The sequence below is a fragment of the Rossellomorea sp. NPDC071047 genome, assembly GCF_050270195.1.
Taxonomy (GTDB): domain Bacteria; phylum Bacillota; class Bacilli; order Bacillales; family Bacillaceae_B; genus Rossellomorea.
This window is the reverse complement of record NZ_JBNNJT010000005.1, coordinates 173,015-230,685: the sequence shown is the minus strand read 5'-3', so window position 1 is coordinate 230,685 and position 57,671 is coordinate 173,015. Positions and strand designations below refer to the sequence as shown.

The 57,671-nt window shown below is 43.3% G+C and carries 51 protein-coding genes (2 of these 51 running past the window's edge); 14 read left to right on the top strand and 37 right to left on the bottom strand.

Going from position 1 to position 57,671, the window contains the following annotated elements:
* Positions 1-1,377: the 3' portion of an ammonium transporter gene (locus ACQKFO_RS17735; protein WP_427600178.1), read on the top strand. 12 nt of this gene lie to the left of the window's left edge; the window shows 1,377 of its 1,389 coding nt (coding positions 13-1,389); its start codon lies beyond the left edge, outside the window; the stop codon is at positions 1,375-1,377.
* 97 nt (positions 1,378-1,474) lie between these two features.
* Here the strand turns inward: ACQKFO_RS17735 and ACQKFO_RS17730 are convergent, their stop codons facing one another.
* From ACQKFO_RS17730 to asnB, 4 genes are all read right to left on the bottom strand, one after another.
* Positions 1,475-2,311: a phytoene/squalene synthase family protein gene (locus tag ACQKFO_RS17730; protein WP_427600177.1), complete on the bottom strand. Its 837-nt coding sequence runs from the start codon at positions 2,309-2,311 to the stop codon at positions 1,475-1,477.
* Positions 2,277-3,779: a phytoene desaturase family protein gene (locus tag ACQKFO_RS17725; protein WP_427600176.1), complete on the bottom strand. Its 1,503-nt coding sequence runs from the start codon at positions 3,777-3,779 to the stop codon at positions 2,277-2,279. The genes ACQKFO_RS17730 and ACQKFO_RS17725 overlap by 35 nt, the downstream gene beginning before the upstream one ends.
* Positions 3,776-5,299 carry a phytoene desaturase family protein gene (locus tag ACQKFO_RS17720; RefSeq protein WP_427600175.1) on the bottom strand — a complete coding sequence of 508 codons (1,524 nt, stop codon included), beginning with the start codon at positions 5,297-5,299 and terminating at the stop codon, positions 3,776-3,778. The genes ACQKFO_RS17725 and ACQKFO_RS17720 overlap by 4 nt, the downstream gene beginning before the upstream one ends.
* 451 nt (positions 5,300-5,750) lie before the next feature.
* The gene (gene asnB, locus ACQKFO_RS17715) at positions 5,751-7,607 is read right to left on the bottom strand and encodes an asparagine synthase (glutamine-hydrolyzing) (protein ID WP_427600174.1); all 1,857 of its coding nucleotides are present in this window, start codon (positions 7,605-7,607) and stop codon (positions 5,751-5,753) included.
* A 148-nt stretch (positions 7,608-7,755) separates the two neighbouring features.
* Here asnB and ACQKFO_RS17710 point away from each other — a divergent pair, with 148 nt between their 5' ends.
* Positions 7,756-8,319 (top strand): DUF2777 family protein, encoded by a 564-nt coding sequence (locus tag ACQKFO_RS17710; protein ID WP_427600173.1) that lies wholly within the window; start codon positions 7,756-7,758, stop codon positions 8,317-8,319.
* A gap of 83 nt (positions 8,320-8,402) precedes the next feature.
* Here ACQKFO_RS17710 and ACQKFO_RS17705 read toward each other — a convergent pair whose 3' ends face one another.
* From ACQKFO_RS17705 to ACQKFO_RS17695, 3 genes are all read right to left on the bottom strand, one after another.
* A complete protein-coding gene (locus tag ACQKFO_RS17705) occupies positions 8,403-8,774 on the bottom strand; it encodes a YisL family protein (RefSeq protein ID WP_044337728.1) in 372 nt (123 codons plus the stop codon).
* 72 nt (positions 8,775-8,846) lie between these two features.
* Positions 8,847-9,716 carry a fumarylacetoacetate hydrolase family protein gene (locus ACQKFO_RS17700; RefSeq protein ID WP_427600172.1) on the bottom strand — a complete coding sequence of 290 codons (870 nt, stop codon included), beginning with the start codon at positions 9,714-9,716 and terminating at the stop codon, positions 8,847-8,849.
* 49 nt (positions 9,717-9,765) lie between these two features.
* On the bottom strand, positions 9,766-10,938 hold the full coding sequence (locus ACQKFO_RS17695) for a DUF418 domain-containing protein (RefSeq protein ID WP_427600171.1): 1,173 nt from the start codon (positions 10,936-10,938) through the stop codon (positions 9,766-9,768).
* Between the two features lie 130 nt (positions 10,939-11,068).
* On the opposite strand from ACQKFO_RS17695, the gene ACQKFO_RS17690 reads away from it, so the two are divergent.
* The 6 genes from ACQKFO_RS17690 to ACQKFO_RS17665 all read left to right on the top strand — a co-directional run bounded on the left by ACQKFO_RS17690 (position 11,069) and on the right by ACQKFO_RS17665 (position 13,074).
* Positions 11,069-11,290 carry a spore germination protein gene (locus tag ACQKFO_RS17690; RefSeq protein ID WP_138777268.1) on the top strand — a complete coding sequence of 74 codons (222 nt, stop codon included), beginning with the start codon at positions 11,069-11,071 and terminating at the stop codon, positions 11,288-11,290.
* 13 nt (positions 11,291-11,303) lie between these two features.
* Positions 11,304-11,531, top strand: a complete 228-nt coding sequence (locus tag ACQKFO_RS17685) for a spore germination protein GerPB (protein ID WP_427600170.1) — start codon at positions 11,304-11,306, stop codon at positions 11,529-11,531.
* Positions 11,532-11,563: 32 nt separating this feature from the next.
* A complete protein-coding gene (gene gerPC / locus ACQKFO_RS17680; protein WP_427600169.1) occupies positions 11,564-12,193 on the top strand; it encodes a spore germination protein GerPC in 630 nt (209 codons plus the stop codon).
* Entirely contained in the window at positions 12,168-12,347 is a 180-nt protein-coding gene (locus ACQKFO_RS17675) for a spore gernimation protein GerPD (protein WP_148968420.1), read from the top strand. The genes gerPC and ACQKFO_RS17675 overlap by 26 nt, the downstream gene beginning before the upstream one ends.
* A gap of 3 nt (positions 12,348-12,350) precedes the next feature.
* On the top strand, positions 12,351-12,758 hold the full coding sequence (locus ACQKFO_RS17670; protein WP_427600168.1) for a spore germination protein GerPE: 408 nt from the start codon (positions 12,351-12,353) through the stop codon (positions 12,756-12,758).
* Positions 12,759-12,855: 97 nt separating this feature from the next.
* A complete protein-coding gene (locus tag ACQKFO_RS17665) occupies positions 12,856-13,074 on the top strand; it encodes a spore germination protein (RefSeq protein WP_044337736.1) in 219 nt (72 codons plus the stop codon).
* A 41-nt stretch (positions 13,075-13,115) separates the two neighbouring features.
* Here the strand turns inward: ACQKFO_RS17665 and ACQKFO_RS17660 are convergent, their stop codons facing one another.
* The 3 genes from ACQKFO_RS17660 to addB form a co-directional block, all read right to left on the bottom strand.
* A complete protein-coding gene (locus ACQKFO_RS17660) occupies positions 13,116-13,418 on the bottom strand; it encodes an HNH endonuclease (RefSeq protein WP_427600167.1) in 303 nt (100 codons plus the stop codon).
* Between the two features lie 96 nt (positions 13,419-13,514).
* Positions 13,515-17,276, bottom strand: a complete 3,762-nt coding sequence (gene addA / locus ACQKFO_RS17655; RefSeq protein WP_427600166.1) for a helicase-exonuclease AddAB subunit AddA — start codon at positions 17,274-17,276, stop codon at positions 13,515-13,517.
* Entirely contained in the window at positions 17,269-20,754 is a 3,486-nt protein-coding gene (gene addB, locus ACQKFO_RS17650; RefSeq protein WP_427600165.1) for a helicase-exonuclease AddAB subunit AddB, read from the bottom strand. Before addB ends, addA begins: the two co-directional genes overlap by 8 nt.
* Before the next feature lie 161 nt (positions 20,755-20,915).
* Here addB and ACQKFO_RS17645 point away from each other — a divergent pair, with 161 nt between their 5' ends.
* Complete coding sequence (locus tag ACQKFO_RS17645; RefSeq protein WP_427600164.1) at positions 20,916-22,073, top strand: MFS transporter; 1,158 nt, start codon at positions 20,916-20,918, stop codon at positions 22,071-22,073.
* Positions 22,074-22,105: 32 nt separating this feature from the next.
* On the opposite strand, the gene ACQKFO_RS17640 is transcribed toward ACQKFO_RS17645, so the two are convergent.
* The 12 genes from ACQKFO_RS17640 to ACQKFO_RS17585 all read right to left on the bottom strand — a co-directional run bounded on the left by ACQKFO_RS17640 (position 22,106) and on the right by ACQKFO_RS17585 (position 34,235).
* Entirely contained in the window at positions 22,106-22,654 is a 549-nt protein-coding gene (locus ACQKFO_RS17640) for a GNAT family N-acetyltransferase (RefSeq protein WP_427600163.1), read from the bottom strand.
* 50 nt (positions 22,655-22,704) lie between these two features.
* Positions 22,705-24,192, bottom strand: coding sequence for a class I adenylate-forming enzyme family protein (locus tag ACQKFO_RS17635; protein WP_427600162.1), 1,488 nt, complete (start codon positions 24,190-24,192; stop codon positions 22,705-22,707).
* A 122-nt stretch (positions 24,193-24,314) separates the two neighbouring features.
* The gene (locus ACQKFO_RS17630; protein ID WP_427600302.1) at positions 24,315-25,409 is read right to left on the bottom strand and encodes an endonuclease; all 1,095 of its coding nucleotides are present in this window, start codon (positions 25,407-25,409) and stop codon (positions 24,315-24,317) included.
* A gap of 313 nt (positions 25,410-25,722) precedes the next feature.
* Positions 25,723-26,901 (bottom strand): thiolase family protein, encoded by a 1,179-nt coding sequence (locus ACQKFO_RS17625; protein ID WP_427600161.1) that lies wholly within the window; start codon positions 26,899-26,901, stop codon positions 25,723-25,725.
* A 26-nt stretch (positions 26,902-26,927) separates the two neighbouring features.
* A complete protein-coding gene (gene fabG / locus ACQKFO_RS17620; protein ID WP_427600160.1) occupies positions 26,928-27,671 on the bottom strand; it encodes a 3-oxoacyl-ACP reductase FabG in 744 nt (247 codons plus the stop codon).
* Positions 27,668-28,579 carry an alpha/beta fold hydrolase gene (locus ACQKFO_RS17615; protein WP_427600159.1) on the bottom strand — a complete coding sequence of 304 codons (912 nt, stop codon included), beginning with the start codon at positions 28,577-28,579 and terminating at the stop codon, positions 27,668-27,670. The genes fabG and ACQKFO_RS17615 overlap by 4 nt, the downstream gene beginning before the upstream one ends.
* A 15-nt stretch (positions 28,580-28,594) precedes the next feature.
* Positions 28,595-29,599, bottom strand: a complete 1,005-nt coding sequence (locus tag ACQKFO_RS17610; RefSeq protein WP_427600158.1) for a 3-oxoacyl-ACP synthase — start codon at positions 29,597-29,599, stop codon at positions 28,595-28,597.
* Positions 29,600-29,613: 14 nt separating this feature from the next.
* Entirely contained in the window at positions 29,614-30,609 is a 996-nt protein-coding gene (locus ACQKFO_RS17605) for a branched-chain amino acid ABC transporter permease (RefSeq protein ID WP_427600157.1), read from the bottom strand.
* Between the two features lie 4 nt (positions 30,610-30,613).
* On the bottom strand, positions 30,614-31,474 hold the full coding sequence (locus ACQKFO_RS17600) for a branched-chain amino acid ABC transporter permease (protein WP_427600156.1): 861 nt from the start codon (positions 31,472-31,474) through the stop codon (positions 30,614-30,616).
* Between the two features lie 12 nt (positions 31,475-31,486).
* Positions 31,487-32,194: an ABC transporter ATP-binding protein gene (locus ACQKFO_RS17595; protein WP_427600155.1), complete on the bottom strand. Its 708-nt coding sequence runs from the start codon at positions 32,192-32,194 to the stop codon at positions 31,487-31,489.
* Entirely contained in the window at positions 32,178-32,942 is a 765-nt protein-coding gene (locus ACQKFO_RS17590; RefSeq protein WP_427600154.1) for an ABC transporter ATP-binding protein, read from the bottom strand. Before ACQKFO_RS17590 ends, ACQKFO_RS17595 begins: the two co-directional genes overlap by 17 nt.
* Positions 32,943-33,041: 99 nt before the next feature.
* Positions 33,042-34,235: a substrate-binding domain-containing protein gene (locus ACQKFO_RS17585; RefSeq protein WP_427600301.1), complete on the bottom strand. Its 1,194-nt coding sequence runs from the start codon at positions 34,233-34,235 to the stop codon at positions 33,042-33,044.
* A 268-nt stretch (positions 34,236-34,503) separates the two neighbouring features.
* Between ACQKFO_RS17585 and ACQKFO_RS17580 the strand changes: the two genes are divergently transcribed.
* Positions 34,504-36,027, top strand: a complete 1,524-nt coding sequence (locus ACQKFO_RS17580; protein WP_427600153.1) for an HD-GYP domain-containing protein — start codon at positions 34,504-34,506, stop codon at positions 36,025-36,027.
* 55 nt (positions 36,028-36,082) lie between these two features.
* On the opposite strand, the gene ACQKFO_RS17575 is transcribed toward ACQKFO_RS17580, so the two are convergent.
* The 4 genes from ACQKFO_RS17575 to ACQKFO_RS17560 all read right to left on the bottom strand — a co-directional run bounded on the left by ACQKFO_RS17575 (position 36,083) and on the right by ACQKFO_RS17560 (position 43,189).
* The gene (locus tag ACQKFO_RS17575) at positions 36,083-39,310 is read right to left on the bottom strand and encodes a BTAD domain-containing putative transcriptional regulator (protein WP_427600152.1); all 3,228 of its coding nucleotides are present in this window, start codon (positions 39,308-39,310) and stop codon (positions 36,083-36,085) included.
* Between the two features lie 139 nt (positions 39,311-39,449).
* The gene (gene lepB / locus ACQKFO_RS17570; RefSeq protein ID WP_148968402.1) at positions 39,450-40,010 is read right to left on the bottom strand and encodes a signal peptidase I; all 561 of its coding nucleotides are present in this window, start codon (positions 40,008-40,010) and stop codon (positions 39,450-39,452) included.
* A complete protein-coding gene (locus ACQKFO_RS17565; RefSeq protein WP_427600151.1) occupies positions 40,007-40,648 on the bottom strand; it encodes a TVP38/TMEM64 family protein in 642 nt (213 codons plus the stop codon). The genes lepB and ACQKFO_RS17565 overlap by 4 nt, the downstream gene beginning before the upstream one ends.
* A 570-nt stretch (positions 40,649-41,218) precedes the next feature.
* Entirely contained in the window at positions 41,219-43,189 is a 1,971-nt protein-coding gene (locus tag ACQKFO_RS17560; protein WP_427600150.1) for a S9 family peptidase, read from the bottom strand.
* A 205-nt stretch (positions 43,190-43,394) separates the two neighbouring features.
* Here ACQKFO_RS17560 and ACQKFO_RS17555 point away from each other — a divergent pair, with 205 nt between their 5' ends.
* On the top strand, positions 43,395-43,784 hold the full coding sequence (locus tag ACQKFO_RS17555) for a hypothetical protein (RefSeq protein ID WP_148968399.1): 390 nt from the start codon (positions 43,395-43,397) through the stop codon (positions 43,782-43,784).
* 6 nt (positions 43,785-43,790) lie between these two features.
* On the opposite strand, the gene ACQKFO_RS17550 is transcribed toward ACQKFO_RS17555, so the two are convergent.
* A complete protein-coding gene (locus ACQKFO_RS17550; protein WP_427600149.1) occupies positions 43,791-44,360 on the bottom strand; it encodes a competence protein ComK in 570 nt (189 codons plus the stop codon).
* A gap of 197 nt (positions 44,361-44,557) precedes the next feature.
* Here ACQKFO_RS17550 and ACQKFO_RS17545 point away from each other — a divergent pair, with 197 nt between their 5' ends.
* Positions 44,558-44,794: an IDEAL domain-containing protein gene (locus tag ACQKFO_RS17545; protein WP_044337753.1), complete on the top strand. Its 237-nt coding sequence runs from the start codon at positions 44,558-44,560 to the stop codon at positions 44,792-44,794.
* Positions 44,795-44,930: 136 nt separating this feature from the next.
* The gene (locus tag ACQKFO_RS17540) at positions 44,931-45,596 is read left to right on the top strand and encodes a DUF421 domain-containing protein (RefSeq protein ID WP_427600148.1); all 666 of its coding nucleotides are present in this window, start codon (positions 44,931-44,933) and stop codon (positions 45,594-45,596) included.
* A gap of 31 nt (positions 45,597-45,627) precedes the next feature.
* On the opposite strand, the gene ACQKFO_RS17535 is transcribed toward ACQKFO_RS17540, so the two are convergent.
* The 3 genes from ACQKFO_RS17535 to ACQKFO_RS17525 form a co-directional block, all read right to left on the bottom strand.
* A complete protein-coding gene (locus ACQKFO_RS17535) occupies positions 45,628-46,899 on the bottom strand; it encodes a M48 family metallopeptidase (protein WP_427600147.1) in 1,272 nt (423 codons plus the stop codon).
* A gap of 129 nt (positions 46,900-47,028) precedes the next feature.
* Positions 47,029-47,340: an AzlD domain-containing protein gene (locus tag ACQKFO_RS17530; protein WP_148968395.1), complete on the bottom strand. Its 312-nt coding sequence runs from the start codon at positions 47,338-47,340 to the stop codon at positions 47,029-47,031.
* Entirely contained in the window at positions 47,333-48,052 is a 720-nt protein-coding gene (locus ACQKFO_RS17525) for an AzlC family ABC transporter permease (RefSeq protein ID WP_427600146.1), read from the bottom strand. Before ACQKFO_RS17525 ends, ACQKFO_RS17530 begins: the two co-directional genes overlap by 8 nt.
* Before the next feature lie 103 nt (positions 48,053-48,155).
* On the opposite strand from ACQKFO_RS17525, the gene ACQKFO_RS17520 reads away from it, so the two are divergent.
* Positions 48,156-48,713, top strand: a complete 558-nt coding sequence (locus ACQKFO_RS17520) for a helix-turn-helix domain-containing protein (RefSeq protein WP_427600145.1) — start codon at positions 48,156-48,158, stop codon at positions 48,711-48,713.
* A gap of 56 nt (positions 48,714-48,769) precedes the next feature.
* On the opposite strand, the gene ACQKFO_RS17515 is transcribed toward ACQKFO_RS17520, so the two are convergent.
* The 7 genes from ACQKFO_RS17515 to ACQKFO_RS17485 all read right to left on the bottom strand — a co-directional run.
* Positions 48,770-50,020 carry a YeeE/YedE family protein gene (locus ACQKFO_RS17515; RefSeq protein WP_427600144.1) on the bottom strand — a complete coding sequence of 417 codons (1,251 nt, stop codon included), beginning with the start codon at positions 50,018-50,020 and terminating at the stop codon, positions 48,770-48,772.
* Positions 50,021-50,165: 145 nt separating this feature from the next.
* The gene (locus ACQKFO_RS17510; RefSeq protein ID WP_427600143.1) at positions 50,166-51,071 is read right to left on the bottom strand and encodes an AEC family transporter; all 906 of its coding nucleotides are present in this window, start codon (positions 51,069-51,071) and stop codon (positions 50,166-50,168) included.
* A gap of 70 nt (positions 51,072-51,141) precedes the next feature.
* Positions 51,142-52,464, bottom strand: a complete 1,323-nt coding sequence (locus ACQKFO_RS17505) for a 2-hydroxycarboxylate transporter family protein (RefSeq protein WP_427600142.1) — start codon at positions 52,462-52,464, stop codon at positions 51,142-51,144.
* A gap of 29 nt (positions 52,465-52,493) precedes the next feature.
* Positions 52,494-53,684: an NAD(P)-dependent malic enzyme gene (locus ACQKFO_RS17500; RefSeq protein WP_427600141.1), complete on the bottom strand. Its 1,191-nt coding sequence runs from the start codon at positions 53,682-53,684 to the stop codon at positions 52,494-52,496.
* 123 nt (positions 53,685-53,807) lie between these two features.
* A complete protein-coding gene (locus ACQKFO_RS17495; protein WP_427600140.1) occupies positions 53,808-54,515 on the bottom strand; it encodes a response regulator in 708 nt (235 codons plus the stop codon).
* Positions 54,508-56,106 (bottom strand): DcuS/MalK family sensor histidine kinase, encoded by a 1,599-nt coding sequence (dcuS, locus tag ACQKFO_RS17490; protein WP_427600139.1) that lies wholly within the window; start codon positions 56,104-56,106, stop codon positions 54,508-54,510. The genes ACQKFO_RS17495 and dcuS overlap by 8 nt, the downstream gene beginning before the upstream one ends.
* A 169-nt stretch (positions 56,107-56,275) precedes the next feature.
* A protein-coding gene (locus ACQKFO_RS17485; RefSeq protein WP_427600138.1) for a serine hydrolase domain-containing protein crosses the window boundary here: on the bottom strand, positions 56,276-57,671 show its 3' portion. The gene runs 41 nt beyond the window's last position; the window shows 1,396 of its 1,437 coding nt (coding positions 42-1,437); its start codon lies beyond the right edge, outside the window; the stop codon is at positions 56,276-56,278.

Here is a 57,671-nt window from a genome sequence, read left to right as displayed (position 1 = left end):
ATTTCTGCTCTGTTACTTCTGTCACTGTTTGTGAGCACTACTGCTTTCGCTGCGGCCCCTACCGCAGAATCTGTTCAAGCATCCGTTGACTCCCTGTGGGTCATGATCGCTGCAGTCCTTGTGTTCTTCATGCACGCTGGATTCGCCATGGTCGAGACAGGATTTACCCGGGCCAAGAACTCCCTTAATATCCTGATGAAAAACTTCTTAACTGTAGCCATTGCTTCTGTTCTGTTTTTCATTGTAGGATTTGGGTTTATGTTTGGAGGAACATCCGGTGGGATCATCGGTACCGACAGCTTTTTCCTTTCAGGACGTGAAGATATCGGCTTCTTCTTATTCCAATCCGTATTTGCCGCTACATGTGCAACGATCATTTCAGGTGCTGTAGCTGAACGAATGAAGCTAAAAAGTTATATTCTGTTAACCATTGCTATGACCGGAATCATTTATCCGATTGTGGGACATTGGATTTGGGGAGGCGGATGGCTTTCAGAGCTTGGGTTCGTTGATTTTGCCGGATCTACTGTCGTTCATTTAACAGGTGCTGTCGGAGCCTTCATTACGGTACTTTTCCTTGGATCACGTATCGGCAAATACAATAAAGGTAAAGTGAATGTCATTCCAGGTCATAATATCCCGATCGGCGCCCTTGGGGTATTCATTCTTTGGTTCGGCTGGTTTGGATTTAATGGAGGCAGCAGCCTGACCGCAGATCCGACACTTGTGCCTCACGTCATTACAACAACTTTATTCTCAGCATCTGCCGCCATCCTTTCATCCGCTTTCTATACACTAGTAAGATTTAAACGAATCGATCCTTCCCTGACGTTAAATGGAGCACTGGGAGGACTTGTCGGTATCACCGCCGGCTGTGCCAATGTATCACTCACCGGTTCTCTCATCATCGGGCTTATTGCAGGAGTGATCCTTGTTGAAGCCGTAACCGTAATCGATTCTAAACTTAAAGTCGATGATCCTGTAGGGGCCATTGCGGTACATGGAATTTGCGGGATTTGGGGTACAGTAGCTGTTGGGTTGTTCGATGTCTCAAACGGCTTATTATATGGCGGTGGTGTTTCTTTAATAGCCACTCAAGCACTCGGTGTGTTAGCAGTTATCGCCTGGACTTCCGTCACTGTCGGAGGGTTCTTGTTCATCGTAACGAGAGTGGCAAGTATTCGCGTTTCACGTGAAGAAGAACTTTCAGGACTGGACTTTACAGAGCATGGGTCGAACGCTTATGAATTAAAGGATACTGTATTAGAATCAAACGTTTCTTCCTCTTCTCCTTTTGGATCTGATTTAGTTGATCGATTAAATTCGATCGGTACAGGTAAAGTGAGTGAAACCATGAATCAGCGAAACACAATATAATCAGATTTTGAGCTGCCCCGAGCGGCTCTTTTTTTCGGTCTAAACAAAAATAAGCTCATATGGAAAGCCTTCAACTAAAGCTTCCATACGGGCTTATTTACGAAATGGTTGAAATGATTTTTTCTTTTACATCTTTTGAAACGAAATGTTTCTTGGAAAAAACATTATAGTGATTACTCCTTACCTCACCCAGGATGGCTCGATATAATAATGCAGCACCCTTCACCGGGGTCCTTGAATACATAGGATAAAGGTTCATTGTACGGAACGCCTTCTCATAATAGTCTTCTGCAATCCTGGCCATTTCTTCCCATATGGACTGGAATGCAGCATTATTTCGATGATCCATGAGTTCTGCTACGGTATATTCATATTTAACTAACAAATCCTGGGGGATATATAATCTACCTCTTTCCAGGTCTTCACCGATATCTCTTAATATATTGGTAAGCTGCATGGCATAACCTAAGTAGATTCCATCTTCCCTTAATTGATGTTCTTTCCCCGGAGCAAGAATTGGAAGTAGCATTAACCCAACAGTGCTTGCAACGTGATAAGAATAGTCCAGTACATCATCCATCGTCACATAAATTCTGCCGTTCAAATCCATTCGTTGCCCTTTAATCATATCCCTGAAAGCTCCGATGTCCATATTGAAATGTGCAAACACATCATCCAAGGCTACCCACATAAGTTCTTCTTCATTATAATAGCCTGTTAAAAACGATTCGAATTCCATTTCGAATTGCTGTAAATCCTCAGTAGGTTTCGTACCCTCGTCTACGATGTCATCTACTCTGCGACAGAATGCGTATACTGCCCATACAGCTTTCTTTTGGTCTTTCGGCAATAGGGAGAATGCCCTGTAAAATGTCTTTGAGTGAAGTTTAATGATATTCTCACAATGATCGTATGCTTCCAAGATCTTGTTCATTTAAGGTCACATCCTTCCTTTCCGACTCCGTTTTATAATGTTCTTTGAAGGTTTCAGCGACGAGTTTTGCCCCCTGCATGACGATCGGTACTCCCCCACCAGGATGGATGGATGCTCCCACAGCAAAGATATTCTTTTCTGCAAACGGTTGTACCTGAGGCCTGAACGGGCCTGATTGACCTAAACTGGGTGCAATACCGAAGCTTCCCCCTGAATATAACCCCTCTTGTTTCGCCTCTTCAGGTGTCCTGATTTTCATCCACTTGATTCGTTTTCTTAACTCTTTGAAGCCCCTTTTCTCCATTGTATCCAATACGTAATTGGAAAGAAATTCTGAAGCTTCCTTCCAGTCCAATTTCTCGGAAACCGGAACAGGGATTAGGACGTATAGGACACTGTTTCCCTCTGGTGCCAGGGATGAATCAACCTTAGACGGATTAAACACGTAAAATGAAGGTTCCTTAGGAATTCTCTTATTTTTGAAAATATCCTTCATATTCTCAGAGAAATATTCATTTAAATAAAATTGGTGCATTTCCTTTTCATCAAACTTCCCATCCACGCCCATATACATTAGCACGCAACCAGATGAAGGTTTGTAAGGTTTAGACTCATTCTTCTTTACTAGTTTGGTCAACGAAGGAAAATCACCATTAATGATCACTGCATCTATTTCTTCTCTATGGTTTCCGAGGACGATATGAGTCGCTTTATCTCCTGTGGTCTCGATTTCTGTGACAGGTGAAGATGTCTTGATGATTACACCATTTCGATCACACGCCTGCTTCACATGATCCAAAAGACTGGCATAACCACCCTTTATATAATAGATACCATGTTTATGCTCGCTATAGGATACTAAACTATAAATCGCAGGAGTCGTATAGGGATTCCCGCCAATATATAAGGTTTGAAGCCCGTAAGCGGTTTGTAGTTTTTCATGATTAAAATAATGCCTTAAATTCCCCATCACATTTCGATATGCTTTTAACTTTAGCAGTGAGCCAATCGTTTCCCGGTTCAGATAGTCTTTTGTTTTTAAAAATGTGGATTCAAGAAATTGAGGCTTGCCTATTTTAAATCGTTCATCCATATCTTCCATGAATTTCAGAAACCCGTCTTCATCTCCAGGGAACTGCTGCTTGATTTCTTCGTATTGCTTATCCATATCAGCATATTTTTTATACGTTTGACCGTCTGCAAAATGAACATTATACAAAGGATCACAACGGACGAATTCAATTTCGTCTGTATTTATACCTGCTTCTGATAGAATGGAAAGCAGCATTTCAGGCAGGAGCACGATGGTCGGTCCTTTATCAATTTTGTATTCACCTTCTTGAATAAAGGCAAGTCGCCCACCAATTGTGGTCTCCTTTTCATAAATGGTAACTTCATGACCATCTTTTGAAAGTAACAGTCCCGATATCAACCCGCCGATCCCAGATCCAACAACCGCCGTTTTCATAATGCTTCCCCCATCTTTTGGGTTTCAGTGAAGGAATATGACGGATCTTCGTTCAGCAGCATATTCGTTGTAATCCGGGCTGATTCTAATATTGTAGGCAACCCGCTTCCCGGATGGGTTCCTCCCCCGACCAGCCAACAGTTTTCAAGCTCTTCAAATTTATTGTGAGGTCTGAGTGCCATCATTTGAGTTAATTGGTGACCGAGATTAAAGGTCGCACCTTGATAAATATTGAAGTCTACCTCCCAATGATGAGGAGAGATGATTTTTTCAACCTGGATATGTTCCCGGATGTTCTTTAAGTTCGTTTTGCTTTCAACTGCATCCAGAACAAGATCCCGGAACGTTTGTTCATTCTCTGCCCAATCAATCCCGCTTACATTATTCGGAACGGGAGCAAGAATATATAAAGTGGAATGTCCTTGAGGAGCAAGCGTCTTATCTGTCACGGATGCATTTTGAATATATATGGAGGGATCTTCCGGAAGTGTAAACGTCTCCGTTATTTCCTCCACATTTCTCTTATAATCCTCCGCAAACAGGATGCTGTGATGAGGAAGATCATACTGTTTATCGATTCCAAGATATATCATGAATGTGGAGCAGGAATACTTCTTCTTCTTCAGTTTTTCTTTACTGTATTTCTTGAGAACACCATCATCTACAAGGTTACTCATCACATGAGCGAAATCTCCATTGATGATTACTTCATCTGCTGTAACCTTCTTCCCATCCTCCGTAATGATCCCCTTCACCACATTACGGTCTTCAATCCACAATTTCTTTACTCCCCGTCCCAAATGGATGGAACCACCATGCTCAGTCACTACTTTAGCCATGGCTTTCGAAAGTTGATTTACCCCGCCGATCGGATGAAATATGCCATATTCATGCTCCATGAAGGACAGAATCGAGAATGCTCCCGGACACTCCCATGGTGACATCCCTAAATATTTCGATTGAAAGGTAAAGGCTAACCGCAATTCATGATCGGTGAAATAATCACTTAACACACTATAAAGTGATTTCCCCAATGATAATTGGGGAAGGGCTCTCAAAACCTTCCAGCTGATATATTGATAATATCGATCCATCGGACTTTGAAGAATTGGTTTTAACCGTTCCATTTTTTTACGTGTATCATTCATAAAACGCGTATATCCTTCTGCATTCCCTGGATAATGGCGCTCGATTTCTTCAGAAAGCCGCTCCGGGTCTTTAAACATCTGGACCCTTTTATCTTTAAATATAAGTTCGTACATCATGGAGAGCTCTTGTAAATCCACATAGTCATGAAGATTCCTTCCTGCTGCCTCGAATAATTCCTCGGCAATTTCCGGCATGCTCAAGAACGTGGGTCCAATATCGAACGTGTACCCGTCCATGGTCACAGCACCGTTCCGTCCGCCAACAAATGTTTGCTTCTCATATACTTCCACGTCGTATCCCTTGCCGGCCAGCAGCATTGCCGCTGCCAAGCCACCCGGACCAGCGCCTATGACGATTATTTTCTTGGCCATTATAATAGCCTCCATTACGTTTTATTTGTACAATTATTATACAATAGTTATACATATGATTATACAACTCTTTTCCACTAGACACAAAGTTTAAACTCTATTTTTCAAAGATTATTATTTATTCATGAAACTAGCTTGTCTCTCATCAAATAAACACAAAATAACATGATTTAGATCAGTATTTCTCCATTTTTTATCTTCATCTGATGAATGGCCCCTTGTATAAAGAGAAAAAGAGGCATGCAAAAGGTGACTTTCCCTTTACTATGCCTCCTTTTCACATCATTATTACTTTATCCCTATGTTTGTACCTGTCTCTTAATTCTTACTAATGAAAAGGTACTTGAAGGATGGAAGAAGTGGAGAAACAGCGAGTGAACTTACCCGAACTTTCCCAAACAAAAAAGATAAGCTTCTATAATAATTAGAAGCTTATCTATTCAAATAGCTGCTATTCCACGATCTCGACATTATAATCCTTAAACCAAACATGAATCTGTGCCAGGTGGGCAAGTAGCTGGGGGCCGGTCATGAGTTGGCCGTACCACGGTACCTGAAAGGCCGATCCGCCTGTTGAAACGATTTCTTTCAATTTTTCTTCATCGAATAATTCATAAAGAACACTTGATTTGTCTTCGAGTATTTCTTTCAACCATTCACTGACAAGCTTCGTGTACTCGGGGTGGTGGGTCTTGGGATACGGACTTTTCTTCCGATAAAGGACTTCGTCAGGCAATACTCCTTCAAGAGCCTTTCGAAGAATGCCTTTTTCTCTTCCATCGTGCATTTTCATCTCCCATGGAATATTCCAGACGTATTCTACGAGTCTATGATCAGCAAATGGCACACGGACCTCCAAGCTTGCACCCATACTCATCCGATCTTTACGATCTAACAATGTCGTCATGAACCAAAGTAAATTCAGATAGAATAATTGCCTTCTTTTCGATTCAACTTCACTTTCCCCTTCTAATAATGGGGTTTCTGCCACTGTGCGATCATATTGCTCAAGCACATATTCTTCCAGATTTAATTTCTTATTCCATTCTTCTTTCAGAAGGCCTTGACGCTCAGCTGTGGAGCGCATCCACGGAAATCCTCTGCGATCGAAATCTTCAGGACGGTGAAACCAAGGATAACCCCCGAATATTTCATCAGCACATTCTCCCGATAATCCAACCGTGAAGTCCTGTTTAATTTCGCGACAGAACCATAACAGGGATGAATCAACGTCTGCCATTCCCGGTAAGTCTCTTACATGAACCGCTTCTGTCAGATAGTCCTTCAATTGCTGCTGGCTGATGACACAGCGATGGTGTTCGGTATCGAATTCCGAAGTCATCTTTTCTATCCATGGTGCATCGGAATTAGGCTGAAAATCGTTCGCTTTAAAGTATTGTTCGTTTTCTTCATAATCAATGGAATAGGTGTGAAGTTTCCCTTTTCCTTCTTTTTTATAGCTGGTCGCTGCCACCGCTGTAATCGCACTGGAATCAAGTCCGCCTGATAAGAACGTACAAAGTGGTACATCTGAAACTAGCTGTCTCTCGATGGCATCAGTCAACAGAAAGCGCACCTTTGACACTGTTTCAATAAATGAGTCTTTATGCTCCTCACTCTTCACATTCCAGTATCTCCATATTTTCAAGCCATCTTTGGAGAATAGCAAAGCATGAGCAGGACGGAGCTCTTTCACTCCTTTGAATACTCCATTACCAGGCGTACGGGATGGCCCCAGTCCCAATACTTCCGCCAATCCCTGATGATCCACCTGGGGCAAAACATCAGGATGGGCCAGTAACGCTTTGAGTTCGGAACCGAAGAGGATTCCTTCTTCCTTTTCAAAATAAAATAAAGGCTTTACGCCCATTCGGTCCCTGCCTATAAATACATGCTCCTTTTCACTGTCCCATACAGCAAAGGCAAAAATCCCATTTAGGTGATGGACACAATCTTCACGCCACTCTATATAAGACGTTAACAATACCTCCGTATCAGAATGACCCCTGAAGGTATAACCTTTTGAAATAAGTACTTTTCTCAAATCTTCTGTATTGTAAAGTTCTCCATTGTAGCAGATGGTGAAAAGGTGCCCGTCATGCTGAATGCTCATGGGCTGCCTTCCTCCTGCAGGATCTACTACAATCAATCGTTTATGACCAAACGCAACATGTTGATCAATCCATACATTCGTTTCATCTGGCCCTCTTTTAGAAAGGGTTTCTGCCATTTTTTCCACTATTTCTTTTTGATCAGACAAATCTCGTTTATAATGAATCCAACCTGTAATTCCGCACATGGTGATCATCCTCACTTTCTAATCAAACAAACTGGGCTCACGGACACATAAATTATTCTATGCTCCGGCCAGGAAATGGTTAATTGTCTCAATCAATTTTCACATGAATGAAATATGATAATTATGACAAGAAATGTAGTTAAGGAGGGATATTCACTTGAGCAACACATTTCGATCAAACATTTTAAAATCCCAAAAAAGGTCCTATTCCGAAGGCACTGCTCTTTTCGAAGATGATACGTGGTACTTTTTCGAAATTGATGCCGAGGAAGAGTCTGAGCTCGAATTTTACCTCAATCATGAATTGAAAGTATATAGAGATGGAGACTGGCTTGCAGGTATTTTGTTGGAAGATGGAATTATTGTCACACCGTATGAACGGTTAAGAATCGAGAATGGCGATCGAATTCAAATAAAGAAGAATATATTGTATTCGTTGGAGAATTTATTGGAAGAGATTTCTGATGATGCTTTTCATCAATTTACAACGGCCTTAAACAATCTGGGTTATTCTATTTATGATAGTATCTTTTGCCATAACCACCTGGTTTTCCTTGGAAATCAAAAGATCAAAGAAGGAGTCAACTTCATCACCTTCGATAACGGCGTAGAAGTATGTGCTGTCCAACATCACTTCACCTATTATAAAAAGAAGCGGGACCGCTTTGAATTCACTTTAAGTACAGGGAGACGAATTGTGATTGAAAGTTTTAATATTTAATCCATTCATAAACCCAAATAGAAAAAGCAAATGCCTGCCGGTATCCGACATGCATTTGCTTTTTTTCTATTACTTCTACTTCTCTATCCAAGGAAATTCAAGCCCAGAGGCAAACGTAATCCCAAATAAAGAACAATGATTAAAGCGATGATCAATTGAATCCAGAACATCTTCGTACTTTTGCCTTTATTCATGCGAACCAAGACCATCTCGAACATACCGATGACCCAGATCCCTACCAATCCTTTTATGCCATATAGGGCAGGATTAATTCCTTGATGCTTCCAGAATAATAGGGCACCCGTTAAAATAATGAGCAGGTAGAATAACCGTAAAATCATATGTACAACTTTCATGCCTTTTTTCTTTCCTGCATTATGTAAGCCAACCGCTACAAAGAAAAGAATAATCGCAATCACCCAAGTTGTAATATGGGCATGTGTATTATCAAACATAATGAACCTCCTACAGGTAGATAGTATACGTCCATAATATTACCATAGTCTTTACTCCAACAGAAATTTTAACTAGGCCTGTAACTGATTTGTCAAAATTCCGAGAGATTCAATTTCGATTTCCACTCTGTCACCCTTTTTCAGGAAAAGCGGAGGGTTGAAGCCTTTTCCAACTCCAGCAGGGGTCCCGGTAGCAATGATATCACCAGGCTCAAGGGTCATCCCCTTTGATAAAGTAGAAATGATGGTGGGGATGTTGAAGATCATTTCACTGGTGTTTGAAGACTGACGGATTTCACCATTCACCCTCGTCGTGATTTTCAGATTCTGAGGGTCGGCGACTTCCTCCCTCGTGACAAGATACGGACCGACCGGACATGTTGTATCAAGGCTCTTACCGATAAAAAATTGGCCATGCTTTTTCTGCAGATCCCTGGCGGTTATATCATTGAGTATCGTATATCCAAATACGTACTCCAAGGCTTCTTCCGGGGAAATCCCTTTTCCTCTTTTGCCAATCACGACAGCAAGCTCCCCTTCATAATCAAGCTGCTCCGTCATTTCACCATGATGCAGCACCGTTTCTTCATGACCGACTACGGTATTGGTGGCTTTAGTGAAGATCATGATGTCTTTCGGGATATCCCGCTCCCCACCCATTTCGATGGCATGATCACGATAATTTTTTCCTACACACATAATGTTCCTTTTCACTCTCGGAATCGGTGAAAGCCACTTTATCTCATCATGAGAATAAGTGCGGTGTTCTACCGAATCGTCCTGAAGAACTTTTTTCACCTTTTGAAAAAAGCCTTCCCCCTCTTCTATCCCATCAAGTAAATCCTTGGATAATCCGTCAATGCAGGATAATTCTATGATTCTTCCATTCCGTTCCACACCATACGTCTGTCTATCCCCAACCTGAAAGCTGACAAATTTCATCTCGTACTCATCCCTTTTCGTTTGATTAAGAAACTATAACTCTCCTTTTTTAACCACAGTGCTTTCTCCCATAGCTTAATACACGCCACAGTTTCTCAACAGGACCGTATCTAAACTTCGATAACCAAATCTCTGACAGTATGACTTGAATGACATAAACACCAACCGCCAGCAAAGTCCCCGTCGTTAACGTCACTTCTCCGTAAAGTCCAAATCCATACGAATAGAATATCAGGGTGCCGATGATCGATTGCATGAGGTAGTTCGTCAAGGACATTTTCCCTACTGAGGCTAAAGGCTTGCTCCCTTTCATGATTTTTTCATTCAACAATAATAATGAAAGGATTATTGCATAAGATACTGATAAGAACGGACCTCCCAAAAAGTCTTGAATATATGCATATGCAAAATTGGACTGTATGAAAAATGGCATTGATTTAATGAAAACCCCAATCGCCAAAGTACAGCTTCCTATCACAATCCATGCCTTCTTATAATCTCTTACCTTTTCCAAGAGTTGCAGTTTACTAGCCCCTGCCCCTATCATCATCATTGGCAGGATAGAAAGTAATAAGAATATGAGGTTGCCTGGTGAATTCACAGCATACCAGTCCTGAAAACGCTGCTCCATAATACTGCTGAAGCTTCCGGATGCATAAGCGGCAACAGAATCCTGCAGAGACTGGATATCAGTGAACTGCGTAACGCCAGTCGGATCTGCGAATGTCATTAATACCAGCAGAATACTGAAGAATAATTGAGGCAGCAGAAATAATAATCCTCCTAACCACAATAATCCCTTTCCAGAAAGCCTCATAAATACGAGCAGCAGCAGTCCGAATACGGCATAGTTAATCAGGATATCACCTGACCATATAAGGAAAGCATGGATGCAGCCGATCACTAATAAGATAAGAAGCCTTCTGATTCCAAATAAATAGAAAGACGTTCCTTTAACAGTGGCCCTTTGCTGCTGAATTCCCAACCCATATCCAAACATCATGGCGAATAGAGGATAGAAGCTGGCCTGGACCAATACGTCAATCCATGGATATAAGGCGACATCTTCAGGTGTTTTCCACCAGGAATACGGATCAAGATACAGAAATGGGGAATGAAAGGAAATCATATTGATGATAAAGATCCCTAGCAATGAAAAACCCCGGATCACATCAAGACTTACAATACGTTCTGAATGCTCAGTTGGCGATAACGTGTTCATATAAAGTTCCTCCGAAAAAGTATTCTCTGTTCTATTTTAACTCTAAATATGAAATTAGGCGATTATCACCTATTCATTTCTCTCACATAGAATAACAATAATTAACTTTGTCTTAAAGGTGTGAGTTGATATGCCCGCAATTGTAGGAATTGCCCAAGTCGTAAGCGTCGGTTCAAGTGCCGTCTTCCATATTGGAGATGTATTTAACATTAGCCCGATTTCCACAGCCAAGACTTTCGCAGGGGCAGGTTCGTTCATAACAGGAAAAGGGATTTCAGTCTACAATGAAAGTTCCTTGACCTATACCGTGGACGATGATGGAATGGACCAAGGAATAAACTTTAACCTATGAGTGTGATGTGAAAATGACGAATTATTATATTCAACAATCCATACAGATTCAATTTATTAAAATCGGGGGAATGTCCAATTCTTCCATCTTTCAGATCGGAACATGCGGTCAAATCACAACAAATGACTTTCTTTATAATACAGGGGGCTACACGGAGCCTGCTCCAGAGGCAGAAAAAAACGGAAACGGGAAACCGCCTCCCTCTATAACTCCCCTCGTTCCACTGCAATCGCCAAGGTAAACTAAATCGCGACAAATGAAAGAGGTGGCAGTATGAACAATTACTATATGACCCCACAACAACTTTATCAGTATATCGAGATGTTAAACACGAAAATTGTCGCGTTGGAAAATAAAGTGAATGAGCTGTCACAAGAGGTAATCACTCTAAGGGATGCTCCGAAAATCAATGTTGAAAGGATCGAATATAAATTTGATCAGCTTAAAGTAGAATCTCTTGATGGCACCTTAAATATTGGATTGAACCCAAATAACTTAAAAGAAACCATAGAGGATCTGGCCGTCGACCAAAATGTCGACGTCAAATCTATAAAGGACATCAAGCCTTATAAAGAAAGAATCACTGCTGAAATCAAGGCGTATATCGATTCAGAATTACCAAGTCTTATTCAGGATAATGAAATGCAATTCAAGCGGTCTCTGGATCCATCTTATTACGAAATGATTCAGCAGGATCTATTGAACCAGATGCCACAAAGAATCGATTTCTATTTACAGAACATCCCCTATATTGAATCTAAACAACAAGAAGGAGAATGGGAACGGAAAATCATCAGCAAAATCAAAAAGGATATCGAAACGGCCCTTTTCTCCTTTATGTCACAAATCCCAAATAATATGGAAGGAATGAAGAACAATGAACCTCCAGGTCATCAATCGTGAACTATCGGTTGGAAATATAGAAATTGCAGGGGTGGCGAGTTCTTCCCTCGTGCTTGTTGGAGATGCTGATATCATTCAATTGGCATCTGCATTCGATACCCCCCCTGAATCCCTGATCATCGGCCCATTTGTCCCTCTGACCCCTAAAGGATGATTGATGATGAAACGATATTCCATCGTAAACAAGCTTGATGGTATCACTCTGGCGTTTAGTTCGCTTTATCAAATTGGTGATTCCCAAAATATTTGCGCTCGCTCCATGGCTTATGCGGTGCAACGTGAGAAAGAATTTTTCCTGACGAGTGAGGGAAGCTTCGATTCAGACGTCTTTCAAAATCCGATTGACCTGCCTGCCATCAATCCAGACATTCGGGTAAGCCGCCTCAATCTTTGTCCCATCAAGGTCGACAATATGCATATCCGAGCGACATCCTCTTCCTCCATTATTCATGTAGGGAATACCTGCAATGTGTATATGGAAGCAAGGGTGAAAAATATACGGCAGTTGGAAAATAAGGAAGACGACACACCTCAAACATTTGAAACGATCGATGAACCAAATTGATGTGAGGTGTTCTTATGTATACAGGGATGACCGAAGAACCTTCCCCAGAAGTTCACATAGGCTAACATTATAGACAAATAAAAAGAGGATGTTGAATATGCCCGCTTTAGTAGGTCCTGTCGCTATTCTTAACGTTGGTGGAGGAAATGTTCAGTTTGGAGATACGGCCATTATCTCACCTAAGTCAGCTTCCAAGACTTTCGGTGGTGCCGGCGGCTTTAATACTGGACCATTTCAGTTAAGTTATAATGTCTTCAGTGTAAGTACCACATTTGATTGCAATGTCGTGGATCAACCAATCACTGGAAATAACTAAAAAACAAAAAGCCTTTTGCGGCTTTTTGTTTTTTTATTTCCTTATCGTTTATTTCTACGTTCGATACTTTTCTTTGTCTTCACCAATTTAGAAGAGGGCTGCTTTCGGATCCACTTAATGAACTTATGAATCTTTTCATCCCCCCTCAAGTTTTGGATAGTGTTCAATCTTACGCCCAATTCATCATTTGTATATAGGGAATGAATTTGCTTATGACACGGTATACATAGCTGTGCTGTGGGCAGGAAGGTTCCCCCCACCTCTTTAGGTGTCAGGTGATGAATCGTGGTTTCTACATTTTGCCGGGAACATAATTCACATGTACCAATCGTTTTTTTACTCATCTCATGCCCTTCCTGTATGTGTTTAATATAGATATTCCCTATTTTAATCACTTTAAAAAACCACTTTGAAGACAATTCCTTCAAAGTGGTTTTTCTTTATAGTTCCAACACATGTCCTCCATCGAAAAAGTAAAGATACTTTTCAGACACTGTTTCTTTCCAAATGGATTCCAATGCGCGTGTATATAATTCAATTTGTACCCTATACCGCTCTTCCAGTATCGGTCTTGCTTCTCTAAAACCATCCTTATATCGATCGTGGATGCCATCCGTCTTGTAATCCAACAGCACAATTCCGGATTCATCCCGGAATACACAGTCAATGACCCCTTGAACGAGGATCGTTTCTTCCGGGGCGCCCTCTCCTGTTTCCGATATTTCACTTAGAGGAACACTCATGCTGAATGGTATTTCCCTTTGGATATTCTCTGCCTGAACCAAACGCTTCCCAAGGTCGCTTTGGAAGAATCCAACGATGTTGTTTAACGAGATTGCTCTTTCCTGTTCTTCCGTCAGGATTTCTTTATGAACTAAAGTCGATAACAGCTCTTTTACATCTTCTTCTGCAGGTACACCATCCGCAAACGAAATATGCTGCATGACCGTATGCATGGCTGTTCCTCTTTCAGCAGGAGACAGCTCTTTGGACTGCATGAATTGTGGTCGGTTGTACACTGGCTTTTGATGGCGCCGGAGAATATCGATACTTGATGCTTCATCCCTTATTTCCACCATTCGCTTCAGCTCAGAAACCGATTGCTTGGAGCGAAGGTTTGTGGCACTCAGATGTGGATACTTCCACGACAATCGGTGCAAAACCTCTTCTTTATGAATGGATTCTATATCCACTTCCCCACCGGTCTTCACTTGTTCTTTCCAATTGTCTTCTTCACTCAATGACTCCTCTTCTTCTGCACCCAGCTCAGTCTTATGAATCGTCGTGATATGAAAGCAAGACGGATGCTTTAGAATCTCTTCATTGATTCCACTTCCTTCTAAGTCCGCATCTTCACCAAGCTCTCCACAATTGGGGTGTCGCATGAGGGACGGACCTATCCAATCAAGATAGGAACTGGCCCCGGCCCTGTCATAGTCAGATAACAACCATTCTTTCTGACCTAAAGCACCACGCCATTTCTTAAGGGACTTCTCTAAGCTTTTCACGGTTCCCACTAAGAATAGTTTCTCTTTTGCACGTGTTAATGCCACATAGAGCACCCGCATTTCCTCTGAGATGGACTCCATGCGCTTCTTTCGCTTAAATGCCAGCTGGGGAAGGGATGGATAACTGATTCGCTTCCCTGGGTCTGTATACTTTGTAGCAAAACCCAGATCTTTATCTAATAGATAGGAAGCGTTCAAATCCATAAGGTTGAATTGCTTCGACGTACCAGCTACAAAGACAACCGGGAACTCAAGCCCTTTACTGGAGTGAATCGTCATTAAGCGAACCACATCCTCCTGTTCACTGAGAGCTCTCGCTACCCCGAGGTCATCACCTCTTTCCCTCATCCGATCAATGAAACGAAGGAAGCGGAATAATCCTCTGAAAGACGTTGATTCGTATTGGCGGGCACGGTCGTATAGTGCCCGAAGGTTTGCCTGACGCTGTTTGCCGCCGGCCATTCCTCCGACATAATCATAGAATCGGGTGTCCCGGTACAATTGCCAAATCAGCTCCGTAACCGATCCTTGTCTAGCCTTCGTTCGCCAGTTTTGAAGGTGATACAGAAACACTTTAACCTTTTCAAACGTTTCTTCTTCACGTGAGTTACTTGGTTTTTCACTTGCAAATTTCTTCAAGGCTTCGTAATACGTTCCCGCTCTCGAATGAATCCTGATGCTTGCAAGACCCTGCTCGTCCAGCCCCACAACCGGTGAACGAAGAACCGATGCCAGGGGGATATCCTGATACGGATTGTCAATTACTTTCAGCAGTGAAAGCATAATCGCGATCTCGGTTGCTTCAAAATAGCCAGTAGACAGATTTGCATAAATCGGAATTCCTTGCCGTTTGAATTCTTCCATAATTTCTGCCGCCCAAGGCATGGAACGAAGCAAAATCACAATATCCTTGTACTTAATCGGGCGCTCGGTCTTCGATTTTGCATCATAGATCGGTGTTCGCTCTTCAATCATGGCCTTCACTTTACTCGCCATGTAGCGGGCTTCAAGTACGGATTTCTCAATATCACCCTCATCAAAAATGGACAATTCCTCTTCATCCCAACTAGCTTCCTCTGATTCCTGATTGATGATCGCTACTTCGATCGGATACTCTTTCTCCTCAGGGTAAGGAGCCCCCTTCACAAGCTCCGCTTCACGGTTATATTCCATCTCACCAACCGAGGACCCCATTATTTGCTTGAATAAAAAGTTGGTTCCCTCCAATACCTCTTTCCGGCTTCTGAAGTTTTGAGATAGATCGATCTTCCATCCTGCTTCTCCGCTTACGGGAAGAAAGCGGGTATACTTTCCTAAAAACAAATTCGGTTCTGCCAATCGGAAGCGATAGATGGATTGCTTTACATCTCCTACCATAAAACGGTTCCCTACTTCTTCACGTTCTTCAGTAATGAGAAGAAGAATCGATTCCTGAACCATATTCGTATCCTGATATTCATCGACCAGTACTTCTTTGAATTTCTTTTTATATTGCTTTGCAGCTTCTGAAGGAAGTAAAGCATCTGAAGCAGGGTCCCTTAAAATATCGAGACAAAAATGCTCTAAATCCGCAAAGTCAACGAGTCCCTTTTCTTCTTTCACTTGTCGGAAACGCTTGCCGAATTCCACCACCACTTCTGCCAGGGTGTGAATCACGGCTCTCATCTTCTTCATATCCTCAATGAATGATTCCGGTCTTCTAGAGAAAAAATCTTCCTGCAGTTTTTCTAACGTTTTCTTCCCTTGATCCCGAAGCTTTTTCGCTTCATCAACGATATCCTTGTTATAGTCATCCCCTCGACAAGCTTTTAACTTTGTAAAAGGTAAGGTTTGAATCGTTTCATACAAGGCATTCCATGATATGTGCAGGCTTTCTTCAAGGCTCTCGACAATCTCTATATCACATAGAAAGTTTTCAGCTCTTGGACCCGGACCTCCAGGAACCCGAGTCAGATCCAAAGCACGCTGAAACAAATTTTTCGCCCCATGAAGCTGTAAGCGAATATCTGTAAGGAGCGGCTGAATGATAGGAAGGTGATCGATTTCTACACCTTCTTGGATGTCATACATCTCTTCCAACCCTCTCAGCCATTCGTCCGGGTTTGGATGGGAACGTGAAAAGTCATATAGTTTACGGATCATATCCTGAAGAGCCCCGTCACTTCTATCATTGGTAAATGTATCTACCAGTGTAAAGAAATCATGATTATCTTCTTTTCCGTACTCCTCTTCAAACAGCTCATCAAGAACTTCATCACGCAGCAGATCCCCTTCTGTTTCATCGGCAATCCGAAAACCCGGGTCAATGTCGATAAGATAATAATATTTACGAATCACTTCAAGGCAAAAAGAGTGAAGAGTCGAAATGGAAGCCCGGTTCAGTAAGCTCAGCTGCTTCCTTAAATGATGGGAATGGGGATCCTCATCAATCGCCTTTTCCAATGCCTGCCCGATCCGATGTCTCATCTCAGCGGCCGATGCATTCGTAAAGGTTACTACCAATAGTTCATCTACATCCATTCTGTCTTCTTCAGAGAGGATTTTCTGAATGATCCTCTCTACAAGAACGGCAGTCTTTCCTGATCCTGCAGCAGCTGCTACCAGAATGTCCTGACCCTTTGCCCAAATCGCCTTCCACTGATCATCTGTCCATGTAACATGATCAGGCTTAGCCGGTATCGTACCTTTACTCATTGGACTCAACCTCCTCTCTCACTTTCCTTAATAGATCTTCTGGTTTTGCCGTTGGAAGCACCCTGTACTCGTTTTCTTCAAGTGATTGGTCGAATTGACAAACGGAACGGAACGAACAAAACTGACATGGTGTACGGTCCTTCAGTTTATAAGGAGTAATATTGGTCTCACCTGACACAATCCGGTTCCCTGACGCTTCATATAGCTTTCTCACATGCTGACGCATATAGTGAAAGTCTTCCGTTGAAGCTGCTTTTGAACGAGAGGATAATGATCCATCCTTCTTGATCCCGGCAGAGATGATATCTGAGTTCCCCGTATCTAGCGTTTGATCCATTAACCGAACGATGTCAGAGTCTCCCAGCACGAGTCCCTTCATCTTAAAACTCTTAAAGATTTCCTGTTCAATCTGATCCATCGTCAAGATTTTCTTACTATTGATCATAGGGTTATGAACGTGGAAATAGAGCACGCCTGCTGGCTTTGCTTCCTTCCCGACAAATTGTTTAGAGTTCATTAACACAATATCTAAATACGTCAGCATTTGAAGTGCCAATCCGTAGTACACTTCCGTCATATCCAGATCTCTCGCACTCGATTTGTAATCAACGATCCTTAGGTAAACTCCACTTGCATCCTCTGCTTTGTCCACCCGGTCGATCCTTCCTTGAAGCTCCATTTTCGTTCCATTTCTCAGCTGAAACTGGAACGGCGGCAGGGTCGCATGAGGTCCAAACCCAAGCTCCACCCCTACAGGAACAAATCCGCTTGCCTTCGCATGCTCACTGAGAATGAGGCTTGCACGGCTTATGATTTGCTCAAGCTTCTGAGCGATATAATAATGACGGTTTGAGCTTAACAGAATCTGGTGCTGAAGCTTCGGTGCGAGCATCAAAACTGCTTCTTTAGCAAGCTTGAGACACTGGGCTTTTGATAAGGATGCCCAGGTCAGACCATGACGCTCCACTTCTTCTGATATCCATTTAAGAGCGGAATGGAACATCTCACCGATATCCGGTGCCTCCAGTTTAAAGAAATCCCGCTCCCTAAGCTTCAATCCATGACTGGCAAAATGAGAAAACGGACAACTATGGAACAGCTCCATTCGGGATACACTCGCTAAAATATGGTCACCATACAGATCCCTGCTCGTATCCTCAGAAAGCTGATTAGCCCTATTCTGATAGAAGAGACTGGATAAAATATGCTGTGAGTGCCATTTCCAATCGTTTGACGTTGCATAAAAGTTATACACATCCCACCAGAAATCATAGATCGGATATTCACGCTTCTTTAACTGTAATTGCGACGTTAAATGAGAAATCGTCACATTGGGATGGCAAACATAGTGCAGCTGCTCTTCTTCAGAAAGCTCGGATGGTTCATTAATTAGTAGCTTCGTATTTGCATCCGGGAACATTTCATTCAGCCTCTTGATGAAAGAGGATGGCAATAACGCTTTTCCTTCTTCATTGGCAATCGGATAGCTGATGAATAAACGTTCACTCGGGGTCGTAAAGGCTTTATACGCTACAAATTCCTCGTCCAACAGCTTCGTCCTGTTACTGGGTGCTATCTTGAAGCCCCTATTGATCAACGATTCGCGGTCTTCATCTGACAGGACTCCGTCTTCATTCATTTTCGCTGGAAGAACCCCATCATTCACTCCGATGATAAAGGCTGCTTTAATGTCACCGAGCCTTGATTTCTCAAGATCTGCAATAATGACCTGATCAATGGCAGGGGGAACTAACGAGAACTGCATCGTTTCCATACCTGCATCGAGGATCGACGAGAATTTCTTCATCGTCGTTTCCTCATCACCAAGCATTTCTACATATTGATCAAGCAAGTCCATTACAGCTGACCACGCTTGGTCATGCTCTCTTGCCGCAATCAAGTCGCCTTTTTCTTCTGCTTCAATACGCATACGTTCAAGCTTAGCCGGAATGTCCAACTCTTCCAGATACAGATAGAGAGTTTCACAGAATTCCCGTCCCGTGGATTGCTTTTTCAATCGCTTTCCGAGACGGATGATAGGAGCAGAAATAAATAAACGAAGCTCATTGATCTCATGCTCGAGTTCCTTTTCACGGTCGGTTTGCGGTGCGTCCACATGCTCAAGGCCACGGAAGCGACGGTATTTCCAGCGATCTTTTTTCGTCCAGCGATCTCCTTTTATCCCGTAAGCCAACACATAGTTCTCCAAACGGTCCATTTTTTCACGCAAATCGGTTGGATTTTTTTGATAAGGAAACAACAGGTCTGTTTTCACCGCCCGGAATACAGGCTCATATCTCCAGTTCGTGTTCATGATCTCCAGAGTCGAGCGGATCAACTCAATTAATGGGTGATTTAACATCGTCCGCTTCTGATCAAGGAAAAATGGAATACTATAATCTTGAAAAATCGTTTCCACCTTATCTCGGTAGTCCTGGCTGTTTCGAACCAGCACCGCTATATCCTTGTAGCGATATCCCTTTTCCCGGGCAAGCTTCCTTATTTCCCTTGCTATCCCTTCGACCTCTGCACGGCGATTAGAGGCTTCCAGAAACTCGATGGATCCTTTTGCTTCTTCGCATGGAACAGTTGGCCGTTCATCAAAATGACTTTCGAGATGCAGCATCGTGTCATTATGATAGCGAATCCGCTTTACTAACACCTCTTCTTCTATGTACTTCCCCGCAGCACAGCTTATATCCTGAAGAGTATGGTATGTTTCGTTCGTCATCCGATATAGGCTCAACTCGTTCATCGCGCCCATTTGCTGCTCCGGATCGGTTGTCAGTGCGACCGTCACTGCCTTACTATGCTGAATGAGTTGATCGATTATTTGATATTCCTGTGGCGTGAAGCTATGAAAGCCGTCTATGTAAATCTCTGCATCTCTAAGAAGCTCAGAGTTTTTCACATTATCAGCCAACAGCTGAAAGTAGTCTTCTGAATCAATATATTTACCCAGGAGCTTTTCCTCGAATTTCTCATAAATCAGTTCAAGGTCATGAAGCTTATCCTTCAACACCTTAGAATCGCGCTCATCTTCCCCTCCAAGTTGTCCGAGATCCTTAGGCGAAATACAATAACGCTTGAATTCCGTCAACATGGATTCTACATGTTGAATGAATCCCGGCTTATCCGCGGCCTTCGAGAAAATATGGAGGCGATCTTTATTTTCGTCGATAATCTTCCTGATCATCATATTTAAGCCGACATCGGATAGATGGTAGCGGCTCATTCCCCCCGTTTCCTGCAGAATCTTCCACGCGAGCCGGGTGAAACTGAACACTTGTCCACGAATCATCCCATTTAATCCGGGTGTGTTGACAAGATCGTATTCCGATATAAATGACATCTGATCCGGTACGATATAGATGATGGGATCCCCATTCGGCTCTTCCAATAAGCTCTGCTTCATCTCATCTAATATGCGATGGGTCTTCCCCGTACCAGAGCGCCCGAGAATAAAACGTACAGCCATCCTCTCACTCCCTTTCTTATACTAATCTATTGTAACCATGAGGCAGTTTGAATTTTTGTATAGGTTCATTATAGTACACAGGAACAAATCTTTCCCGTCTCAATCTTTATTGAAAATATTTGGAACACCTGCATACAGTAAAAAGAGGCAGGTGATGGCTCATGAATCAATATTTTATCAGAATCGCTTCTGTTCTTGTTGTGATGGCAATTATGGTAGCCTGTAATATTTACACGTTCATTCCCATTTACGGGAATATCGCTTCCTCCCTCTCCATTGCACAAAGTGAAGTCGTTATGGCAGGAAGCTCATTTATCTTTTTCTACGCCTGTGGACTTCTAACCTTTGCCAATGGCGCAGATCGTTTCGGAAAAAAAGAGATTCTCGTTTGGGGAATGCTCGCCTCTGCTGTTTCAACAGGCTTGGTGGGAATTGCAGGTGATTTCTGGAGTTTATTCTTCACCCGGGGAATTCAAGGGTTTTGTTTGGGGAGTTTTGCCCCTGTCGCCTTTGCTTATACGTATGATTTGTTTTCTGGAAGAAAGAGAACGCTGCTTCTCGCTTTTATCAATTCCGGTTTTCTGTTCGCAGGCATACTCGGTCAATTGCTCAGTGAAGGAATCACCCGCTACAGCAACTGGACGATAGTATTCTTCTTTTTCGCAGTGGTATACGCCTCTTTATTTTTAATAGGAAAACAAACTCTGCCCGCTACATCCATTCGAGCCGTTTCCGTCAAACACCAGGTCAACACGATCTATAAACTCCTTTTGAGAAAGGAACTCCTTTACTGCTACGGCATCGTGTTCACCCTTCTCGCATCCTTTGTTGCATATTATGACAGCTTAACCCGGTACCTGTCCGGTAATTCCGATCTACTCTTCCTCATCAGGACAGTCGGATTGATCGGCGTCGGATTATCGCTCTTTACCGGTCGCCTTCTTGAAGCCATTGGAGTCTATAAAACTCTTTTTATCGGTGTAACCATCTCCATTATAAGTGTATCCATCGCTTTCATTTATGTGCACATGAGCGAACCCTTTATCATCGTTTTTTCTTCTGTCCTATTTGTATCAGGCATTTCATTGTTGATTCCAACGGTGATTACCCTTATGGGAGAAATGAGCGGTGAAGACCGAAGCCAGGCTCTCAGTCTATACTCCTTTATTTTATTAGGAGGAACCAGCTTAGCCCCTTTAGTGATCATGCAGCTTACTTACGTTCAATCGTTGTTTCTGTTACTTGGCTGCTTTTTCTTTCATGGCTTTATGGGAGGCTTGTTGTATGTTGAGCGGAGGAGATGGAAGCCGGGGGAATAGATGCCTTCCTCATCAAAAAAAGAAGGATAGCCTCATCCTTCTTTCCCACTATCCCTCCATTCATCTGCTAATATCCCGTATAAGTTCATGTCATACCGATCTCCGTCTCTTTGTAAAAATTGACGGTAGCTTCCTTCTTTCGTAAATCCGAGTGATTCATATAAACGAATGGCCCTCTCATTATATGAAAATACCGTTAATTGAAGGCGGTGTAGATTCAACTCATGAAATGCGTACGCCAACAAACATTTCATGGCTTCCTTCCCATAACCATTGCCCCGGGTCTGTTCGTCTCCAATTGAAATGGAGACCCATCCGACACGATGCGTCCATAGGATCCCGTCCAATTCGACAAATCCTATGATTTTCCCATCATTTTTTAGGCGTATGGCAAATCGAAAAGCATTGTCTTCAGGAGCCACCATCCATTTTTTTATCTCTTCCTCTGATTTTGGTTTATGGGGGAGAGCATCGAATAATCTCTGAAGCTCTTCATTTGAATTCCATTCTTGTATGGCCGCAAGATCTCCATCCTGAAATCCTGAAAGATGAATTCTTGTACCTGTTAATAACCGTTTCATTCTTACTTCACCTCGACGTATGTATTTCGAGGTTCACCCCTTCATTTCCTTTATTGCCCTTGTAGAAGTTTCGCAAGCGCTTTCTTATTGACTTTCCCTACATCGGTCTTCGGAATTTCCGAAATGAAATGATAATCCTTAGGAATCTTAAACTTACCAAACCTCTGTAAGCAATACCTTCTCACATCCTCCGCCGACATACTTGCACCGATTCGAATCGAGATGAAGGCCGTGACCACCTCTCCCCACTTTTCATGAGGCAGTCCAATGACCGCACACTCAAGTATAGCAGGATGCTCGCATAACCAATGCTCGATCTCTTGAGGATAAATATTTTCTCCTCCGGAAATGATCATGTCTTTTTTCCTCCCGACAATATAGTAATCTTCATCCTCATCATACTTCGCCAGGTCCCCGGTATGTAACCACCCGTCTTTGAAAACTTCTTCCGTCTGTTCTGGATTCTTCCAGTACTCCTTAAATAAATGGTCTCCTCCTAACAACAACTCTCCCACTTCTCCCTGACCGACAGGATTTCCGGCCTCATCAATCACCTTTACCCGATTCAACATCATCGCTTTACCCACCGAACCTTTTTTCATCCGGGAAGGATCGATATAAAAATTATTAGGTCCCGCTTCGGTTAAACCATATCCTTCTTTAAACGGAATGTTCTTTTCCTTAAAGAACTCATATACTTTTCCGGGGCACGGGGCTCCCCCTGAAAGAAACACCTTCATCGTTGGAAATGGAGTTTGTTTAAAATCCTCATTTTCCATAAGCAGGTGATACATCGTCGGGACAAGGAGAACGATGCTGCATCCGTATTCGTTCAGGACATGTATCGCTTCGTCGGGGTCAAACCTTTCTGCGATCACGACCTTTCCCCCCACCATCAATAGAGGGATCGACAAAGCATTAAGCCCTCCGGTGTGAAAGGTAGGCAAATACGTCAACGTGCAGTCCTCATCTGTCAAGTTCCAGCTCACCACTGTGTTCAGGGCATTAGCAGTGACCGATCGATGAGAAAGAACCACTCCCTTAGGACATCCCGTTGTCCCACCTGTGTAAATCATCACCCAAGGATCCGAGGCTGAGAGAGCAGCAGACTGAGTTATCCTCTGTTTTTGAGAGTAAACAATAGATGTGACTACATCAATACAGACTGGTTTGGCGTGGTTTGGAAGGTCCGTAATAAGAGATCGAAAGTCTTTATTATATAAAATCAAGCCGGGTGTACAATTCGCTATGATCGAACCAATCTCTGAAGCGGATAATCTCCAATTAAGAGGAACAAATACCGCCCCTAATTTTCCGCAAGCGAACATGAGCTCGAAACAGACCGGATGATTCGTGGAAATGCACACCACCCGGTCTCCTTTCGCTATTCCGTTGCCACACATATATTGAGCCCACTTAGATGCCCGTTCATCTAAAGTGCGGTAATCGATCGTTTCGTTGGTAGGAGCATTGATTAAAGCAACGTGATCAGGAGAGATCATTGATCGCATCTGCAACCAATCTGTGACTCTTTCCATATAAATCTCCTCCTTAGGATGGTTGCTTTTATGATAGATGGCGGGGGTTACAAATGAGTTACAATAAAGTAACCAACCTTCCAAATAAAAAAAGAGCCTGGAAGATTCCAGGCCCGGTCTGCTTACCAGATCATTTCCGCCCACTCAGGGTGGTCAATGAATGGATTGCGGTTTCCTTGATATTGCTCAAAGATTATATCGTTGCGCCTAATTTCCCTGGCATCCACAGGGTCCTGTTCATTCCATTGAAGAAGAACGGACATTTTCCCGTGATAAGGGGCACTTCCATTGTTGACGTTATTATTGATCTCTAAATCCAGTTCCCCGCTGTCCCCTTCATAGCGGACTGCCATGTAGAAAATCATACGGGCGACATCCCCTTTCACTTCATCCCGTGGCTCCCAGGAGTCCCCGTCATAATAGTTACCGGGTGCTTCACTATGCTGAGTCCCGCCATTATCAAAATCAAGATTGCTTCTTGTAGAATTGACCGTTACATCTGTAGGTCTCAAGTGATGAAGATCCGTCCCTGGTCCTTGAGCCGTCCCAAAGTCCCCGTGGGATTTCGCCCAGACGTGTTCCCGGTTCCAGTCGTTGACTCCACCGCCGTTTGTCGTTTTGGATTGGGAACGGCCAGAGTATAGAAGGATCACGTTATTCGGGTTGTTCGGATCTTCGTCTGTATTTCGAAGTGCCACCCATACATCGCTGTAGGAAAGAGTTTGATGATCATCTATGATGTTATGTAGCGCTGTCTTTAATGAAGATCCCGTTTTCCCTTCAGCCGTGTCGTAATATTCCTCATAGGATGGTGGCTCGTTAGGGTCGGTTGGAGGATCAGTAGGATCAGTCCCGCCATCTTCCACTGATTCAAATGCTGACGTAGACTTCACTCCCGGATGAGAGAAATAGGCCGTTAAACTGCCCGTCACTTTGATTTTTTCACCCATTAGATCCGGGTTACTTTGCAATCCAAAGTTTGAACGGTAAGAAGATGGAATTTGTACATAGACCATCTCATCCGTATTGGATTCAGTCGGGGAATCCGCCAACGCAAGTGCGTAATCGTTTGGAAAGTTACTCGTGACAACGGATGACGTAGAGGTTGGCTGCCCGACCACATACCCTTCCACTGACTGAGTGGAACCATCTTGATTGGATAATGCCTGTTCAACAGTGAATGGCGAACTCCACGTCCCATTTCCCGCTGCACTCATTTGACTTGGAGATACTTGACCACACGCAATCATAAAAATAATTAAAATTGAAAAAATGCTGATGAACTTTTTGTTTACAACCTTCAAATTATTCCGCCTCCTCTAAATATGACTATACATTCAGCGTACATTACATATTGTCAAAATAGGGTAAATTTTGTGTGAACGCGTGAAAATGAGTCTATTATCATAGAGTTGCAAGTGGTGTTACGGGGGGAGAGACGTTCTCTCCGTAATGGGTGCGGGTCTCCCTCCCACACTAAAAATCCCACAAAAAAAGCACTAGCCCTTCCAGAGCCAGTACTTCCTCTTCTTAGATCCCTTCAACCAATACCGAAGCGCCCATGCCACCGCCTACGCATAATGATGCAATTCCTTTTCTCAATTCACGACGCTTCAATTCATGCAGTAAAGACACAACAAGGCGTGCACCGGTGCAGCCGACTGGGTGGCCGATACTGATTCCGCTGCCATTGACATTCACTTTCTCACGATCTAGTCCTAGTTCTTTTTCAACGGCTAAATACTGTGCTGCGAAGGCTTCGTTGATTTCAAATAGATCAATATCATCCAAAGACCAATTTTCAGTCGTATGTAAACCTTTTTGAATAGCGGGTACGGGACCTATGCCCATCACTTTTGGATCGACGCCGGCTACGGAATATCCAACGATTCTTCCTAAAGGCTGAAGTCCTCTTCGTTCAGCTTCTTCTTCACTCATGAGAATCAGTGCAGCCCCTCCATCATTGAGGCTTGAAGAATTCCCGGCAGTCACCGTGCCACCTTCCCGGAATGCCGGCTTTAATTTCTGCAGCTTCTCTACCTTCAACCCAGCTCGTGGACTTTCATCTTTATCAATGACCTTTTCTCCTTTTCGTTCCTTCACGGTAAGAGGAACGATTTGAGAATCGAAGTACCCTTTTTCTATTGCACCCACCGCTCGCTCATGACTTAACACTGCATACTCATCCTGCTCTTCACGGGTAATCGAGTGAATTTCCGCCAGGTTCTCCGCTGTTTCCCCCATCATCATGCCGTGAATTGGATCTTCAAGGACCTCCCAAACCGAATCTCGAATTTCTCCATGTTGCAGTCTTTGCCCGAATCGGTGCTGCTTCAAAATATATGGACTGGAGCTCATCGCTTCAACCCCACCTGCAAGGACAATATCAGATAGCCCTGTTTGAATTTGCATGGCTGCTGAAATGATGGCCTGCATTCCACTGGCACACTGGCGCTGGATCGTAAAGCCAGTGGTCGTGTCATCAAACCCGGCCAGTAAGGCGGCTGTTCTTGCTGTATTTGGCTGATCGGTCCTTTGGATACAATGCCCGAGGATCACTTCATCAATATCACTTGGCGACAGCCCGCTTTCTCTCGCCGCTTCTTTCATAACGGGCACAATCAAATCCGTCGGGAGCAGATCCTTGAATACTCCCCCAAATGCTCCAACCGGAGTACGCAGAGCCGCTGTAATCACTACATTCCTCATTTTGTCACTTCCCTTTCCTGTCTAAATTACATCATGATGCCGCCATCTACATGGAGGACGGTTCCGTTCACATAGTCACTGTCATCAGATGCCAGATACAAATATGCTTTCGCGATATCATCCGGTTTCCCTAATCTTCCAAGGGGAATCATCGCCTTCATTTGATCGATGACTTTTTCCGGGACGGCTGCCACCATGCTAGTTTCGGTGAATCCTGGCGCGACTGCGTTCACGTTGATTCCTTTACGGCCTAATTCCTTCGCCCATGTTTTCGTCATTCCGACAACGGCTGCTTTTGTTGCGGCATAGTTGGTTTGACCGACATTTCCGTATACCCCGCTTACTGAAGATGTGTTGATGATTTTCCCTTTTCCATTTTCAATCAAATAGGGAAGAACCGCTTGGGTACAATTGAACACACCTGTTAAATTAACATCCAGCACCTTTTGAAAATCTTCCGGCGATAACTTATGAATCATGCCATCTCTTGTGATTCCGGCATTGTTAATTAAAATATCGATTTTCCCAAATTGTTCCCTTACCTCTTTTACAAAAGAATCAACGGAAGGGCGATCTGCTACATCCCCTTGAAAAAAGGTTGCTTTCCCCGTTCCCAGTTCATTCAGCTGTCGGGCTTTTTCTTCGCCGACCTCCTCGTTGAAGTCTACGAGGGCAACATGGCATCCTTCTTCCACAAATAGTTTCGCTGCGGCATATCCTATTCCGTTCGCAGCACCCGTAATCAGGGCGACTTTGCCTTCCAATCTCATGCTGGTTCCTCCTTCATCTGCAAAAATGATGTCATTGCGCGAAGCAATTGATCTACATCATCGATGAGCGGTGAATGCCCACTATTCTTTAATTCAACAAAAGTAGCGCTTTCTCCTATATCTTCGACAATTTCCTGTGTCATTTCTTTTGTGATGACATAATCCCTGTCCCCTCTTAAAACAAGCACCGGTATCGAGATGGAGCCCGCTTGATCGGTACCTTCAACAAGACCATTGTAAACACCACTTATGTTAAATGTATTCAATGCCTGATAGATATGAGCGAGGTTCCGCTGTGTTCTCATATCATCGATGTACTCTTCATAGCGTTCCTCTTCGGGTTGATTATGGGAATAAATCAGGGCATTCCAGAGGGAACGGAGAAAATCCCGATCATTCCCGTCATAGGCGGTTTGAACCGGTACGGTTTTCCCGCTGTCCATCATCACTTCTTCCATTGTACGAAGGCGATTTCCTATATCAGGTGTACCATCTGCTTTTGTACCGAAGAATGGGTAGCCTCTTGTAGAAGCTGATGCTAGTAATATAAGATTCTTACAAACTCCCGGATAATCAATGACAAATTGCATGGCGACTGCGCCTCCAGTCGACCATCCCGCCATTGAAAAGTCACTGAGGCCCAGCACATCCGCCCAATCCTTGATGTCATCGGACAAGTCTTTGATACTCGTAATTCCCCCATGGTAGCTGGATTCACCAAATCCTCTCATATCAACGGCATAAATTTTATAGCTTTCATCCATTCGATCCAGTACAACATCCCAATGTTTGGATGAAGTCATATTCCCATGGATGAGTACCAGTGGAATGTGTCCCCCGCTTCGTTCCCGGTAAGCAAGCGTCTCTCCATTTCCAAGCTCTACTTTTTTTAACTGAACCGTTATCACCTGCTTCTCCCCCTTTTATGAATTGCCCCAAACGATAGTACTCGCTCCCCAGGCATACCCAATTCCAGCACTGACAAGAACGACAACATCGCCCTCTTTAAGCTTGCCTTTTTCTTCTGCCAGTTCCAATGACAAAATTTGATCGAATTGACCGATATGTCCGTATTCTTCCAAATAGATAGACCGCTCGTCTGTAAGCCCCAATTCCTTTAATACATAACGATGCGCCGACTTTTTCATATGAAGCATGGCCACGTATGAAATATCTTTTTCTTCGTATCCACTTTTATAAAGGGATTCCCGTACGACCTTTAGAAAGTGATCCATGGATTTCTGCTCGAGCCTCTTTTTCATTCCTTCAGGATCGGTGACATCCAGCTTATATTGTCCGATAGATTCCCCTGTCAAAGGCTCTTTCGTCCCACCTACCGGGACAATGACGTCTTCAGAAAACGATCCGTCGGTGATGATGGACGTTTCCAAAACCATATTTTTCTTAAGACCCTTTTGAAGGATCATCGCTCCGCCGCCAGCTGCCAAGTTGAACATGAAGCGTGTCCTGTGATTCTTATAATCAATGAAATCGCTGTTACGGTAGCCTCCTGCAAGAAGCACGGTTTTAACGGAAGGATCCGTTTGCAGTAAGCTTTTGGCAAGCTTCATCGCCATAATCGTGGTACCGCACCGTAACGCCACGTCAAAAGCCCAGGCCCGATAAGCACCGATTTCTTCCTGGAGCTTGATACCGGCTGTCCAAAGGGGATATTCTTTATGTTCTTCACCAACGTAGATGACTATATCAATATCCTTGGGATCGATGCATGCTTTTTCGATGGCTCGCCTTGCAGCTTGAATACCCATGGCACATGTATGATCTTCCGGTCCTGGAACCGTTTTCTTTTTGATTCCCATTTTGTTTTCTACAACCTCTAAAGGAAGTCCTGCTTTTTCAGCAATTTCCCCGCTTGTCATAGTGGTTGAGGGTAAATATAATCCCGTACTAAGAATACCGATCGTCATGAAGATCCTCCCTTTTAGCTTGCGATGTTTTTCTCTTCCCTGTGCTCTTGTTTCCCTCGTTTTCTTTTCTTGATTTTCATGAATGACCCCACAATACCCGCCGGGAAGAACATAACCGCCAGGATATAAAGGATCCCGAAGAAAATGATCCAGCGTTCAAAGATCGGATAGGTTTTGGCGAGCTCGGTCAACCAGTGGTGGGCAAATTCAATCAGCCCTGCTCCGACGATCGGTCCGACCAGTGTACCCACTCCGCCAATGATGGTCATTAATAAGGCATCAAGAGTGACATCCATCGTAAAGACACTTGTGTTCACAAAGCGTAATGACAATCCGTACAATGAACCTGCGAAACTCGCAATCACACCTGCTATCACACTCGCTAAAATTTTATAATGGAGGACCTGGAACCCGAGCGATTCTGCCCTCTGCTCGTTTTCACGAATGGCCTGGAGTACGGACCCGGCAGGAGAGTGGGTGAATCTTCTTAATAAAAGAAAGATGACGGCCATGACACCGAGGCAGATGAAGTAAAATACGAGACGATCCTTCATTAAATCCGGTGTCCGAAACGTAAATCCATCATTTCCAAATGTTAAACTTCTCCATTTTTCAGCCCCGACGAGGAATAATCCTGCAAAGGCAAGGGTCAACATCGCATAGAAATGACTTTTAAGTCGTAACGTCAAGAGTCCGACGATATAGCTGACGATTCCCGCTATCACGGAAGCGACCAGGATGGAGACCATGAGCCAAAACATGGTAGGCTCCATTCGATCGAGGAAAATGCCTGTTGAATAGGCTCCGATCCCAAAGAACATGGCATGCCCAAAGGAAACGATTCCTGTATATCCGAGAAGGAGATCGTAGCTCATGGCAAATACGCCGAAGATAAAGACCTGGGTCAGGAGAATCATCATGCTTCTTGAATCATTGAAAAACGGATAAATGATCAGGATCCCTAAGGCTATTCCTAAAAAAACGTTGGATCGCTGCTTGAGTATCTTCATTTTGTCACCCCTTTACTGTAAATAGTCCCTGTGGCCTGAAAATCAGTACAAGTGCCATTAATATCATATTGACTGCCAGGGATAATTCGGGCACATAATACGTCATGAACGAGCCTGACAGACCGACTAAGATAGCAGCAAACAACGACCCCGGAAAGCTTCCCATTCCGCCGATCACCACTACGATGAATGCAAGGATCGCAAATTCCATGCCCATCTCTGCATAAATGACACCTGAATATGGGGCAAGAAGAATTCCCCCGAGGGCAGCCAGGGCAGATCCAACCATAAAGACGTACATAAACATTTTCTTAATATTGATACCAAAGGCTTCGACCATTTCTTTATTCATGACTCCTGCGCGGACGATCAAGCCGATTCTTGTTTTATTCAAAATCAGCTGGACTATCGTGAAGATCAATAATCCAACTAGGATAATGAAGACACGATATTTTATGACAATGATATCCCCGATTTCCCAGCTCCCCGTTAAATAGTCAGGCGCTTTAGCGGATAGCTGGTTCGGTCCCCATACGACTTTCAACATCTCGGAAAGAACGAGCATGAAACCTAACGTAATGAGAATTTGTTGAACGTGATTTCCGTACACCGGCTGAATAATGAATTTTTCCGTCACGAGTCCCAGCACCAAACCAGTTGCAATAGCTCCGATAATGCCTATCATAAAGCTGTCTGTTACGGTATAAACCCAGACGCCGCTGTATGCTCCCCATGCAAATAAGCCTCCGTGAGCAAAGTTCAATACATCCATTAATCCAAATATGAGCGTCAAACCTGCTGCCAGAAGGAAAATCAGCATTCCTGTGGCCAACCCATTAAGTGCCAAGTTAATGATGAGGTCCATCCTCTTCCCTCCTCACGCAATTCCTAAGTATTTCTTCTTCAATTCTTCATCTTTGACCAGCGATTGCATTTGCCCATCGTGAACAGTGGTTCCATCATCGATAATATAGAATCGATCCCCGATTTGACTGGCCATCATAAAGTTTTGCTCAACAAGAAGGATCGTTGTTTTTTCTTTCATTTCTTCAATGGAAAGCATCACTTTCTCTACGACAATCGGAGCGAGCCCCTTACTCGGTTCATCGATTAAGATAAGCTCATTATTATTTAAGTACGCCCTTGCAATGGAAAGCATCTGCTTCTGACCTCCACTCAATTTCCCACCTGCCTTTTTCCAGAACTTTTTCAAATCGGGAAATAAATCAATGATCCAATTCATTCGTTCCTCTGTCTCTTGATCTTGAGCCTTCATGGCAACTTTCATATTTTCTTCCACTGTCAGATCATTAAATATCCCCTGATCCTCAGGGACATAGCCGATTCCTTTGTTGGCTATTTTATAGGTGGGCAGAGTTTGAATCTCCTCGCCTTTATAGGTGACCAATCCCCTCGATGGCGGCGTCAGTCCCATGATACTTCGGAGGCTTGTCGTTTTACCGGCACCGTTTCTTCCTAATAAAACCGTAACTTCACCTTTTTTAACCTCAAAGGATACACCTTGCAATATGTGATACTGACCGATATACGTTTCGATGTTTTCTACTTTAAGCAGTGTGCTCATCGTAAAGTCCCCCTAAATAAGCCGATTGCACTTGTTCATTCTTCATGATTTCCTTTGGATGATCATCAGCAAGCAATCGGCCATTGAATAACACCATGATGCTGTCAGACAGATCCATGATCATATCCATTTTGTGTTCAATGAGGACAATGGTTTTCGTCTCTTGAGATTTGATGGTACGGATAACTTCCAGGATCGCCGGTACTTCTTCCAGGGACATTCCTGCAGTAGGTTCATCCAACAGCAAGATTTCCGTATCCAGTGCAAGGAGCATAGCGATTTCAAGTTTTCTCTTCTCTCCGTGTGCAAGGTTTACGGCAAGAGAGTCCGCTTTATTCGAGAGCATGACGAGCTTCAATAAGTCATAGGCTTCGCCCATGACGTCATTGTACGCTTTGATATTCCGGTGCATCACGTAGCGGATGCCATGCTTCGACTGCACGGACAGTCTCACATTCTCTAAAACCGTCAGATTCGGGAACACATTCGTCATTTGAAAGGAGCGGCCGATTCCAAGCCTTGCCCTTTTTGTAGGAGAGAATCTCGTAATCTTTTTTCCTTTCAAGAACACATCTCCTCCAGTTGGCTTTAACTGACCGCTCAAAAGATTAAAGAGCGTCGTTTTCCCGGCACCATTCGGTCCGATGATCGACTTGAATTTCTTTTCAGGTACTGAGAAGGTTACATCATCTACGGCGGTATGACCACCGAACTTTATCGTTAGATTCTTTGTTTCTAAAATACTCAACTGTCTTCACCCCGCTTATATTTCATGAAAGGGGCTGACTGATAACAAAGTGCCAAAACACCCTGTCAGTCACCCCCTTTTTCATTCCTTAACTTTGGATCAGTTACGGATTGGAGGAGCCGTTTCTTCCGGTGAAAGCTCTCTGATCAATACCGGAACAGGATATGGAACTCCTTCTTTCTTCTCAAGCTTGATGGCATAAAGCGTTTGTAATGCCTGATGATCTTCTTCCCGGAAGGTCATCGTTCCCTTTGGCGTTTCGAAGCTCATGCCCTCCATTGTTTCAATAAGGGTTTCAGAATCTAAATCCCCTTTTGTTTTCTTGATCGCCTCCACAATGGAAATCGCCGAGCTCATCCCACCTGGAGTAAAGAGATCGGGAACGTCCCCGTCATATTTCTTCTTATGTTCTTCCACTAACCAGTCGTTGATGTCATTGTCCGGCAGTTCATGGTAATAGACACTGAACCCCTCCATCCCCACAAGTGGTTCCATAGCTGATAGAGCAGCAATATCTGGTGCCCCTGTAGAAATTTTGATCCCTTTTTCCTGAAGCTTCATATCCCCGATTTGATTCCAGGGAGAGTTCGCCCCTGCCCAGATCACAAATAGATAATCCGGTTTACTATCAATGACCTTTTGGATATTCGATGTAAAGTCCGTCGCTGCCGGATCTGCATATTCTTCAAGCACAATTTCAGCTCCAAGACCTTCAGCCGCTTCTTTAAAAGCTGCAACCCCATCACGGCCAAAGGAATAATCCGGTGCCAGTGTAGCGATCTTCACTCCATCCTTCGCAATCGCGGCAGCTCCTGCAACAGCATCCTGTGAAGAGTTACGGGCTGTACGGAATATATAAGGATTAAACTCTGAACCGGTAATACTATCTGCAACCGCCGGCTCAACGATCATGATCTTTTCGTATTCTTCTGCAAGTGGCAGCACGGCTAATGTATCACCGGAGCTTGATGATCCCACCAGGAAATCCACTCCATCTTCTTCTAAAAGCTTCGTCGCTTTTTGAACAGCAACCTCTGGCTTCGTTTCTGTATCTTCAAACACAACCTCTATTTTCTTCCCTGCCACTTCCATCGTTCCATCCGTGGCATACTCGAGGCCTAATTCAAATCCGCGCTGCGTTTGCTTCCCATATGACTCCAGTGCCCCTGTAAGGGAAGCAAGCACCCCAATCTTCACCGTTTCCTGTTCTTTCTCATCTGTATCCCCCGACCCGCCACTGCTTTCTGAGCTGCAGGCACTTGCAGCAATAAGCATGCATGACATCAACATCATTAAAGCCGTCCATCTAAACGATCGTTTCACATTTTCTCCCCCTTAGAATATGAACTAAAGCGATAATAGCTTTGAATTCATCTTAGGTGAGAGAAGTTACAAATGAGTTACAGATGGGCTTTTGTTTATGGATTCAGAAGTATCAATTTGGTAATTACATCACCTACTTTCTTCAAAATAGAACAAACTTCTAAAACATTATGTTCCCCCCTCCAAATTTCCTATATAATGAATCTACTAAATGCTAGGGGAATTGGAGGATTCATCCTTGAGTGTATTTCAGCAATTTCAACGTACAATCATAAAAAATTATCTTCTGGGAAGCTTCATAGCCGTCTTTGGTGTCGGGTCTGTATTCATTTTTCAAACCCTTGCCCTTAATGAAAATGAACTGATCATAATGGGAGGCATCATCTCCCTTTCAATCGTTACGATGTTCAGCTGCGAATTTTTGGTCTATCAGAAGCATATTCGACCGATGAAACTCGTCTATAAAGAGAAGAAATCAACACTAAGTCTGGACCTTTTCTCAACTGCCTATCAACAAGTGGAAAGGTTCCCACTTTTAACCGTTAAACGAATCATGCTTCCCCACTTTCTGGGACTGGCACTTCCGTCGACTTTGTTGACCGTTGGCAGCATCAATGCAGGATGGTTGTCAATTCCTTACACCTACATTTTTTATGCCTGGTGCGGAGCCTTTTTAGTGGCGATTCTTCATGCATTGATTGAATTTTTCTTAACTTTTAGAGCTTGTCATTCGCTGCAAGTGGACCTTATTCGGAAAACAGTTGAAACTTACGGAGTCGATCCCTCGAATCAGTCCACCCTATTTATCAGTTTAAAAAGAAAAATCCTGGCTGCTTCCCTGTTTCTTGCCCTGTTTCCGATCCTGCTTTTTTCATTAGCTTCACAGATTCGCTTATCGCTTGCAGACTCCACTCTTTTAGTAGACTACTGGAAATGGGCAGGAACTCTGATTTTCATCATTACAATTCTAGCTTTCTATGGAGCCCTCCTTATTTTCAAAAGCATCGAAGCACCCGTAAAAGAGCTGGTAGCCCGTTTTGAAAAAGTAGAAGAGGGGCATGTTTCACCCGTAGTGAATACATACACGGATGAGTTTTCTCATTTATTTTCCGGCTTTAACCACATGGTAGGAGCCATCAATCTGAGAGATCAGAAAAACCAGCAGCTACTCGATCAATTTTTCGCAGTGGTAGCAGGTACATTGGATGCAAGGGACCCATATACGGCCGGGCATTCTAAACGCGTTGCGGAGTTTTCTGTTTTAATTGCCAAACAATGCAACTGGTCTTCGAAAGACATCGAGCTACTTAATAAATCGGCCCTCCTTCACGACATTGGAAAAATAGGAATTCGGGATGATGTGCTTTTAAAGGAAGGGAAATTGACCAATGAGGAGTTTGAACAAATCAAGCGTCACCCTGTCATTGGCGAGGAAATTGTCAAAGGAGTTCAATTAACAGAAGAGCTCCTTCCCATCTTGCCCGGGATCAAACATCACCATGAGCGGTTGGATGGCTGCGGGTACCCTGATCGATTAAAAGGAGACGAAATTCCCGTGTTCGGACGATTGATTGCTGTTGCCGATGCCTTTGACGCCATGACCTCTGATCGCCCCTACCGAAAAGGGATGCCACTCGATAAAGCTTTCTCCATCTTGGAAGAAGGAAAAGGTACCCAGTGGGACTCGGAGTTTGTGGATGCGTTTTTGGTGAGGATGAAGGTCACGGACACCTCTTCTCCTTTATCAACTTCTGCCATATAATCATCAAATTCCAAATAAAAGGATCAAATCCCCACGGGATTTGATCCTTTTTCATTCAAAGAGCCTTCCCCCTATCTTTCACTCCAATGACCATTTCGTACATTTGGCGGGTCGCTTCCATTGGGTCGACGCCGAGTTCGGTTTCCAATATATCTTTGCAGCGCTGAAACCACTTCACGGCTTGGGGTCGGTTATTTTTTTGATAATAGCTGTACATGAGGACGCGGTAGGCTTCCTCCCAAAGGGGATCATGTTCGATGATCGTGAGGCAGTGATCAATAGCTTCATCCACCTGTTCCTTTCTCACTGCGAGCTGGGCCCGTTTCTCCAGTCCCCTCAAATACTGAATATGCAGTCTTTCCCTTTCCTTCGCGGTCCACCATGTTCCTTTCCGGTCAGGCAGAAACGTCCCTTTATAGTAATGTAATCCCCGTTCCAGGTATTGAATGGATTTTTCCACATCGTTTTCCTTTAACCCTTCTGTGATCCAGCTGGTGAATTGATCGGCATCGTATTCAATGTTGGCCATTGGATTCAATCCATATCCTTCCTGATGCCGCCCGATAAAGAAAGCTTTCCCCCTTGCTTGACGATTGGGTTCGAGTACATTGTTCAGAGCGTTGAGTGCCACCTTGAAATCACGATCCGATCCTGTCCCCTCAGGCCAAAGCTCTTCGATAATTTCTTCCTTCCTCTTCAATTGATTCCTTTGAGTAAGGAAATATTGGAATAATTCTTTCGCCTTTTCCCGCTGCCACTGCTTTTCTATGACTTTATGATCTCCTAACCGAATTTCAAAACGTCCCAGGGTTTGAACTTTGATTGTATATCCCGGATGGGAGGTGATCGAATCGTATCCTGATTTGGTTAAAAGTTGATGACAATATGGAGCGTGAATGCTCTCCTGGTAAGCTTTTACTAATAATGGAATCAGGCTTTGCAGGTCTTTCGGTCCGAATGTGGTCTGTTTGAAAAAGATAAACTCATATTCTCCCAGTTGGACTTCATTTAAGCAGGATGTCATGCTTTCAACGAATCTATCATGGTCACCTGTTTTATAGGCTATTGCGCTTTTCCACAAATCTGTCACCATTTTGCCGTAACGGTCTCCGCACGCTTCAAAATGACTGCCCGCACGTTCAAAACTTTTCCTCGCCTCTTCAAATTCTTCATTATAAACGTCAGTTATGCCGACGCTTAGAAGGATAAGTGAATATAACCACATATCCTCTACCATTTCCGTTTCATGCAATGCCTCTTCGGCTAATTCCTTTGCCCTCTGGAATTCTCCTAATCGGGCATAAAGAATGGACAGCCCCATATACGGCTCTGCTTTTCCCCTTGAAACATTGATTTGGCTCATTAATTCCAACGATGTTTCATAGCAGCTTTTCGCAAGATCTGCGTCGTAATCACTGATGAGCTGAACGGCATGACCCATGCGTATCCAGCCGCATGCTTCCACAAACGGAGACTTCCCCTTGATCCCCTGACTGATTCCCTGTTGTGCAAGTGTCTTGGCTTCATCGCCATTCCCCATAAACGATTGAATGAGTGATAGTAGCAATTCTTTTTCCCGATGGGATTGGGGAAGCTGGTCTTCACCTTCCTTATAAAGTAGCACCTGCTTAGCTTCTTGAAGCTTGCCTGTGCGTAGGAGCATCCTCGCCTCAAGATTGCCTTCTTCCTTCATGAAACCGCTCTTCTTTCCTTTGTCATACCAGATCTTTGCCTGAATCGCCTTTCCTGAGTTCACCAGATTCTCTGCTATCAGAACATATAAATGATTTTTTTCCTGAAGATATTCTGTATCTTCCCCCTCTAAGCATTCAATTGCCTTGAGTAAATACCGCTGCGCTTTTCCCGGCTGAATCGTATCTAAATAGATTCTGCCGATTCCCTCATATGCTTTGCTCAGCATGAGCGGGTCACTCTTTTTCTCTGCCAGTTTAATTCCATGGGTATAGGCATTTTCTGCTTTTTCGTAGAATGACCGATAGCGAAAGAACTCACCTTGATAAAACCAAAGAGGATAATATTGATCCTTTAATGAGTCTGGAACCTCCCCCAAATAGTCACCCAGTGTTTCGAGCTGTCCGCTTTTCATCATCGCATCCGCTTCGCGAACAAGAATAGCGGACACCGCCTCAATGTTTTCCATTTTCATATAATGATAAATCGCTTTCTCCCACTTCCCGTGCTGCTCATAGAATCGAGCACATTTCAGCTGCAATCCCTTATAGAGCCCTATACTTTCTTCTTTTAATTTCCGTTCTAAAAAAGTTTGGAAAAGGGCGTGAAGTCGATAATGATGTGATCCTTTCATTTCTTGCAGGAGGGCATTTTTCTCGGACAGATGGTTTAACATTTGCCCGGATCCCGGCAGTTCAAAGATGGCTTCGCACGTACGTCCATTGATTTCATCGAGGATCGAGATTTGCTTTAAGAATTGCTGCACTATCGGCGTCTGCTTGGAAAACACCTCATGAGCCAAATAATGAAAGAGTTCATCAAGGGAGGAATGCTGTTTTTCTACCATGAGAATATCAGGATTCTCCTGAAGTTGTGAATGAATCATACTGACAGCAATGACCCATCCTTCGGTTAATTCACAGATCGCATCAAGCTGGGATTCGGGAATGACCGTCTCATGAAAGTCCGTAAGAAGTACTTCCACCTCTTCTTTCGTTAGGCAGAGGTCACCTTCTGTAATCTCAAGCAATTGCCGGGATATTTTCAATTGGATGAATGTAGCCCATGAAGGTTTTGTACGCGTAGATAGAATGAAATGAATGTGATCTGGTAAGTGCTCAATCACCTTCTCCATCCACTGATTGATAAAGAAGGAATGATCCACTAAATGGTAGTCGTCAACGATAATGGTGAATGTTTGAGGGATCTTCATGCATTCGTTTATAAACAATGCACTTAAGCGGAAGATATCGTCATCCTTCATATATTGCCCCATGGAGAAAATCGTTTCCCTCAACTCTTCACCAAAATGTGGAATCTGCTTCTGGATGCTGTACACAATATTTGTCACAAACGGAACGAGTCCATCATCGGTTTGTGTAATGGAGTACCAGCAATGGTTCGGTTTCACATCCTGCAGGAATTGACTGATGGCCGTACTCTTCCCGTAGCCTGCTCCCGAATGAACGATCACCAGCTTATAATCTGTAACCGTTCTCATTTTTTTCATTAAGCTTGGACGCCTTATATATGAATGCTTGACAACAGGCGGCACAAACTTGGTTTCAATGATTGGTATTTCTATTGTCACACTACCACCCTCAAAACGATAGAATTTTCTTACTATTCTAACATATTTATATGGATCACAGGAGGACAACTAGTACATAGTAAAGAAACTTTCGCAAAAAAAGAATGCTGTTCATGTATTGAACAGCATTCCCATATCTTTAGTTCCTGAATTGTATATCCCATTCATTGATAGGCCAGTAACGAAGATCCACTTTTCCAACAATCTGTTCCCGGTCTATAAATCCGAAGTAGCGACTATCCATGCTTCCCCGACGATTGTCTCCAAGAACGAATACTTTGCCTTTGGGAACCGTTTGTTCATCCGTGATTTCTTCTAGGGTAAAGTCCCCTGTCAGCTTGTTGCCGATGTACTCCTGTTTGAACTTTTCTAAATAAGGTTCAGGATAATACTCTCCGTTAACATATAACTTATCGTCTTTATAAACGACCTTATCACCGGGCAGTCCAATGATTCGTTTCACATAATCCTCGTTCTCATTCGCATGAAAGACAACAACATCAAAGCGATCCAAGTCTCCAATATGATAACCGATTTTATTCACAACAAGTTTATTTCCATCCTGTAGTGTCGGCATCATCGATTCACCTTCGACTACATAGTTGGAGAAGAGAAAGGTTCGAATGATAATAAAGATGATCAGTCCAATCCCCAAGGCTTTAATCCATTCGAGTCCTTCTCTTTTTACCTCTTCTCTCAATTTGATTCCTCCTGCTTTTTCCGTTCAATTCGTTGATCTATTTCCATTTTCTTATTCAAATGTATCTCAATTCGTTTTCCTATAAACCATAGGACAAAAATGATGGCTGCAACTATTACTGTACGTATTGGTTGTCTTACTAATGATATGATATCATATCCGATAAAGCTTATGGTGAAAATCATCACCATTTTCCCCGTAACCACAGCGAGCATATATTGAGCGATGCTGATCGACGACAATCCCGCCACCACATTCACCACGGCAGACGGCGTAAACGGGAAGCATAAAAGAATGAACAACGGGCCAAATCCATGCTTGTCTACCCACTTCGTCAATCGTTTCACTTGGCGATTCTTTCTCAGGAAGCGGAAGAATCGTGTTTCCCCATATCTTCGCACCAATAGAAACACAATGAGCGCACCAAGCGTAGCACCAATCCATGAAAACAGGAATCCCCACCATAACCCGAAGGCATTCGCATTGGCCGTCACAAACACGACCAGGGGAAGGAATGGAAGAAATGCTTCCAACAGCGGAAGCAGGATCCCTGGAATCGGTCCAAAGGAACGATACTGCTGAATCAAGTCCATCATATTCTCAAGTGTAAACCAGTCTTTTATCTTATTTATATCCATATTATATGTTTCCCCTTAAACGACCATGAACAAATAAACTCATTTCGTTATATCGTTACTTTCTATTTTCATCATATCACACCGTATCAGGATTTCCACATTGTTGTCTATTGTTGGTTTTATTATTATAACCTTGCCTATTGAGAGGGGATGTAAACGTGTTAGGATGGGTATTTTTTTGCGGTTGGTTGTCGAATAGGCTTTGGATTGAAATTGGATGTTTATTGGTTGGTTCGTTGGTGAAATTTATCGGTTTTTTGCACAAAGGGAGCCAAATTAGATTTTCAGCAGGTAAAAAGGTTTTGAGAGGGAATAAACCCGGAAAACAGCAGATAAATTCCTTCTTCAGACAATCCAGTCTAGACTTCCTTGACTCCGTACGGTCAATATTATCGACCTCAGCCCATATATTATCGAGTTTCACTTTTTATTATCGACTCTGCCCCATATATTATCGACTTTTAAAATATTCGCTCCCACCCTCGTCCCAACTTTATCTTCAATTCCTCTTTCCCATATCTCCGCAACAAAAAAACTGCCATCCCCATCCAGGAATGACAGCTCTCACCTCTATAAATGCTCCCCGAACCAATCCACAATCTCTTGTAACCTTGCTTCTCTCAAAGAAGGTTTTCCGGTCCTCGACAGATTATGATTGGATTCAGGGAAACGCACAAATCTCACATCTTTTTTCTCACGTTTCAAGGCGATAAATAGTTGTTCCGCCTGCTCAATCGGACAACGGTAGTCCTTTTCGCTGTGGAGTATCAATAGGGGTGTGTTCATATTCTTCACATACGCAAGGGGCGAACGCTTCCAAAGGGTTTCGATGTCGCCAAGATCGCTTTGGATTTGCCACTCTGAGAAATAGTAGCCGATATCGCTCACTCCGTAAAAACTGATCCAATTGCTGATGGAGCGCTGGGTGGCCGCCGCTTTAAACTTGTCGCTGTGACCAATGATCCAGTTGGTCATGAATCCTCCGTAGCTTCCACCGGTCACACCTAAGCGGGTTTCATCAATAAACGGAAATTCCTCCAGGGCATACTCGACTGCTGCCATGATATCCTCGTAATCCCCGCCGCCATAATCGCCTCTTACGGCATCCACGAATTCTTGCCCGTAGCCATGACTTCCTCTTGGATTCACATATAAAACGGCGTATCCTTTGCTTGCAAGCACTTGGAATTCGTGAAAGAACGTGTTCCCATACATGGTGTGGGGACCCCCATGTATTTCGACGATAAGTGGATACTTCTTTCCTTCCTCATAACCGACTGGCTTCATGATCCAGCCTTGTACAGGCCAGTCTTTCGCACCCATGTACCTAAACGATTGTGGAGAAGACAATTCACGATTCACGAGCAGTTCCCGATTCAGACTGGTTATTTCCGTCAGCTCACCACTAGGAACATGAAGAGTATATAATTCACCGGGTTCGGTCGGTTTGCTCATGGCAACGAGCATCACTTGACGAGTTGAATCGAAGTCGAAACCATATATATGCTGTTCTTCGTGCAGCAGTGCAGGGTAGATGGCTCCTTCAATGTGAGCGTAATAGAGAACTGTGTTCCCTGCATCAGACGCCAGGAAATAGAAGCTTTCATTATCCTTTGACCATAAAATCCCCGTTTGTGATGAACCTTGGACACTGTCGCTATTAAGATAATCTCCTACGGGCAGATCCATGCCTCCTGTCAGACAGATGGAATGTCCAGTTTCAAAATGATACAGCCACACCTTATTAAGTGTCGCATTCTCGTATTCACGTCCATGCCCCATATAGGCAAGATGCTTTCCGTCTGGAGACCAGGCAGCTCCTCCGTAATAACCCGATTCTTTATTAATCTTTTTATATTCATTCATTTCAAGGTGAAAAATAAATAAATCAGACTGGAAGGAGAAATCTTTGTCTTTTGTTCTGTCCACTGAAAACGCGATGTGCCTTCCGTCTGGAGACCAGGAGTGAAGAGTGTAATCATGGACATCATCCGTGACTCTTCTCATTTTTTTCAACGCCACGTCGACCACTACTATTTGCGAGTAGCAGCTGTCATCGAAACCTCGGTCATCACTTTTATATTTCATGCTTGTGGTAACGAACGGCTTTAATTTCTCTCCTTCATCTTCCTTCTTTTCAAACGTCTCCCCTTTTTCCAGTCGGAGGGAAACTGCGATTTTCCCACCGCATGGAGACCAGACTGGATTTGAGACGCCTTTTTGGTAATCTGTCAGCTGTTCTGCTTCCCCTCCATCCCGGTGGATGAGGTATAGTTGATTCACACCTGAGCGATTTGAGACAAAGGCGATCTTTCTACCATCAGGTGACCATCTGGGAGTTGAAATCTTTTGTTCTCCGAAAGTCCATTGGCGAGTGGTCTTATCTTGCAGACGAATGCTATGTAAGGTTGAGAAATACTCATTTCTTTCTTCACACATGAAGGTTTTGACATAAACGGCTTCATCTCCACTTGGAGATAATCTTGGATCTGATAAGGCGCTTAACTCATAGAGATCCTGGATTTCGATTCCTTTATTCATGTTCCGGCACCTTCCTTTCTTCTATTCCCTTTATTATTTCGACGTCAGAAATACTTTTTCCTTTATGGATAAAAATCCGATCTGCCCTTCATAATAGAAACAAATTCAAATTCTACAACTTTCGCTATTGAAAGTAAATCGAATTCCACGTAAAATAAAAATACGAACATTTGTTCTATATTAAAGTGAAAAGGAGTCTTTTCATATGACAAGGATCCCGGAGAACGACAGGAACATATTAGAACAGGCCATATATTTACCGATGGTGCTGACGATTTTGAATCGTGATCTGCAAATCGTAGACAGCAGCCCTTTTAAATTAAAACGACCGTATTTAGAAATGATTGAGGAGACGATGAAGGTCATCCAAGGAGAACTCGCCCATGTCAAAAAGTACATGAGGACCAATAAGATGAAGGTTGAGCGAATCCAATCAGACGATGCCTTTACGATGTATATGTTTTTGTATAAGGGTTATGAGGAGCACCACAATTATTTTAATCCGCGCCTTCGAAACCGTGTGGAGGATTTAATGAGACATTATTTGTATCGCCGATTCCTGGAATCGAAAACAGATACAACAAAAGAAGCGTGATTCATCTCACGCATCGTTTTTTTTGATATTTCGATTAAGGTAAAACGTTTTGATATTACCCATTTCGGTTTGAACCTTCGTATTATATTTACTTTCCATTTCTGCGACACGCTGTGTGTAGGCGATACGCAGGTCCGAAGTACGAAGCATTTGATTTTCAAAGGAACTGTAAGAAATGGGAACCATGCAGGACTCATTGTTTTGAAGAAAGACCCGAGTTGATCCATTTGTCGAGCGTTCATACCCGCGAACATGTGAATGGGAAATCCAGGCGCATTCTTGCTTGACAGGAGAAGATGTTGGAAATAGATAAATGGACATTTGAGGATTCACCATGATAGGAGCTTTGTAGATGATACCCGTAAGTCTCTTGGTGCCTTCTTTTCTACCTTCATAGGAGGAACCAAAGAATTCACAGCTCTTCTTTAAAATATCGAACGGTTTAAATGGGGAGATTAGTACGTCATCTACCTCTATTATTTTGGTAAATGTCCTGGCACCGTACTCAATCGGCTGCAGAATCATCGTATGGGGATTCACTTCATATTCTTCTATAATTCGAGATTTTTCTCTCATTTCATCGCCTCCATTTACATTTTTCACCAAAATAATACCACAAATTCCGAGGGTTGTCTCGCATATTTTTAAAAATTCTGAAATTAACTATACGCCACTCCGTTAAGGATAAAAAATTATCAGAATATTTAATTTTTTGGTTGAATTTTTACTACTTACCCCATATACTAATAAAAAGAATTCAGGGGTGACCGTATATGGAAAACAAAAAGTCCTATACCGAAATGATGAAAGCTTCTGCCATGACCCGTAAGAAAGCCGCTGAGAGAAGTGTGATGGAGATCTATATCGACATGGTGCTGCATGAAAGCATTCTGATGACGCGCAAGACAAAACTCCTTACAGACATTGACGCCGCCCTGGATAAGAAAAACAAACCTCTGTTCATGAAATTAACAAAAGAATTAAACGAACTGAACCTAAGCTACGGATGATAAATAATAGCTGACTCTAAACATGAGTCAGCTATTCCTTTTTTAATGGACGGGCCATTGGTCCCTCCATTTCGTGCATGACTTCAATTTAAATAGTACATCCTAAAGCTAACCTATACACTTTGGAGCGAATATGATGATCCTGCTAATAAAAGTACTTGTCCTCTACTTAATTACCATAGCCGCTATGCGACTGATGGGAAAATCCACAATTGTACAAATGACTCCCTATGATCTTGTGGCGATTATTATCGTTGGGACCATTGCCTCTGAACCACTGATCTCCACGAAATTCTGGCCAACCATTGCGGCTCTCGTCATTTTAGTGGGGCTTCATGTACTGTTCTCATTCATGACCCTGAGTCAATGGGGGAATCGCTTCTTCTTGGGAGAACCTACCTTACTGATTAAAAATGGGGAGATATTAGAAGATAATCTGGAGAAATCCAAGATCTCGCTGATTCAATTAACCTCCATTCTACGCTCTCAAGGTTACCCGAAAATTTCAGATGTGGACTACGCCATGCTTGAACCGATCGGTGAAGTGAGCGTCATTCCAAAGGTGGAAAACACCCCTGTTACCGTCCAGCACCTCAACCTTAAAATCGATGACGAGGGATTGCCGATTTCAGTGATTGTGGATGGTAAAATCCAAACGCGGAACCTGAAGCTTCTTGGCAAATCGACAGAATGGCTGGAAACTCAACTAACAAACTCAGGACTGCATCATAAAGATGTGATTTTCGCCTATATGACAGAAAAAGCGAAGAACCTGATTATTAATAAAAGAGAAAAAGCCTAGTCTCTACCGCTCGGGACCAGGCTTTTTTTTCTTATTCTTCATTTTTCTCTGCTTCATACTCCTCAAGCATCGTCAATCGTTCAAGCATCGTCGGATGACCGTAACGAAAAATCTTCACAAGTAAAGGCGGATTGACCTGAGATAATCCCACCTTCGATAACTTTTGGAAAGATGAGATGGCAGCTTCTTTATCGCCCGTCATTTCTATTGCATATCGATCAGCTCTCGTTTCCTGGTAGCGAGAGATCCAGTTACTAAGGGGACTGACAGTGAACAGGAGCATCGAGGTAATCATCAAGAACAGAGGTAATGAGCTCAGGTTCGAAACGCTCGATACTTTCATGTCATCCCTATGATTGGCGACAATGCCTCTCATCAGCTTAGCCGTCAAAAATAATCCAAAGAAGGATAGGATCAGGTAGATGGCAATGCCGATATAGATGTGCTTCTCCACATAGTGAGCCATTTCATGGGCCATCACAAACAGGATTTCCCTGTCCGTTAATTTTTCAAGTGTCGTATCCCAGAGAACGATTCGGGAATTGGATCCGACTCCGGTTACATAAGCATTTAGTGAATTCGTTTTCTCCGACATGTCGACTTCGAATACGTGGTCCGTTGGAATGTTTGCCTTGTCGGCAAGAGTCAGGATTTGTTCCTCTAACGCTTTATCCTTTAGTGGATAGAAGTCGTTATATAGCGGGTCGATCAAAACCGGCTGGACGAACATCATGAAAATCGTAAAGGGGACCGACAACGCCCAGGCCGCTAACCACCAGCGCTGCTTGAATCGTTTCATCAATCCATATAACACAGATACAATGATGAACATGAGGAAGTAATTCACCCAGAAATCCGTGATCTCATCCTTCATCCACATGGAGAACGTCTGGGTGGAAATATTGTAGTTCTTCGAAATGCTATACGAAATGTACTGCAGTGGAAATATTGCCAGGAACGAAGCAATCGATAACCAGAACAAATAAATGGCCGTTTGGAGGAAACCATTTTTCACCGTTCCCCTCGCCCACTTCTCAAACACACGCGAGACCCCGAGTATCAGAATCAGGAAATAAAACAACCATTCGTAAGGAGTGGATAAGAAAAACAGGAGATTCTTGATTTTTGAGAAATCCTCACTCAGCATGATTTCTTTACCATTCATAAAGGTGGCCGGATCAGCACTGCTTCCTTTGTACATGTCAGGCAAAGTAGAATCCGCCAAGAAGAATAAATACACATATAGAAATAAGCCTAATAGCAAATAAGCCAGTATCGAACGATGTGCCCATTTTTTAGCCAACATATTTCCTCCCTTCCCATCTTCATTACTATATGTAATACCCTGTCCAAAGATTTAGAACCTAAACACATTACGGCAGAAATCGCGACATCTCCCTCCAACAAAAAAAGCCACGACCCGAATCGCGGCTTACATCAAGAATACCGAATACAAAGACAAAACAGAAATCGCCCCGATCACCACAAGGATGACGTTTGCACCCAGAAAGGCAATGAGAAATGCAGCTGCCGTCCCTACTGCTCCAAACATAAGATTTCCTTCTTGAATCAACAAAATGCTTGGGAAAATTAATGCGCCCAATACGGCGAAGGGAACATTCTTTAATACACCTTGAAGGAAAGGGGGCAATTCTTTCCCTTTGAATACGAGGAAAGGAAGCATTCTGGGAATATATGTGACAACCGCCATACCGATGATCATCAAAACAATCGCGCTATTCATTCGACGTTCCCCCCTTCATCATGACCACTAATTCCACAATCACGGCTGAAACGAGGGTAGCAAGTACAATCGACCATCCGTTTGAAAGGTTCGTCGTGAAAAGCAGGGTGCTATTCAATGCACCGGCCACTACAGCTAAAAACGTGACCTTCACACTTTTTTTCATGGAAGGAACGAGGAGTCCCACAAACATGGCATATAGAGCGATCGTCATGCTCGCTTGTAGAAATTCGGGAAGGATTTCCCCGATGAAGTATCCTACACCAGAGTTCACGACCCAGCTCCCGTATGAAATGAGCATCACCCCGACGGCAAAACCCGTTCTTACCTTGCCATCTTTGACACTGATGACCGTGAAGGTTTCATCCGTAATCCCAAACGCATAAAAGAGCTTTTTAAACAAACGGTCTTCCTCGAGCTTTTCACTTAAAGAAGCCGACATTAGGAAGTGACGGATGTTTACGATGAAAGTTGTAAGAATGATCTCAATGATACCTGTACCAACCGCAATCAGACTCAGCGATATGTATTGAGCGGCCCCTGCAAACACGAGCATGCTCATCAGTACCGTTTCCGTGACCGTGAGGCCCGTTGTCCGTGCCAACAACCCAAAGGTTAACGCAACAGGCATGTATCCGATGGCAATGCTGAGCCCTCCCTGCAGGCCCAGACGAAAATCACTGACTTTTTTCGTGGAAAGCAGTGCCTCCATCCCCTCACATCCTTTATAATAGAAGTAATTTACTATTTTAATTTTTCGTTAATTTATTATATTATACATATAGACGTTATAGTATACAAGAGGAGTTTTTAACATGGAAAATTTCCCGATTCAAATTGGTGATAATATACGAAAGATCCGCAGGGAGCGCGGCTTCAGTCTTGAGCAGATGGCTGAGCGCACCGGTGTAAGCAAGGCGATGATCGGTCAGATTGAGCGTGGTGATTCGAATCCGACGGTCGCGATTCTATGGAAGATCGCCAATGGCTTGAAGGTATCCTTCTCTTCACTGATTGAAAAGCCAAGCAATCAAATATCCATCATTCATTATCAAGACGTTCAGCCTGTTCTTGAAGATAACGGAAATTACATCGTTTATCCGATCTTCCCTTTTGATCCCCTGAAAAAATGGGAAAGCTATCGGGTTGAAATGAAACCGGGCTGCTCGTATCGGAATGAAGGACATACGAAGGGTGTGGAGGAATACATCACGGTGCTGTCAGGGAAGATTTCTCTTAAGATTAGCGAAGAAACCTATCTGCTGACAGAAGGAAGTTCGATTCGTTTTGCCGCTGACTCCGGGCATGAATATGTAAATGATTCAGGAGAAACAACTGTATGCCAGATGGTTATTTATTACGGCGGTGAATAATCCAAAAAAAAAATCCTGCATGTGTAACTACATGCAGGATTTTTCAAACTATCCAGTTAGCAAAATGTATCCTTTGGTTTCGGCACCGACAATCCGAACAGCGGACGAAGATATAGTGCCAGGAACGTACCGCCCAGGGCAAGAATCCCCCAAATATAACCGTGAAGACTGAAGGAAGCAATCCCTCCGAAATATGCACCAATGTTACATCCGAATGCCAAACGGGCACCATATCCCATCAGCAGTCCACCAATGACGGACGCCATGGCATTTTTCCCAGTGATATTATTAAAACGGAACAGGCCACCTGCAGCAGATGCAAGAAATGCTCCAAGAATGACACCGAAGTTTAATACCGTTGTGGAATCAGCAAAGATCGATGCTTGAAGTGCTTCTGCATTGGCTCCTGTCCAGTAGCCCCAGCTTGCCACGTCGACTCCGAACATTCCGGCAACCTTTGATCCCCATAGAGCAAAGGCAGAAGTGATTCCCCAAGGATTCCCCCGTGTCATGAGAGTGAGGGCATTTAGCACAGCCAATACAATCGCTGCTGCCATAAGGGGCCAAGATCCACGTAAAATCCGTTTCCATCCTTTTCCCGTTGGAAGTGTTGCCATGCGGGGCGGGTTTTTCTTCTTCTCCACTCGCAGTGTAATCCATGCAATGAGGCTAAAGAATAAAATTGAAACGACCCACGCCCCGAAATAACCTAATCCGGTAGAAGTTGCTAATGAAATAGGTTTAAAGGACGGCATTTCCTCTGTCCAAAATGGAAGATGATAGGCTCCTACTGTGGCACCCACAATAAAGAATAGCAATGTGATAAACATAACGGAGCGGCCGCCGCCGATTGCGTATAGGGTACCTGAAGCACAACCTCCTCCAAGCTGCATGCCAATCCCGAACAGGAAAGCACCAACGAGAAGGCTGACACCAACGGGTGATACATAACCTGCCGCTTCACCCCCAAAGAATGTGTACCCTGTCGCAAGGATCGGAGCAAATAAAGTTACGGCAACGGCAAGCATCACCATATGTGCACGCAGTGCCTGCCCGTTGCCAACAGACATCACTCTGCGGAAAGCAGAAGTGAATCCGAATCGTGCATGAAATAATGTATATCCTAACAGCAGCCCCAGCACCAATAACACGGTTTGGGCAATGTCTTGTGTAAAGAGTAAATATAGTCCAAGAATCGCTGTAACGATTAAACCGCCAACCACTAAAGATGTCTGTGGCGGGTTTAATTCGGTACTCGCTTTCTCTGGGCCCTTTTGTTCATTAATCGGTTGAACATAGCCAGCCATGAATAATCCTCCTTAATCTGATTGAATTGGTTGGAATTTATTTTACAATAGTAATAGATTCGAAGGCTGTTGTCAAAAAGAGAGACTTCCACTTCCTTTCCTCTATTTAAAAAAGCTACTTGAGAAATCTCAAGCAGCTTCGCTTCTATAAGGATACAAGTGCTAACATGATCGGAATCGTTACAATGCTCATAAGTGTAGTGACAAGGGTACTTGTCGACACTAAATCAGGTTCTGTGTTGAACTGCAATGAAAACATCGTAGTATTCGCCGCAGTCGGCATGCTTGCCAAAATAATGAGAATCGACCCCAACATGGTAGAAATAGGAAGGAAAGAAACGACGACCAGAGCTATGATGGGTGAAGCTACCATTCTCAAGATCACAATAAAGGAAAGGGCGCCTCTTTCCACTTTCTTCCCTCCCAATGTCGCTAATTGCATCCCTAACACCACCATGATCGTAGGAATCGTTGCCTGGGAAATCAAATCAATGGTCTGACTCATAAATACCGGCACATCAAGATGAAACAATTGAAAGCCCAATCCAAGAAAAGCACCATGCAGAATCGGCATCTTGACGATCTTCATCCAGATTTCCCTCGTTTCCCTCTTTTTATCACTGCCACTGACAGCATAATAGAGGCCGATTGTATTCATGAGAAATGACTGTATCACCATCATAATGACCGCATAGCGAAAACCGAGCTCACCGAAAGCGAATAGGATGATCGGTACCCCATAGTTGCCGCTGTTCATGAATACCCCGGATAATATCATGGCCGACACTTTCGGTTTTGAATAGTTTCTAAACTTAGCCACTATTTTAATAGATACGATCAAAATCACACAAAGCGCGATACAAAAGAGAAAAATATAAAGATAATCCATATTCAGTTCATTCTCGTAAAAGGTCTTGAAGGCAAGAAACGGATACATTAAATAAATGGCCATCTTCGAAATCGAATTGATCTCGAAACCAAGTTTCTTTTGGCCGATATATCCAACGGCAAAGACCAGTAATGCAGGCAGTACAATCAATATTACATCCATTTACGTCACCACAATCTATTAAAATGAAAGATAGGCTTGACTACAAGAGTCAAGCCTAAGTGTACCATATTTACAACAGCGGGATAATTAATCCGGCCAACAGCAGGATCAATGCGCCGCCTAATCGGGAAGAGATTTGAGCAAAAGGCATAAGCTCCATTCGTTTCGATGCTGACAATACGGCAACATCTCCTGTTCCCCCCATATTCGCCATGCATAGTCCCGCCGTGATTGCAGCTTCAATCGGGTAAAAGCCAACGACTTTCCCAAGGATCGCCGCTCCGATGATCGCCCCTAAAACCACTCCGAATACGGTCAAGATATATTGAAGCGTCAACGCAGCAAGAACGGTATCTAAGTCTGTGTACGCGACACCGATCCCGAATAATAAAGCGAACGTCCAATTGCTCGCTACAAATTGATACCACTGACTGGCTCCCTCTACGACGTTTTGAGGGATCATGTTTGAAATCTTCGCTGCAGCCACAAGAATGATCATGATGGCGTATGGATGAAGGGGAAGAACGGATCCCAACAATGTTCCAACCGTGAAGAATGTCAGGGCAGCGAGTAAGCCTACCCCCATCTTTTCTATGTTATACTTCTGCTTTGTTTTTTCGTAGGTAAAACCTTTCATAAGCTGACCGTTCCCACTAAGGGAAGGTACTTTTTTTCCGATAATATCGAGAATCGATGCTAAAATGATGGCAAATACATTCCCTAATGCCAGTGCAGGCACGAGCATTGAAATGTAATAGCTCGGATCATTCCCCATCATCTCAGAATAGATTTGGCTCATGGGAACGGCTCCCGCTCCCATTCCACCACCCATGATCGGCATCGTAATGACGAGGATGGCTTCTTGAAGGGTAAATCCGACAAGAGATCCAAAGATTCCCGCTACTATCACGGCTCCGGCTACAGCCCCGAAGATCGGTAGGAAATAGCGAAGTCCCACTTTAACCAATACCTTTGAATTCATTCCTAAGATACTTCCCGTGATTAATGCTGCAATATAGAAATTCAAAAATCCGCCTGATTTCATGAAATCGGTCATGGACGTGACAGTGGCTTCCGGAAGTAAACCTGCATAAACCATAAAAGCTGATCCAAAGATCGCAATGATGGCACCTCCGCCGAGGAACGTCTTCACGATTGGCGTACGATCTCCTATCCATCCAAATAATTCCCCGAGGATCATCATGACGAGAAGGCTTCCGATCATGCCCCCTGGAAGGTTCCCCGTATACAAGCTTGCAAGCGTGATGCCCGTAAAGACCAGGAACCAAAGGATCGGCATATTGAAAATCTGAAGCGACCGATCGTTCGTAAGCGTCACATTCTCTTTTGTTTTCTCATTTTTGTATGGAAGTGTTGATGCTGCTTGTCCCATCTTGTTCATCCCCTTTGTTGTATTAATTTTTACGAAACTGAATTGTTTGCTTTGCTTTTCTTACATGCAATCTTCCGCACGGACTCCCCGACTATTTCTGCCACACGGGAATCAAGCGCCTTCGGAATAATATATTGAGGATTCAATTCAGAAGAGCTGATCACATCGGCGATGGCATAGGAAGCAGCGACTTTCATTTCCATTGTGATATCCTTTGCTTTCGCATCCAGTGCTCCCCTGAATATCCCGGGGAAAGCGAGAAGATTATTGACCTGGTTCGGATAATCCGATCTCCCCGTCCCTACTACCGCTGCGCCTGCTTCCAATGCTTCCTCCGGATAAATTTCAGGAATGGGATTAGCCATGGCAAACACAATCGGCTGCTCATTCATCGTTTTAATATACTCTTTCTTGAGGGCTCCAGGTCCCGATACACCGATAAATACATCGGCCCCTATTATCGCATCGGATAATTCACCCCGTACCCCTAACAGGTTCGTGCGTGAGGAAATATCCTCTTGGGTAGTATTCATCCATTTCTCCCCCCTGCACAGGACACCTTCTAAGCTTACGAGAGTAATATCTTCATAACCTGCGAATAAAAGGAGTTCCGCAATCGCGATTCCAGCTGCCCCCGCCCCATTGATGACAATTTTCACTTTCTTATATGATTTGTTTACGACCTTCAGAGCATTGACTAATGCGCCTAGAACGACAATGGCTGTACCATGCTGGTCATCATGGAAAACCGGAATATCCAACTCTTTCTTTAACCGTTTCTCAATTTCAAAGCAGCGCGGCGCTGAAATGTCCTCCAGATTGATCCCTCCAAAAGAAGGGGACAACGCTTTAATAATCATGACGATTTCATCTACATCCTTCGTATCCAAACTAAGGGGGAAGGCATCTATACCGGCGAACTTCTTAAACAACATGCTTTTCCCTTCCATGACCGGGATCGCGGCTTTTGGACCGATATCACCAAGACCCAATACTGCTGTACCGTCTGTGACGATGGCCACCATGTTTCCTTTCGATGTCAGCGTATTGGCCTGCATGGGATCCTCGGCTATCGTCTTACATACATCGGCGACACCCGGAGTATAGACAAGACTAAGATCTTCTTCAGATGAAATATCAATCTTACTCACCACTTCAATTTTCCCTGCATGAGATTCATGTATGGATAATGCTTCTTCCTTTAAATTCTTTCGAGTCATCCAATCGCTCCTAACGTAATCGCTTACATTGTATACCCATCATATGAAAACGCTTTATCTTTTCATAGATTATGAAACTATTGTTTGACTTTTGAAATTAAAAAAAGCAGCCGGATGGGCTGCTTACAAATAGCTTTGAATTCGTGAGCTATTCAGTTTGTTCCATGAATATTGATACACAGGTCTTCCGATACCATAGATAAGGGTTTCATCCAACACGCCGATACTTTTTAGAAACCTGAGGTACTTTCTGATCGACACCCGTGAAATGGATGTCACGTCTGCGATATCATCTGTTGAAAACGACTCTCCTTCGAAACTCACAATCTCGTCGTAGATAGACGATAATGTACTGCTCGTCAATCCTTTAGGGAGGGGTTCCTTCTCCCTGGCTTGTCCATCCCTAAGTAGAAGTAAATCCAGTTCACTCTGATCGATGGTAGATTGCTTTTGAAGCATACGATTACTCTCCCGATAAGTCGTCAATGCTTTTTTAAACCGTTCAAATTCAAATGGCTTGATCAAGTAGTCCACTACCCCCATCCGAAGGGCGCTCTGGATATTATCGACTTCTGATGCCGCTGTGATGAGGATGACATCTGTCTCCAGCTGGTCCTTGCGTATTTGCTCTAATAAGTCCATCCCCGTTCGTTTCCCGGGCATATAAACGTCCAATAAAATCAGATCAACCTTATATTCATTTACTTTCTTCATGGCATTTTCAATCGAATTCGAAATGCCTATCAAATGAAACCCATTGATTTCTTCCAGATACCTTTGATTAAACCGGGCCACCATCGGATCATCTTCCACGATCAATACATTAATCACCCTTCTTCCCCTCCTTATATGAAGCTTGAACAATCATCGTCGTTCCCGAGCCTACCTTTGATTCAACGTGAAGCGTCCCATTCAGTTTACCGAGACTATCTTTCACTAAGAAGAGACCGTATCCTCTTCCTTCCCCTTTAGAAGAGTATCCTTTGGTGAAGATCTCCTCTACCATTTCATCCGGCATTCCTTCTCCAGTATCCGTCACGATCATTTCAAATCGCTCGTCCTGATAGAATAGCTCCATGAGCACTTCCTTGTCTGCACTATTTGCCGTTGCTTCAACACTATTATCCAATAAGTTTCCGATCACGGTAATCAGTTCATGTGTAACAGAAGGATCTTTGGGTTCCGGGATAAAGTCGTGACATTCAATGGTCAATGCAACGTTCTTTTCCCTCGCATAGCTCAGTTTCCCCATGATAAAACCAGCCAAAGCAGGATCCTTCACTTTCGACGTCACCGTGCTCACTTCATCGACACGTAAGGAAACAAGCTCCTTCACGTAACGATTTAAATGATTGTAATCCTTCATCTTCACCAATCCCAGAATCACATGCATCTTATTCATAAATTCATGCGACTGGGCACGGAGCGCTTCCGCATACGATTTCACACCCGTTAACTGCTCTGCTAATTGATTCACTTCCGTTTTATCCCGGAAGGTAGAGATTGCTCCGACTACTTCATCATTGACGATTAACGGGACGCGGTTGACCAGGATAGATACCCCATTGATGGTTTGCTCCTCGTCAAGCTCAGGATTCCCCGTTGCGATGACTCTTTCCAACCTGGTGTGTGGCATGTATTCTTTGATGGGCATTCCGATCGGATCTGAGCTTAGTCCCGCTTCATTAAATATCTTGAGTGCAGATTTATTCACTAAAGAGATGGTTGTATCTTTATTGACAGCCACTACCCCTTCATGTACAGACTGGAGCATCGTATTCCGCTCTTCCAATATTTTCGCAATCGTAATCGGCTCCAACCCAAATAAAATTTTCTTTATGTATCTGGCTATAATAACCGCCCCAATGATTCCAACAATAATCCCGATCATAGATCCCACTAATATATTCCGGTGACTCATGCTCACTGCTTCCTCGACGCTACCCAGGGAAATCCCAACTGCGACAGCCCCTATCTGTTGATTTTCATCGTTAAATACAGGAGAAAACGCCCTGACGGATTTGCCCAAAGTCCCCTCTGAAATAGACAATGTTTCCTTCCCTTGGAGCACATCTTTCTCATCACCGCCGACAAAATGCTTGCCGATACGGTCAGGATCAGGGTGTGATTTACGTATCCCTTCCATATCCATGACCACTACAAACAGAACTTCTGCTGATTTCTGGATATCTTGAGTGTATTCTTGAATTTGATCTTCACTTTCCCCTTCTAAACCGCTCTTCACAATCGTAGAATGAGCGACCGTCCGGGAAACGATTTTCGCCTTTTCTTCAATATTAGACTCAATGTTGTCATTAATCGTCCTGGAAATAAGCAAGTCCGTAATGACAAGGGATACCAGGACAACGATGCACACGAAGAGAATGATGATGGTACTTAGTTTAAACTGTTTCTTTTTCACAGGAGTCACTCCAGTGTTTTTTAGTATGATTCTTTATTTTACATGATTTTTGGTGTTTAAAAAGGGCCATATGAAAAAGAGGCTCCTAGTTGGAACCTCTTGGTTGAAATATATTTGTTAAATCGTTTTTTCTAGTTGAGTAATACACTCTACTTACTGGTATTACCCTTCAATCACCATCTGAACTTTTTTTGAAATAAACAACAAATAACAAAAGAACTCCATTCGTTGCCAGTATACCAACTAAAACCTTGATGAGAATAGCGGTAGCAGGTGCATATAGATTGATTGTATTCCAAGGCGAACTGAACAGATAAATTAGCAGTGGAATCATAATAATTGATAACAGTATAGATAACAATCCAATGAATATCCATACCTTCGACTTAATTTTGGTTTTCTTTATCAGTCGATATATGTTCCAGGATGATAATAGCAGAAGAAAAAGGGTTACTATTAAAGTGCTCCATTGCATGTGGTGATTCAATTGCTGCACTTCCGGGGACTTTCCCTCTTCCACAATCATCTTGATTCCGTCCCTCATCCAAACGGTCGAAAGTACTTCAGAGAAGTTGTTTTTGTTTGTGAGTAGGATAAATCCATAGTCTTGTTGGGGGTTTATGAATAATTCAGCCCGTGAATCAGGTGTTTCTCCGCCGTGAAAAAAATAAGAATTATCAACCTCTGTAGAGATTCTCCAGCCCAGTCCATAATACAAATCTTCTTTTCTATGATAATGAGGTGAAGTATAAGTATCGAATGAATCCTTAGATAATATGGCCCCACCTTCCAACAAAAATTTAATAAACTTTGACATATCATCCGTTGTAGAGACCATGTAACCATATGGGGCCCCGCTATCATCAAAAAAACCTCTACTTTTCATAGGCTTTCCAAACCAAGATTGATGGCCGTGCTGATACCCCAATGCTTTAGCTGCTTCGAAATCCGATACGGTCCGACCCATCCCAATCTCACTGAATATCTCATCATCCATAAATTCGGAAAATGTTTGGTTTGTGACATTCTCTATGATTTTTCCCAACAGTAAATAATTCGCAGCGCTGTATTGATGCACTTCCCCTGGCTCATAATTCAAATCAACATTATTCAGCTTTTGAACCGCAACATTTATTGCATTTTCCCCTCGCAGATTACGATCTGCAATTTTTAACCCTTCATAAGAACTGATTCCACTTGAATGTGTCAACAGGTGCCTAACGGTGATGTTCTTATCATATCCATTTTTATTGTAATGAAAGGCAGGCAAATACCAGTCGATCTCCTGATCAAGTTCAACCTTCTTTTCATCCACTAGCCTCATGATTGCAAGGCTAGTTAAAGGCTTGCTGATAGAACCTATCGTAAACACCGTATCCTTCGTGACAGGAGTCCCTTTCCTTTGTTTCCCCCAACTTTGTTGAAACATGAGCTTTCCATCTTTAATAATCGCTAAAGAAGCTCCAGGAATCCCATACTCCTCCATCGATTCAGTCATAAACCTGTCTAAGAGTTCCACTTGATTATTACTCTCTGACCTTGCATGGAATTGAAAAGAAAAAATG

What these genes read in the sequence shown, in the direction of transcription:
- ACQKFO_RS17730 (WP_427600177.1), bottom strand. Translation starts at nt 2,311, where the DNA reads ATGAACAAGATCTTGGAAGCATACGATCATTGTGAGAATATCATTAAA.
- ACQKFO_RS17725 (WP_427600176.1), bottom strand. Translation starts at nt 3,779, where the DNA reads ATGAAAACGGCGGTTGTTGGATCTGGGATCGGCGGGTTGATATCGGGA.
- ACQKFO_RS17720 (WP_427600175.1), bottom strand. Translation starts at nt 5,299, where the DNA reads ATGGCCAAGAAAATAATCGTCATAGGCGCTGGTCCGGGTGGCTTGGCA.
- asnB (WP_427600174.1), bottom strand. Translation starts at nt 7,607, where the DNA reads ATGATCACCATGTGCGGAATTACAGGTTGGATTCATTATAAACGAGAT.
- ACQKFO_RS17705 (WP_044337728.1), bottom strand. Translation starts at nt 8,774, where the DNA reads ATGTTTGATAATACACATGCCCATATTACAACTTGGGTGATTGCGATT.
- ACQKFO_RS17700 (WP_427600172.1), bottom strand. Translation starts at nt 9,716, where the DNA reads ATGAAATTTGTCAGCTTTCAGGTTGGGGATAGACAGACGTATGGTGTG.
- ACQKFO_RS17695 (WP_427600171.1), bottom strand. Translation starts at nt 10,938, where the DNA reads ATGAACACGTTATCGCCAACTGAGCATTCAGAACGTATTGTAAGTCTT.
- ACQKFO_RS17690 (WP_138777268.1), top strand. Translation starts at nt 11,069, where the DNA reads ATGCCCGCAATTGTAGGAATTGCCCAAGTCGTAAGCGTCGGTTCAAGT.
- ACQKFO_RS17685 (WP_427600170.1), top strand. Translation starts at nt 11,304, where the DNA reads ATGACGAATTATTATATTCAACAATCCATACAGATTCAATTTATTAAA.
- gerPC (WP_427600169.1), top strand. Translation starts at nt 11,564, where the DNA reads ATGAACAATTACTATATGACCCCACAACAACTTTATCAGTATATCGAG.
- ACQKFO_RS17675 (WP_148968420.1), top strand. Translation starts at nt 12,168, where the DNA reads ATGAACCTCCAGGTCATCAATCGTGAACTATCGGTTGGAAATATAGAA.
- ACQKFO_RS17670 (WP_427600168.1), top strand. Translation starts at nt 12,351, where the DNA reads ATGATGAAACGATATTCCATCGTAAACAAGCTTGATGGTATCACTCTG.
- ACQKFO_RS17665 (WP_044337736.1), top strand. Translation starts at nt 12,856, where the DNA reads ATGCCCGCTTTAGTAGGTCCTGTCGCTATTCTTAACGTTGGTGGAGGA.
- ACQKFO_RS17660 (WP_427600167.1), bottom strand. Translation starts at nt 13,418, where the DNA reads ATGAGTAAAAAAACGATTGGTACATGTGAATTATGTTCCCGGCAAAAT.
- addA (WP_427600166.1), bottom strand. Translation starts at nt 17,276, where the DNA reads ATGAGTAAAGGTACGATACCGGCTAAGCCTGATCATGTTACATGGACA.
- addB (WP_427600165.1), bottom strand. Translation starts at nt 20,754, where the DNA reads ATGGCTGTACGTTTTATTCTCGGGCGCTCTGGTACGGGGAAGACCCAT.
- ACQKFO_RS17645 (WP_427600164.1), top strand. Translation starts at nt 20,916, where the DNA reads ATGAATCAATATTTTATCAGAATCGCTTCTGTTCTTGTTGTGATGGCA.
- ACQKFO_RS17640 (WP_427600163.1), bottom strand. Translation starts at nt 22,654, where the DNA reads ATGAAACGGTTATTAACAGGTACAAGAATTCATCTTTCAGGATTTCAG.
- ACQKFO_RS17635 (WP_427600162.1), bottom strand. Translation starts at nt 24,192, where the DNA reads ATGGAAAGAGTCACAGATTGGTTGCAGATGCGATCAATGATCTCTCCT.
- ACQKFO_RS17630 (WP_427600302.1), bottom strand. Translation starts at nt 25,409, where the DNA reads ATGAGTGCAGCGGGAAATGGGACGTGGAGTTCGCCATTCACTGTTGAA.
- ACQKFO_RS17625 (WP_427600161.1), bottom strand. Translation starts at nt 26,901, where the DNA reads ATGAGGAATGTAGTGATTACAGCGGCTCTGCGTACTCCGGTTGGAGCA.
- fabG (WP_427600160.1), bottom strand. Translation starts at nt 27,671, where the DNA reads ATGAGATTGGAAGGCAAAGTCGCCCTGATTACGGGTGCTGCGAACGGA.
- ACQKFO_RS17610 (WP_427600158.1), bottom strand. Translation starts at nt 29,599, where the DNA reads ATGACGATCGGTATTCTTAGTACGGGATTATATTTACCCTCAACCACT.
- ACQKFO_RS17605 (WP_427600157.1), bottom strand. Translation starts at nt 30,609, where the DNA reads ATGAAGATACTCAAGCAGCGATCCAACGTTTTTTTAGGAATAGCCTTA.
- ACQKFO_RS17600 (WP_427600156.1), bottom strand. Translation starts at nt 31,474, where the DNA reads ATGGACCTCATCATTAACTTGGCACTTAATGGGTTGGCCACAGGAATG.
- ACQKFO_RS17595 (WP_427600155.1), bottom strand. Translation starts at nt 32,194, where the DNA reads ATGAGCACACTGCTTAAAGTAGAAAACATCGAAACGTATATCGGTCAG.
- ACQKFO_RS17585 (WP_427600301.1), bottom strand. Translation starts at nt 34,235, where the DNA reads ATGATGTTGATGTCATGCATGCTTATTGCTGCAAGTGCCTGCAGCTCA.
- ACQKFO_RS17565 (WP_427600151.1), bottom strand. Translation starts at nt 40,648, where the DNA reads ATGGATATAAATAAGATAAAAGACTGGTTTACACTTGAGAATATGATG.
- ACQKFO_RS17560 (WP_427600150.1), bottom strand. Translation starts at nt 43,189, where the DNA reads ATGAATAAAGGAATCGAAATCCAGGATCTCTATGAGTTAAGCGCCTTA.
- ACQKFO_RS17555 (WP_148968399.1), top strand. Translation starts at nt 43,395, where the DNA reads ATGACAAGGATCCCGGAGAACGACAGGAACATATTAGAACAGGCCATA.
- ACQKFO_RS17550 (WP_427600149.1), bottom strand. Translation starts at nt 44,360, where the DNA reads ATGAGAGAAAAATCTCGAATTATAGAAGAATATGAAGTGAATCCCCAT.
- ACQKFO_RS17545 (WP_044337753.1), top strand. Translation starts at nt 44,558, where the DNA reads ATGGAAAACAAAAAGTCCTATACCGAAATGATGAAAGCTTCTGCCATG.
- ACQKFO_RS17540 (WP_427600148.1), top strand. Translation starts at nt 44,931, where the DNA reads ATGATCCTGCTAATAAAAGTACTTGTCCTCTACTTAATTACCATAGCC.
- ACQKFO_RS17530 (WP_148968395.1), bottom strand. Translation starts at nt 47,340, where the DNA reads ATGAATAGCGCGATTGTTTTGATGATCATCGGTATGGCGGTTGTCACA.
- ACQKFO_RS17525 (WP_427600146.1), bottom strand. Translation starts at nt 48,052, where the DNA reads ATGGAGGCACTGCTTTCCACGAAAAAAGTCAGTGATTTTCGTCTGGGC.
- ACQKFO_RS17520 (WP_427600145.1), top strand. Translation starts at nt 48,156, where the DNA reads ATGGAAAATTTCCCGATTCAAATTGGTGATAATATACGAAAGATCCGC.
- ACQKFO_RS17515 (WP_427600144.1), bottom strand. Translation starts at nt 50,020, where the DNA reads ATGGCTGGCTATGTTCAACCGATTAATGAACAAAAGGGCCCAGAGAAA.
- ACQKFO_RS17510 (WP_427600143.1), bottom strand. Translation starts at nt 51,071, where the DNA reads ATGGATGTAATATTGATTGTACTGCCTGCATTACTGGTCTTTGCCGTT.
- ACQKFO_RS17505 (WP_427600142.1), bottom strand. Translation starts at nt 52,464, where the DNA reads ATGGGACAAGCAGCATCAACACTTCCATACAAAAATGAGAAAACAAAA.
- ACQKFO_RS17500 (WP_427600141.1), bottom strand. Translation starts at nt 53,684, where the DNA reads ATGACTCGAAAGAATTTAAAGGAAGAAGCATTATCCATACATGAATCT.